The 57,671-nt window shown below is 35.7% G+C and carries 62 protein-coding genes, 1 pseudogene and 1 riboswitch (2 of these 64 running past the window's edge); of the genes and pseudogenes, 54 read left to right on the forward strand and 9 right to left on the reverse strand.

Annotation, left to right across the window (positions count from 1 at the left end; translation table 11 throughout):
* From F981_RS07270 to F981_RS07440, 36 genes are all read left to right on the forward strand, one after another.
* Nucleotides 1–408: the 3' portion of a DUF2280 domain-containing protein gene (locus F981_RS07270; RefSeq protein ID WP_004720063.1), read on the forward strand. It extends 114 nt beyond the left edge of the window; only the last 408 of its 522 coding nucleotides appear in the window; its start codon lies beyond the left edge, outside the window; its stop codon occupies nt 406–408.
* Nucleotides 368–1,663, forward strand: coding sequence for a terminase large subunit domain-containing protein (locus F981_RS07275; protein WP_004720064.1), 1,296 nt, complete (start codon nt 368–370; stop codon nt 1,661–1,663). Before F981_RS07270 ends, F981_RS07275 begins: the two co-directional genes overlap by 41 nt.
* Nucleotides 1,660–3,129, forward strand: a complete 1,470-nt coding sequence (locus tag F981_RS07280) for a DUF4055 domain-containing protein (RefSeq protein WP_004720065.1) — start codon at nt 1,660–1,662, stop codon at nt 3,127–3,129. The genes F981_RS07275 and F981_RS07280 overlap by 4 nt, the downstream gene beginning before the upstream one ends.
* Nucleotides 3,095–4,204: a structural protein gene (locus tag F981_RS07285; protein WP_004720066.1), complete on the forward strand. Its 1,110-nt coding sequence runs from the start codon at nt 3,095–3,097 to the stop codon at nt 4,202–4,204. The genes F981_RS07280 and F981_RS07285 overlap by 35 nt, the downstream gene beginning before the upstream one ends.
* Before the next feature lie 94 nt (nt 4,205–4,298).
* A complete protein-coding gene (locus F981_RS07290; RefSeq protein ID WP_004720068.1) occupies nt 4,299–4,487 on the forward strand; it encodes a hypothetical protein in 189 nt (62 codons plus the stop codon).
* A 105-nt stretch (nt 4,488–4,592) separates the two neighbouring features.
* Nucleotides 4,593–5,378 carry a DUF6651 domain-containing protein gene (locus F981_RS07295; RefSeq protein WP_004720070.1) on the forward strand — a complete coding sequence of 262 codons (786 nt, stop codon included), beginning with the start codon at nt 4,593–4,595 and terminating at the stop codon, nt 5,376–5,378.
* Between the two features lie 57 nt (nt 5,379–5,435).
* On the forward strand, nt 5,436–6,572 hold the full coding sequence (locus F981_RS07300; protein ID WP_004720072.1) for a major capsid protein: 1,137 nt from the start codon (nt 5,436–5,438) through the stop codon (nt 6,570–6,572).
* 44 nt (nt 6,573–6,616) lie between these two features.
* Nucleotides 6,617–7,156 (forward strand): HeH/LEM domain-containing protein, encoded by a 540-nt coding sequence (locus tag F981_RS07305; RefSeq protein WP_004720074.1) that lies wholly within the window; start codon nt 6,617–6,619, stop codon nt 7,154–7,156.
* A gap of 4 nt (nt 7,157–7,160) precedes the next feature.
* A complete protein-coding gene (locus F981_RS07310) occupies nt 7,161–7,535 on the forward strand; it encodes a hypothetical protein (RefSeq protein ID WP_004720078.1) in 375 nt (124 codons plus the stop codon).
* Entirely contained in the window at nt 7,532–7,903 is a 372-nt protein-coding gene (locus F981_RS07315) for a hypothetical protein (RefSeq protein WP_004720079.1), read from the forward strand. Before F981_RS07310 ends, F981_RS07315 begins: the two co-directional genes overlap by 4 nt.
* A 47-nt stretch (nt 7,904–7,950) precedes the next feature.
* Nucleotides 7,951–8,334: a hypothetical protein gene (locus F981_RS07320; protein ID WP_004720080.1), complete on the forward strand. Its 384-nt coding sequence runs from the start codon at nt 7,951–7,953 to the stop codon at nt 8,332–8,334.
* 41 nt (nt 8,335–8,375) lie between these two features.
* Nucleotides 8,376–8,756: a hypothetical protein gene (locus tag F981_RS07325; RefSeq protein WP_004720081.1), complete on the forward strand. Its 381-nt coding sequence runs from the start codon at nt 8,376–8,378 to the stop codon at nt 8,754–8,756.
* A complete protein-coding gene (locus F981_RS07330; RefSeq protein ID WP_004720082.1) occupies nt 8,753–9,163 on the forward strand; it encodes a hypothetical protein in 411 nt (136 codons plus the stop codon). Before F981_RS07325 ends, F981_RS07330 begins: the two co-directional genes overlap by 4 nt.
* Nucleotide 9,164: 1 nt before the next feature.
* Nucleotides 9,165–9,377: a hypothetical protein gene (locus tag F981_RS23705; RefSeq protein WP_004720083.1), complete on the forward strand. Its 213-nt coding sequence runs from the start codon at nt 9,165–9,167 to the stop codon at nt 9,375–9,377.
* Nucleotides 9,378–9,482: 105 nt separating this feature from the next.
* Entirely contained in the window at nt 9,483–10,397 is a 915-nt protein-coding gene (locus F981_RS07335) for a phage tail tube protein (RefSeq protein ID WP_004720084.1), read from the forward strand.
* Between the two features lie 2 nt (nt 10,398–10,399).
* Entirely contained in the window at nt 10,400–10,885 is a 486-nt protein-coding gene (locus tag F981_RS07340; RefSeq protein WP_004720085.1) for a hypothetical protein, read from the forward strand.
* Between the two features lie 785 nt (nt 10,886–11,670).
* Complete coding sequence (locus F981_RS07350; RefSeq protein WP_004720089.1) at nt 11,671–12,474, forward strand: DUF4882 family protein; 804 nt, start codon at nt 11,671–11,673, stop codon at nt 12,472–12,474.
* Nucleotides 12,475–12,568: 94 nt separating this feature from the next.
* Complete coding sequence (locus tag F981_RS07355) at nt 12,569–16,687, forward strand: tape measure protein (RefSeq protein ID WP_004720090.1); 4,119 nt, start codon at nt 12,569–12,571, stop codon at nt 16,685–16,687.
* A 70-nt stretch (nt 16,688–16,757) separates the two neighbouring features.
* On the forward strand, nt 16,758–17,234 hold the full coding sequence (locus F981_RS07360; RefSeq protein ID WP_004720094.1) for a hypothetical protein: 477 nt from the start codon (nt 16,758–16,760) through the stop codon (nt 17,232–17,234).
* Nucleotides 17,235–17,347: 113 nt separating this feature from the next.
* A complete protein-coding gene (locus F981_RS07365; RefSeq protein ID WP_004720096.1) occupies nt 17,348–18,013 on the forward strand; it encodes a YajG family lipoprotein in 666 nt (221 codons plus the stop codon).
* 130 nt (nt 18,014–18,143) lie between these two features.
* Nucleotides 18,144–18,788, forward strand: a complete 645-nt coding sequence (locus F981_RS07370) for a TonB family protein (RefSeq protein ID WP_004720098.1) — start codon at nt 18,144–18,146, stop codon at nt 18,786–18,788.
* Between the two features lie 71 nt (nt 18,789–18,859).
* Nucleotides 18,860–19,204, forward strand: coding sequence for a phage tail protein (locus tag F981_RS07375; protein WP_004720106.1), 345 nt, complete (start codon nt 18,860–18,862; stop codon nt 19,202–19,204).
* A 50-nt stretch (nt 19,205–19,254) separates the two neighbouring features.
* A complete protein-coding gene (locus tag F981_RS07380; protein WP_004720107.1) occupies nt 19,255–20,424 on the forward strand; it encodes a phage tail fiber protein in 1,170 nt (389 codons plus the stop codon).
* Nucleotides 20,408–21,208: a phage minor tail protein L gene (locus tag F981_RS07385; protein WP_004720109.1), complete on the forward strand. Its 801-nt coding sequence runs from the start codon at nt 20,408–20,410 to the stop codon at nt 21,206–21,208. The genes F981_RS07380 and F981_RS07385 overlap by 17 nt, the downstream gene beginning before the upstream one ends.
* Before the next feature lie 3 nt (nt 21,209–21,211).
* Nucleotides 21,212–21,967, forward strand: coding sequence for a C40 family peptidase (locus F981_RS07390; RefSeq protein ID WP_004720111.1), 756 nt, complete (start codon nt 21,212–21,214; stop codon nt 21,965–21,967).
* Nucleotides 21,951–22,601 (forward strand): tail assembly protein, encoded by a 651-nt coding sequence (locus F981_RS07395; protein WP_004720113.1) that lies wholly within the window; start codon nt 21,951–21,953, stop codon nt 22,599–22,601. The genes F981_RS07390 and F981_RS07395 overlap by 17 nt, the downstream gene beginning before the upstream one ends.
* A gap of 53 nt (nt 22,602–22,654) precedes the next feature.
* On the forward strand, nt 22,655–27,127 hold the full coding sequence (gene gpJ, locus F981_RS07400) for a TipJ family phage tail tip protein (protein ID WP_004720114.1): 4,473 nt from the start codon (nt 22,655–22,657) through the stop codon (nt 27,125–27,127).
* Complete coding sequence (locus F981_RS07405; RefSeq protein WP_004720115.1) at nt 27,127–27,318, forward strand: hypothetical protein; 192 nt, start codon at nt 27,127–27,129, stop codon at nt 27,316–27,318. Before gpJ ends, F981_RS07405 begins: the two co-directional genes overlap by 1 nt.
* A gap of 46 nt (nt 27,319–27,364) precedes the next feature.
* Nucleotides 27,365–27,658 carry a phage holin family protein gene (locus F981_RS07410; RefSeq protein WP_004720116.1) on the forward strand — a complete coding sequence of 98 codons (294 nt, stop codon included), beginning with the start codon at nt 27,365–27,367 and terminating at the stop codon, nt 27,656–27,658.
* On the forward strand, nt 27,642–28,433 hold the full coding sequence (locus F981_RS07415; protein ID WP_004720117.1) for an NlpC/P60 family protein: 792 nt from the start codon (nt 27,642–27,644) through the stop codon (nt 28,431–28,433). Before F981_RS07410 ends, F981_RS07415 begins: the two co-directional genes overlap by 17 nt.
* Before the next feature lie 224 nt (nt 28,434–28,657).
* Nucleotides 28,658–28,822 carry a hypothetical protein gene (locus tag F981_RS23710; protein WP_155767769.1) on the forward strand — a complete coding sequence of 55 codons (165 nt, stop codon included), beginning with the start codon at nt 28,658–28,660 and terminating at the stop codon, nt 28,820–28,822.
* Complete coding sequence (locus tag F981_RS07420) at nt 28,819–29,271, forward strand: lecithin retinol acyltransferase family protein (protein ID WP_004720118.1); 453 nt, start codon at nt 28,819–28,821, stop codon at nt 29,269–29,271. The genes F981_RS23710 and F981_RS07420 overlap by 4 nt, the downstream gene beginning before the upstream one ends.
* A gap of 268 nt (nt 29,272–29,539) precedes the next feature.
* Entirely contained in the window at nt 29,540–29,785 is a 246-nt protein-coding gene (locus F981_RS07425; RefSeq protein ID WP_035372280.1) for a hypothetical protein, read from the forward strand.
* A 107-nt stretch (nt 29,786–29,892) separates the two neighbouring features.
* On the forward strand, nt 29,893–30,276 hold the full coding sequence (locus F981_RS07430; RefSeq protein WP_004720121.1) for a DUF7668 domain-containing protein: 384 nt from the start codon (nt 29,893–29,895) through the stop codon (nt 30,274–30,276).
* A 61-nt stretch (nt 30,277–30,337) separates the two neighbouring features.
* Nucleotides 30,338–30,745 (forward strand): hypothetical protein, encoded by a 408-nt coding sequence (locus F981_RS07435; RefSeq protein ID WP_004720123.1) that lies wholly within the window; start codon nt 30,338–30,340, stop codon nt 30,743–30,745.
* A gap of 382 nt (nt 30,746–31,127) precedes the next feature.
* A complete protein-coding gene (locus F981_RS07440; protein ID WP_004720125.1) occupies nt 31,128–31,610 on the forward strand; it encodes a hemerythrin domain-containing protein in 483 nt (160 codons plus the stop codon).
* A 121-nt stretch (nt 31,611–31,731) separates the two neighbouring features.
* Here the strand turns inward: F981_RS07440 and F981_RS07445 are convergent, their stop codons facing one another.
* Nucleotides 31,732–31,971, reverse strand: a complete 240-nt coding sequence (locus F981_RS07445; RefSeq protein WP_004720127.1) for a DUF2171 domain-containing protein — start codon at nt 31,969–31,971, stop codon at nt 31,732–31,734.
* Between the two features lie 599 nt (nt 31,972–32,570).
* Here F981_RS07445 and F981_RS07450 point away from each other — a divergent pair.
* Nucleotides 32,571–33,101, forward strand: a complete 531-nt coding sequence (locus F981_RS07450; protein WP_004720129.1) for a hypothetical protein — start codon at nt 32,571–32,573, stop codon at nt 33,099–33,101.
* A gap of 69 nt (nt 33,102–33,170) precedes the next feature.
* Here the strand turns inward: F981_RS07450 and F981_RS07455 are convergent, their stop codons facing one another.
* The 3 genes from F981_RS07455 to F981_RS07465 all read right to left on the reverse strand — a co-directional run bounded on the left by F981_RS07455 (nt 33,171) and on the right by F981_RS07465 (nt 35,817).
* Nucleotides 33,171–34,466: a Y-family DNA polymerase gene (locus tag F981_RS07455; RefSeq protein WP_004720131.1), complete on the reverse strand. Its 1,296-nt coding sequence runs from the start codon at nt 34,464–34,466 to the stop codon at nt 33,171–33,173.
* Entirely contained in the window at nt 34,463–35,080 is a 618-nt protein-coding gene (locus F981_RS07460; protein ID WP_004720133.1) for a LexA family protein, read from the reverse strand. Before F981_RS07460 ends, F981_RS07455 begins: the two co-directional genes overlap by 4 nt.
* Nucleotides 35,081–35,172: 92 nt before the next feature.
* Entirely contained in the window at nt 35,173–35,817 is a 645-nt protein-coding gene (locus tag F981_RS07465; protein ID WP_004720135.1) for an SOS response-associated peptidase, read from the reverse strand.
* Between the two features lie 552 nt (nt 35,818–36,369).
* Between F981_RS07465 and F981_RS07470 the strand changes: the two genes are divergently transcribed.
* The 5 genes from F981_RS07470 (at nt 36,370) to F981_RS07495 (ending at nt 38,476) form a co-directional block, all read left to right on the forward strand.
* Nucleotides 36,370–36,555: a hypothetical protein gene (locus F981_RS07470; protein ID WP_004720137.1), complete on the forward strand. Its 186-nt coding sequence runs from the start codon at nt 36,370–36,372 to the stop codon at nt 36,553–36,555.
* A gap of 67 nt (nt 36,556–36,622) precedes the next feature.
* Nucleotides 36,623–36,850, forward strand: coding sequence for a hypothetical protein (locus tag F981_RS07475; protein WP_004720139.1), 228 nt, complete (start codon nt 36,623–36,625; stop codon nt 36,848–36,850).
* Nucleotides 36,851–37,652: 802 nt separating this feature from the next.
* Nucleotides 37,653–37,868: a cold-shock protein gene (locus F981_RS07485; protein ID WP_004720143.1), complete on the forward strand. Its 216-nt coding sequence runs from the start codon at nt 37,653–37,655 to the stop codon at nt 37,866–37,868.
* A gap of 101 nt (nt 37,869–37,969) precedes the next feature.
* Nucleotides 37,970–38,197 carry a hypothetical protein gene (locus F981_RS07490; protein ID WP_004720147.1) on the forward strand — a complete coding sequence of 76 codons (228 nt, stop codon included), beginning with the start codon at nt 37,970–37,972 and terminating at the stop codon, nt 38,195–38,197.
* A gap of 72 nt (nt 38,198–38,269) precedes the next feature.
* The gene (locus F981_RS07495) at nt 38,270–38,476 is read left to right on the forward strand and encodes a hypothetical protein (RefSeq protein WP_004720149.1); all 207 of its coding nucleotides are present in this window, start codon (nt 38,270–38,272) and stop codon (nt 38,474–38,476) included.
* A gap of 205 nt (nt 38,477–38,681) precedes the next feature.
* Here F981_RS07495 and F981_RS07500 read toward each other — a convergent pair whose 3' ends face one another.
* From F981_RS07500 to F981_RS07510, 3 genes are all read right to left on the reverse strand, one after another.
* Complete coding sequence (locus tag F981_RS07500; protein WP_004720151.1) at nt 38,682–38,960, reverse strand: hypothetical protein; 279 nt, start codon at nt 38,958–38,960, stop codon at nt 38,682–38,684.
* A 76-nt stretch (nt 38,961–39,036) separates the two neighbouring features.
* Nucleotides 39,037–39,942: a LysR family transcriptional regulator gene (locus F981_RS07505; RefSeq protein ID WP_004720153.1), complete on the reverse strand. Its 906-nt coding sequence runs from the start codon at nt 39,940–39,942 to the stop codon at nt 39,037–39,039.
* Nucleotides 39,943–40,045: 103 nt separating this feature from the next.
* Nucleotides 40,046–41,278: a tyrosine-type recombinase/integrase gene (locus tag F981_RS07510; RefSeq protein WP_035372282.1), complete on the reverse strand. Its 1,233-nt coding sequence runs from the start codon at nt 41,276–41,278 to the stop codon at nt 40,046–40,048.
* Between the two features lie 167 nt (nt 41,279–41,445).
* Here F981_RS07510 and F981_RS07515 point away from each other — a divergent pair.
* Nucleotides 41,446–41,772: pseudogene (locus F981_RS07515) on the forward strand (aminoacyl-tRNA deacylase); the annotation flags it as partial.
* A 294-nt stretch (nt 41,773–42,066) separates the two neighbouring features.
* Here F981_RS07515 and F981_RS07520 read toward each other — a convergent pair.
* Nucleotides 42,067–42,477, reverse strand: a complete 411-nt coding sequence (locus F981_RS07520; protein WP_004720159.1) for a winged helix-turn-helix transcriptional regulator — start codon at nt 42,475–42,477, stop codon at nt 42,067–42,069.
* A gap of 99 nt (nt 42,478–42,576) precedes the next feature.
* On the opposite strand from F981_RS07520, the gene F981_RS07525 reads away from it, so the two are divergent.
* The 4 genes from F981_RS07525 to aqpZ all read left to right on the forward strand — a co-directional run bounded on the left by F981_RS07525 (nt 42,577) and on the right by aqpZ (nt 46,525).
* Entirely contained in the window at nt 42,577–43,413 is an 837-nt protein-coding gene (locus F981_RS07525; protein WP_004720161.1) for an enoyl-CoA hydratase/isomerase family protein, read from the forward strand.
* 243 nt (nt 43,414–43,656) lie between these two features.
* A complete protein-coding gene (locus tag F981_RS07530; RefSeq protein ID WP_000422634.1) occupies nt 43,657–44,436 on the forward strand; it encodes an APH(3')-VI family aminoglycoside O-phosphotransferase in 780 nt (259 codons plus the stop codon).
* A gap of 741 nt (nt 44,437–45,177) precedes the next feature.
* Complete coding sequence (locus tag F981_RS07535; RefSeq protein ID WP_035372293.1) at nt 45,178–45,489, forward strand: YcgJ family protein; 312 nt, start codon at nt 45,178–45,180, stop codon at nt 45,487–45,489.
* A gap of 343 nt (nt 45,490–45,832) precedes the next feature.
* Nucleotides 45,833–46,525: an aquaporin Z gene (gene aqpZ, locus F981_RS07540; protein WP_035372296.1), complete on the forward strand. Its 693-nt coding sequence runs from the start codon at nt 45,833–45,835 to the stop codon at nt 46,523–46,525.
* A gap of 76 nt (nt 46,526–46,601) precedes the next feature.
* Here the strand turns inward: aqpZ and F981_RS07545 are convergent, their stop codons facing one another.
* Nucleotides 46,602–47,921: an NAD(P)/FAD-dependent oxidoreductase gene (locus F981_RS07545; protein ID WP_004720166.1), complete on the reverse strand. Its 1,320-nt coding sequence runs from the start codon at nt 47,919–47,921 to the stop codon at nt 46,602–46,604.
* Nucleotides 47,922–48,562: 641 nt separating this feature from the next.
* Nucleotides 48,563–48,708: riboswitch (yybP-ykoY riboswitch) on the forward strand.
* A 67-nt stretch (nt 48,709–48,775) separates the two neighbouring features.
* On the opposite strand from F981_RS07545, the gene F981_RS07550 reads away from it, so the two are divergent.
* The 7 genes from F981_RS07550 to F981_RS07580 form a co-directional block, all read left to right on the forward strand.
* Entirely contained in the window at nt 48,776–49,354 is a 579-nt protein-coding gene (locus F981_RS07550; RefSeq protein ID WP_004720168.1) for a TMEM165/GDT1 family protein, read from the forward strand.
* A gap of 5 nt (nt 49,355–49,359) precedes the next feature.
* A complete protein-coding gene (locus F981_RS07555; protein WP_035372299.1) occupies nt 49,360–50,973 on the forward strand; it encodes a phosphoethanolamine transferase in 1,614 nt (537 codons plus the stop codon).
* Nucleotides 50,974–51,507: 534 nt separating this feature from the next.
* Nucleotides 51,508–53,292 carry an IucA/IucC family protein gene (locus F981_RS07560; RefSeq protein ID WP_004720171.1) on the forward strand — a complete coding sequence of 595 codons (1,785 nt, stop codon included), beginning with the start codon at nt 51,508–51,510 and terminating at the stop codon, nt 53,290–53,292.
* The gene (locus tag F981_RS07565; RefSeq protein WP_004720173.1) at nt 53,285–54,757 is read left to right on the forward strand and encodes a lysine N(6)-hydroxylase/L-ornithine N(5)-oxygenase family protein; all 1,473 of its coding nucleotides are present in this window, start codon (nt 53,285–53,287) and stop codon (nt 54,755–54,757) included. Before F981_RS07560 ends, F981_RS07565 begins: the two co-directional genes overlap by 8 nt.
* Nucleotides 54,754–56,562, forward strand: a complete 1,809-nt coding sequence (locus tag F981_RS07570) for an IucA/IucC family protein (protein WP_004720175.1) — start codon at nt 54,754–54,756, stop codon at nt 56,560–56,562. The genes F981_RS07565 and F981_RS07570 overlap by 4 nt, the downstream gene beginning before the upstream one ends.
* A gap of 101 nt (nt 56,563–56,663) precedes the next feature.
* The gene (locus tag F981_RS07575; RefSeq protein WP_004720180.1) at nt 56,664–57,296 is read left to right on the forward strand and encodes a GNAT family N-acetyltransferase; all 633 of its coding nucleotides are present in this window, start codon (nt 56,664–56,666) and stop codon (nt 57,294–57,296) included.
* 14 nt (nt 57,297–57,310) lie between these two features.
* A protein-coding gene (locus F981_RS07580) for a hypothetical protein (protein WP_004720184.1) crosses the window boundary here: on the forward strand, nt 57,311–57,671 show its 5' portion. The gene runs 23 nt beyond the window's last position; the window shows 361 of its 384 coding nt (coding positions 1–361); it begins with the start codon at nt 57,311–57,313; its stop codon lies off the right edge, out of view.

Here is a 57,671-nt window from a genome sequence, read left to right on the forward strand (position 1 = left end):
CGGCAGCAAGTTGCCTCATATGATCCAACAAAAGCAACATGTAGAGGAATGAGTAAAAAGCTTAAGACACTTTTTGAACATACCCGCGAACATTTCAAGAAAAATATATATGACATTCCATTAGCCAATAAAGCGGTACGCCTTAATGAACTCCAAAAGATGTATGTCGATTGGAAGAATAATAAAGTAAAAAAACAAAGCATCATTAAACAGGTTAAGGATGAAATGTATGGTTATGAAATTCAATTATTAGATGAGCAGCTTAAACAGCTTGAAATAGACAGAATTAAAAACGGAGATGGTGAAGGCGCTGATGATCCTACACCAGTAAAAGTAACTATTCAGGTTGTTGATGCGAGTAAAGAAAATGCCGAACATAAATCCGACTCTGAATGTACCTCAGGCTAATTTTCTACAGCTCAAAAATAAGTTTCGTGCATTTGTCGCAGGATTTGGATCTGGTAAAACTTGGGTGGGATGTTCAAGTCTTTGTGATAAGTCTTGGGAATTTCCGAAAGTACCTTTGGGCTACTTTGCACCAACCTATCCTCAGATACGAGATATTTTCTTTCCTACCATAGATGAAGTTGCTTTTGACTGGGGCCTTAAGACCAAGATTTATGAGTCAAATAAGGAAGTTGATATTTACTATGGTCGCCAATACAGAAGTACAGTTATTTGCCGTTCAATGGAAAAGCCTCAAACAATTGTTGGTTTTAAAATTGGTCATGGCCTAATTGATGAACTTGATGTCATGCCTACGCTTAAAGCACAACAAGCATGGCGAAAAATCATTGCTCGTATGCGTTATAAGCAAGCGGGTTTAATCAATGGTATTGATGTGGCCACCACACCTGAGGGATTTAAATTTACACATGAACAGTTTGTAAAAGAGGCTAACTCAACACCTCAGAAACGAGCACTTTACGGAATGATTCAGGCTTCAACCTATGATAATGAAGCAAATTTACCTGATGATTATATTTCTTCGTTATTCGAGTCCTATCCACCTCAGCTCATTTCTGCATATTTAAAAGGGCAGTTCGTAAACTTAACTAGTGGCGCTGTATATCCTGATTTTGATCGAAAATTAAATCATACCAATGAAGAGATTAGACCTAATGAGTCTTTACTCATTGGTATGGACTTTAACGTTTTGAAAATGGCTGCAGTTATTTATGTCATACGTGATGGTAAGCCCCTAGCATTGGATGAGATGGTTGGGGTAAGAGATACACCAACAATGGCAACTTTACTTATTGAGCGCTTTCCATTTCATGAAATGACAGTAATTCCTGATGCAGCAGGGCAATCTACATCATCTAAAAATAGCAGTGAGTCAGATCACCAAATATTACGAGATAAGGGTTTTAGGATTGAAGTGGATGGAATAAACCCTGCAATTAAAGATCGGATTAACGCAGTAAATGCTCTGATTCTTAATGCAGAGGGTGAGCGAACACTTAAAGTAAATACCAACAAATGCCCACGTTTTACAGAAACGCTAGAACAGCAAATTTATGATGATTTTGGAATGCCGGATAAAAAATCAGGTTTAGATCATGTAGGAGATGCTGGTGGTTATCCATTGGCAAAGCGATTCCCGATTATAAAACCTGTAACCAGCCTTAAAGACATTTCTATTTTTGGACGAAGAAAATGACAGGAATAACATCACTGCACACAGAATATAGTGCAAATATTAATGCTTGGACAAAAGTGGATGATGTTTGTAAAGGGCAGACTGCAGTTAAAGCTAAAGGAAAACGTTATTTACCTGTTCCACAAACTTTTGAAGAAGATGACAGATACACAGAGTATTTGGATCGAGCTGTATTTTATGGTGTAACTGGCCGAACTCTGAAAAGCAACATTGGTTTAGCTTTTAATAAGCTTCCTGATTTCAAACGACCTGAAGAATTAGAGTATTTAGATCGTAATGCTGATGGATCTGGGCGTTCGATTTTCCAAACATCACAATACATGTTGAGTTTAATCCTCAAGCATTATCGTTGTGGTGTGTATGTTGATTATCCAGAAGTAGCTCCCAGTCGTAACCGGGAGGAAGATAAACAAAAGAATGCATTTCCAATGATTCATGTCCTAAAAGCAGCCTCAGTTGAAGATTGGGACCATATTATTTTGGGCAATCAGAAAAAGCTTTCTTTCGTAAAGATTCTTGAAACTGTCTCTACACGTACTGCCGACGGTTTTGGCCGTGACGTTAAGAAACAATATAGATTTTTAAGACTGGATGAAGGTGAGAATGGCCATACATATACAGTTCAAATTTATAAGCAGAATGATAAAGGCGAGTGGGTGGAAGATAAAAAATATACCCCTACAGATTATCATGGAAAAGCCTGGTCATATATTCCATTCACATTTTGTGGAGCTGTAGATAATACAGATGAAATTGATAACGCACCTTTGCTTGAACTCGCAGATTTAAACCTTGCTCATTACCGTAACAGCGCTGATGTTGAAGAATCAGGTTTTGTTGTTGGTCAACCCATTATTTCAATGCCTGATGTGACTCATGAGCAATACGAAATTGCAAAGAATGAAGGTTTAACTGTGGGTTCGCGCCGTGGCTTCCCAACCAAAATTGAAATTGTACAAGCAGAAAGTAATAACTTGGCCAAACAATTGATGACAGACAAATGGGGACAAATGAAAGAAATGGGTGCTCGCCTAATTGAAGTGGGATCTGCTAATAAAACTGCAACTCAAGCCGATAATGAGGATTCTATTCAGCATTCTGTCGTCTCTTTGGCAGTATCAAACATTAGTGAAGCACTTCAAATGGCTTTGCGTTGGTGCGCGAAATTTGCATTACCTAACCATGACATAAAACCAGATGAATTAACTTATGTGATTTCTCAAGATTTCAATAAGCAGAAATACAGCGTAGAACGTTCAAAACTGATTTTAGAGATGGTGCAAGGTGAGTTAATACCACCAGAAGTTCTTTATCAATATGAGCAAACTGGAACGTTCTCAGATGCTAAATGGGAAGATATCGAGAAAAAGATAGATGAATATCGGATGAGCAAGCCATTAGGTGGTTATCAGCCATACCAAGGTGTAGATGATGAAAGATCAAATGATCCAACAAGCAGTACTTGATGCCTTAAATCAACACAACTCATATCTTCAACGACTTTCTTCAGCATCAGTTAATGAAATTTTAAAAACGTTTGATGGTTTATCTATCGAGATGTTAAATAAGCTTCAAAATTTGCTAATCGAGCTAAACGAAGCTGAAAAGACGATTTTGGTCAGTGGTAAATACAAGACCTCTTCATTGAAAGATATTTTAGGAATTTTGATGAATTGGCAGCAATCAATTTCTGTCGTGCTTCCTGAGATATTTACAGCTTCAGCAATTGCTTTAGCAGTTCATGAGGCTGGATTTATTTATGCTTTAGCTGAAAAGAAGCAACCTAAATTAGAAGGTGACAAGCTTTTTAATAAGTTTAGGAAAGTTCCTTATGCTGAAGGTCAGCTGATCGATCTGATTTTTCCAAATATTGCTGAGGATGTCCGTAAAAAGGTTGAATATGTTATTCGTGATGGTATTTACCAGGGACAAACGAGTCAGAAAATTGTTCAACGGATCAAGGGGACTAAAAAGCTAAATTACTCAGATGGTTTATTAAATCAGACCCGTAATGCGATAGATGCCGAAGTTAGAACTGCAAGATCACATGTCAGTAATATTTCATATCTGGATACTTGGAAAGCATTAGGCTTCAACTACACAAAAGATGTGGCAACATTGGATGGGCGTACAAGTTTAGGCTGTGCTGCCAAAGATGGGCGCATACAACAAATTGGGGAAGTTCATCAGAAACCACCATATCACCGCCGTTGCCGAACTATTCAAGTAGGTTGTGATAAAGATGGTGATTTAGCTGGTATACGTCCTTTCGTTTCAGATAAGAGAGCTGTCAAAAATATTCCTAAAGATCAACGTGAAAGCAAGATAGGTCAGGTGGATGCGAATTTAACGTATAAAGAATGGTTTGCGCGTCAGGATGAATCTTTTCAAAAAGAATGGTTAGGTCCATCGAAATACAAACTCTATTCAGAAGGTGGGTTTTCAATTGATAAATTTGTTGATCCATTAAGTGGAAAGGCATTCACGCTTAAGGAATTGAGAAAAAATGATATCAAAACTCTTAATGATTTAAGTTTGTAATTACAATTTGTAAAACTATTTAAAACGAAGTAAAGATTATTTAAGGTATAACTTAACTATGTAAAAAGTCTTTTAATTTTAAGGGGGGTGGAAAATGCAAGAAAAATATTTTTATCTTAAAACGTTTGACCTGAAAATTGAGGATGGGCTTGAGCATAATGTTATTAATGTTGGTCTTTTTACTTCAAGACAAAATGCAATAGAACATCTAAAAAGCTTAGGCAAAAATTTAGAATCTGAAGGTTATGAATTTGCAATTATTGAGTTATCAGTAATTTCTTAATTTTTTTAAAATCAATACGACCGCCGAAAGGCGGTTTTTTATTGCCTGAAATTCGGATGAATAAGGCGTAACGAGCGGATGCTCAATTTTAAAAGGTGGAAACCTATGAAAATCAAAACTGTAGTTGTTGAAGGTAAAACATACGCTGAAGTGAACGAGCAAGGTTTGCCTGTTTATGTTCATGATGATGGTAAAGAAGTAGGTTTTGATGCTGCCCATGCGGTACAAAAAATCAGTTCTTTAAATGCGGAAGCTAAAACCCATCGTGAAGCAAAAGAAGCAGCAGAAACTAGTTTGAAAGCATTTGAAGGTCTTGATGTTGAAAAAGCCAAACAAGCTTTGACTACTGTCCAGAATCTTGATGCTAAAAAATTGATTGATGCTGGTGAAGCAGAGCGTGTTCGTAATGAAGCGATTGCATCAGTAACACAGTCATTCGAGCAAAAATATAATCCACAAATTGAGCAATTAACCAAAGATCGTGACACATATCAACAGCAATTACATAGTGAATTAATTGGTGGTGGATTCGCTCGATCTAAATATATTGCAGATAAATCAGCTGTTCCTGCGGATGTATTTCAAGCGATGTTTGGCAAAAACTTCAAAGTTGAAGATGGAAAGCCAACTGCTTATGACAACAACGGTCAAAAGATTTATTCACGTACCAATCATGGTGATGCAGCTGGTTTTGATGAAGCCTTAGAGATTCTTGTTAGTGGATATCAACACAAAGATTCTTTACTTAAAGGCTCTCAAGCAGGTGGTGGTGGCTTTAATGGTCAAAGTGGGCAGGGTGGTGGTAAATCAATGTCACGTCAAGGTTTTGAGCAATTAAGCCCTACTGATAAAGCATCATTTATGAAAAGTGGCGGTGAAATTGAATCTTGATTTGTAAATATCTTACAGCCTGCATTAGCAGGTTTTCTTATTTTTGGAGTCCAATAAATGGCTAATAATTTAAATGGTTTACTACCTACGCTTTACAGTGCTATGGATATCGTATCTCGTGAATTAACAGGGTTTATTCCAGCTGTTACGCGTGATAGTACAATTGAGCGTGCCGCCGTGGGGGATGACGTAAAAATTCCTGTAACTACAGTTGCCGGCGCACAAGATACTGTGCCTGGTGTAACTGCGCCTAATGCTGGTGATGGCACAGTTGATAATGTGGTTGCGAAGATTACTAAATCTCGTAATGTGCCGATTCGTTGGAATGGTGAGGAAACTCGCTCACTTCAAAATGCTGGAACGTATCAAACAATTATGGCTGATCGCTTTGCACAAGCGATGCGGACATTGATTAATGAAGTTGAATATGATTGCTGGCTTGAAGCATATAAAGGTGCTGGTGGTGCATATGGTGTGGCTGGCTCTACTCCATTTGCTGTAGCAGCTGATATGACCGACTTTTCAGGCATTTTAGGTGTATTAGAGCGCAATGGCGCACCACGTAATGACCTACAGTTAGTTTTAGGACATTCGGCAATTGGTAACTTCCGTGGTAAGCAATCACAGCTCTTTAAAGTAAATGAAGCTGGAAGTGCTGATTTACTGCGAAATGGTATGACTGACCGTGTAATGAATTTTGCTATTCGCCACTCTCATTCAATTGGTATTCACACTAAAGGATCTGGTGCTGACTACTTGGTAAATGGTGCACCTGCAATTGGTGATAAAACATTAACTGTTGATGGTGGTACTGGTACTGTTTTAGCTGGTGACATTCTGACTTTTGCTGGTGACACCAATAAATATGTTTCGGGTGGGCTGCTTGGTGCCAACCTTTCATTAAATGGAGGGCTAATTATTGAACCTGCAGATAATTCGGTTATTACTCTTGGCTCATCTTACACGCCGAATGTAGCATTCTCTCGCTCTGCAATCGCATTAGCAACACGTGCACCTGCACTACCCGAAGGTGGTGATAGCGCAGATGACCGCACTACCATTGTTGATCCTTTAACTGGATTGGCTTTTGAAGTATCGGTGTATCGTCAGTACAAACAGGTTGTGTATGAAGTTGCTTTAGCATGGGGTGTAAAGGCTGTTACTAAGCGTCATATCGGTTTGCTAATTGGGTAATGGTTTGGGCGTCTTGCGCCCATTTCTTTTTTAAGGAATAAAAAATGTTAGCAAAAACTGTAAAAATTAAAGATGGTGAAGATTTTCGCATCATCAACGAATCGGATTTTCAGCTTGGCCAGCATGAATTGTGTGAGGGTGAAGAACTTTCTATCAACCCCTTAACTGTAGATGTTGAGGTTGGAATTACATCAGAACTCCAAGCTGTGATTGATGACGCAAAGGCAGAATGTGAAAAGGTTGTTGTTGAGAATAAAGATCTAAAACAACAATTGGAATCATTAAAGACTGAGCTTTTGCACGGTCAGCCTACTGATTTGACTGGTTTGGTACCTACTGAGCAATTCGATGCTGTAGCACTTGATCTAACCCATACAAAAGAGCAACTAGCCACCGTGCAGGGTGAATTTATTGCCTTTAAAAATGATGTTGGTGCAATGAAAGAACGTATCTCTGAACTTCAGTTAGTTGATTATTCAAAACTTAAAGTAGATGAACTTAAAGATGTTCTCAAACTGAAAGGAATTGCATTCTCATCTGATGCAAAAAAAGATGATTTGCTGGCCCTATTGCCAAAGGAATAACACCGTGAGCTTTATTACTATTTCAGAAGCTGAATCTATCCTTGGTGCTGACTTTGTCGATGATAGTGATAAGGCTCGTCTAGTTTTGCTGGCCAATACATGGATGAAGAATGAAATAGGTTTTGTTCCTAATCCAATAGATCCTTTATTGCAAGATGCAGCATGTGAAATTGTGAAAGGCATTAAAGCCGGTGTGATTTATTCAGGAGTATCACGGCAAACTACAAGCGAGCGTGTTAAGGCCGATACAGTTGAAGTTGAAGAGTCATTTGTAGAAGGAAGTCGTGAAATTTCTGAATTTGAACAGATTGCTAAAGCATTTATAAATTCGCTGGATCTAAAACCTAAGGGATTCACATTCAAGGTGTATCGTGGATGAGAGATAAGATTCAATCTAAAGTGGCTAAGGCCTTTAATACTAAGCTTGCAGATGCCATCACAAATTTCACATGTTCCAAAGAAATCCAGTCAGGTGAATTCGACTTTGAAACACAAACTTATCCTATCGTGACTGTTGAACAATACTCTGGACGTGGTGTATTTGGCTCATATAAGCGCGATTTGGTAAAGCCTATTGATTATCAAGTTGAGGATACAAAAGCTACTGTGCTTCAAAATGAAGTGAATGGAATACCTCAGATTGAAGATGTTTGGGTAACTTCTAAAGGTAGATTTGAAGTTTTAAATGTTGGTGAGGATCCGAGTGGAAGTATTTGGGTTTTACAGTTGAGGAAAGTTGCAAATTAAATTGGTTGTGATATTTAATATTATCAAATTACTTAAATATCTTAACAATGAAATTAATTTTTTTCTCTGCTTTACTATCACTTTCTATAAATGTGTATGCACTCGAAGATCCAAGTCGTTACAGACAATGTTTTGATTCGGCAGGAAAAAATAAAATCAGATCTTGTCTTGTTGTATATGGTACAAATAAAGATAGTAAGTACACTGAATTAAGCTTTAGAGATAAAACTTACCATATTAAACAGCCTATAGCGTGTAAAAGTGAAGATTGTGAATATGAGATGGGCGAAGATTTGAACTATCTTACAGAAGCAGAAAAATACTTTTTAGATAGAAGATTGAAAGTGATAAATAGTAATTCAAATACTAAAATTTGGTCATGCTATAAACAAGTTAGTGGTGAAATTAATGTTTGCTTCAAGGTTAAATAATATTTAACCCACTTCGGTGGGTTTTTTAATGGGTGGAACTTATGAGTTGGAACGGGCTAAGACCATCACAATTCACACTCCAAGTTTTGCGTGATGGCTCAGAATTACAAAGAAAAATCACAGCAGCAATGCTTCAAGGTGTGATCATTAGAAGTCCAGTTGATACAGGGGCTTTCAGAGGCAACAATCGAGTTTCAATTGGTAGTGTCGATTACACCAAAGACTTTCAGAAAATAGATAAATCAGGTACCACTACCATTGCAGATGGAATGGCCAAAATACTGAGTGTTCAATTAGGGATGAGAGTCTTCATTAGTAATAATTTGCCTTATTCAATTGCTCTTGAAAATGGGCATTCTGGGCAGGCACCTTTAGGTATTTATTCAATCACATTCCAGTCAGTTACGAGTAGATATAAATGATGACTTTATCAGAGGCTGAATTGGCGATATACAAGCGTATAGGTCAATTTACTGGTGTGGAAAAAACAAATCTTCGTATTGAAAATCAGAAAACTCCAGATGGTAAACCATTTGATCCACCATCAAATAAACTTTGGTGCAAAGTTTATATTCAGTATGGAGATAGTTTGATTGCAGGTATTGGAAATGGACCCTGTATTCGAGATATAGGCACTATTTCAATCCAATGCTTTGCACCAAAGAATTCAGGCACGATTGAAATGACAAATCTATGTGTTAAATGGAGAGACTACTTACAATCCTTTGGTGTTTCATTTCTTGAAGTCTATAAAGTCCATGCACCACAAGATATGGATGATGATAATTTTTACGCTAAGATAGTTAGAGCAGAATTTAGGGTGAATTGAGATGGATACAGATTACTTGCGCTTTAAAAATGAGCGCCAAGAGTTAATAAATAATATAAAACTAGCTTCCGGATCACCACTTGATTTAGAAAGTAAGTCAATCTCAGAATTAATGCGCATCTATTTTGCAACAATTGATAGTCAGTGTTCAAAATGTGGAGGGCATATCACAAAGTTATCATTCACATCTATTTACCCAAATAATAAATCTTGAGTACTTGAAAAATAAATTAATATCAGATTGAAACATAGCCACTAAGTAAATTATCACCTACCTCCTTAAGGGAGGTTTTTTTATGCCTAAATTAAGGAGAACTTAATGAGTTCTGGAGCTAAACAATTAACCCGAGTTGGTTTTGAAGCATCACCTGGTGTGATTGCAACAACTTGGAATACATTTGCATTTACCACTAATGGTTTAGATGCATCAGCACAAACCACCGAATCGCAAACGATCAAAGATTCACGAATTGCAGCCGGTACTTTAGTAACTGGTGTTGAAGTGCAAGGTGATATTGAATCCGAATGGGCTTATGGCATTCAAGATAAAGTCTTAGAGCTAGTTGCCTTCAATGCTTGGAATAGTAACGTTTTGACCTTTGGCGGTACAACTCGAAAAACGCTTTCGATTATTCGTGGCTTTAGTGATATCGATAACTTCCAAGTTTTCACTGGTTGCCACATTAACCAGTGGACTTTATCGATTCCTGATATTGGTATCGTAACCTCTAAATTCGCAATTATGGGAATGAAGCGCACAGCTTATGAGGTAGCTCCGACTGGTACCGTAACACCGGCAGTGGATGCAGTACCTTTAACTAGTCTATCTACCGGCGACATTCTCATTGATGGTGAAAAGAAACCAGGAATGTGCATCACTCAGATTGAATTAACCATTGATAATACAATGCAGATTCAGAAGTGCTTAGACTATGAAAATAACATTGCCGCAATCTTAGAAACTATTATGAAAGGCAGTGGTAACTTTACAATTGCATGGTCCAAAAACACTGCAGAGCTTTATGAAAAACAATTCTTAAATGAGCCGATCGGCCTTGAATATTCATTGAAAGATACTGCAGGTAATAAATACACACTCAAACTACCTAAGGTTCAAGTATCTGCGCCTTTGCCAAGTGGTGGAGCTGGTGATGTATTAACCACCCAATTCTCGTTCACAGTCGCGGATGTTGCACCGACTCTTACACGTATTCCTGTAGTTGCGGGGCCTTAATCATGTTAATTGAAATCGAAGAACAGAAGTCCATTGAATACGTTCAAGAATGGTTTGATTTTAAAGATGGCGTGAAATTACTCATTGCAAGTATTGATAAGCCATCATTTCAGCGTTCGCTTGAACTCAATGGGATTCAGGCCGAGCAAGAGCTTGCAGGCATTAAGGCCGTTACAGATGAGGGTGCAGTTAAAGCCAAATTAGGTTTTAACCGAGCTGTTTCACATTTGTTGCTTGGTTGGATTGGTTTAATTAGTAAAGATAAAAAGCCGATCGAATACAGCGCGCAAAATGCAGAGCTGATTTGTACAAGCTCAAAGCAATCACTTGAAATTATTGTTTTCATCATGGACAAGGCCAAAGTGATCCATGACTCTAAGATTGAAGAGATTGCTGATGAAGTGGGAAAGTCCTCAAGCACTACGAACAAAGAAACATCAAATGGTGCGAAGAAAAAACAACAGAAGTCTACCAAAAGCTCGGCATAAAACCACCTGAGCGATTAGAACCAAGTTTCACGGCAGATCACATCATCAAAGCCTTTAATTTAATTTCAAAGGCTCGACGTTTTGTTACCTTTCCTCAGGGCGGTGGGTTCTATGACTCACTCACTCTTGCGGACATTAAAAGCTATTTTGATGTGTACGGTTGTGACTTAGATCGAGGGCTTTTTGTTGAATGTATTTTTGCGCTGGATGGGAAGTTTTTGAGTGAAATAAATAAGGGATAAGAGCTATTAAATCAAAACTTCTAACAAATTTTATTTAGAGATGCACGTATAAGAGAGAACAATATTCGTATGGTTTTCTTGATTCCAAAACAAAACCCCGAGAGTTGGCGCTTTCGGGGTTTTTTACATCCGCTTAACCGCAAAGAAAAGAGGAGATATATCTATATGGAAGATTTTATCAAACTAATTAACTGGTGTCTAATGGAGATAAATAAGATGAAATCATGGCGTTTTATAGCAATCCTAATAACAGTGATTGTATGTGTATACATCTGGAAGAATTAAATGTGCATGAATGTTCAAATCACTGGTGAAATGAGTCAAGAAGCTGCGGATAAAGTAAAAACCATCAATTCTATTGCAAATTTGATACTTAAATTAGGAATAGCTAGTTCAGCTCTAATAGTCTCATTTGCATATTTTTACTCTCAAGTTCTGAAATAAACCGATCTACAAATGATCGATAAGTAACTTTATCGGATTTCTTTCCCCTCGAATATTTTTTGTTCTATATTTTAGCTTCACAATTATAAGGAATTTAACGTGAAAAAATTAACAATGGCTATACTAACGGGATTGATGAGCACAAGTGGATGGAGTGTTTGCACATATAGTTTAGATGCAACAAACTCACAAATTTCAAGTTTTGGAGCAGTTCCTTTTTCTAATAAATCAGCACAATCTGTCTCTGAGAATGTGACAAGTGCTAATAAAATGTATATGGCTGCTTCGACTGGAGGAATTAGTGGTTTTCTTGAAAATGGAGGAACTGGCGATAAAAATTTACCGAGTACTGGAGTTGTAGCGTTTGAAGTTGAAGTACCTAAGTTTTTACTAAATAAGCCAACTAATGGAGAGGTAGAAACTGATATCTTATTATTTAGCAAAGATACAGTAAACCAAGGTGTATTCTCAGGAATGATCTATCTACATAGTGGATATAATAATGTTTCTGCTTATCCCGAAAATGCTAGGGTGGGTGGGATGTTATCTGGTGGGGCATACACAATGAACAATGGTCAAATGACTATTAGTAACACAAGTGTAACCATTCCAAATACTGCAGTATCACTACCCCTAAACTCAAATTATAGAATTGGTGTCTACCTCAACCAAAGCTCTAAACAGATTGGACTTATTGTTAATGGAGTTAATAAAGGGTATTTGTTTAATTATGAGAAAAGCTTATTAAATTTAGGAATTATATTAGGGCTGACTACGTCAAGACTCACTACATCCGATAATGTCTTAAATCAAGAAATTAAATTGTCATTGATTACTGATAAGAATCAACTTCAGTTCTCTTACCCATCAGGCACCAAAGACATCTGTGGCAACACCATCTAAAAGCTGAAATTTATTTAACCTCCTTCGGGAGGTTTTTTTATACCTGTAGCCCGCCTTTCCTGCGGGCTTTTTTTCATCCGTAGGAAAGTAAAAAATGGCCGAACAACGTAGCACACTCATTATTGAAATTAGCTCAGAACAAGCAGCACGTAATGCACGTGCATTAGATCGAGAGCTACAAAGTATCGAACGCACTGGTAATTACGCAACCACTTCAATGAACTCTATGTCAGTGGCAGCACGTCAATTGGCAGGATATTTGGCAGGAGTTGTGACTGTTGGTACTGCGATTGCTAAGATGGATGATTGGACTAATCTTAACAACCGTTTGCGCCTAGTAACTACTAATCAGAAAGCCTTAAATGTGGCAATGCAAGATACATTTGATATTGCTCAACGATCTGGTGCAGTTTGGGGTGGTACTGCAACCATCTATCAAAAGATCCAATACAACAGCGAAAAATTGGGTTTAAGCCAAGAGAAAGTTGCCAAGATCACAGAGTCTATTTCCAAATCAATTAGTAACTCAGGTTCAAGTGCTCAAGCAGCTAGTGCAGCTTTATACCAATTAGGCCAGTCATTCGATAAATCATCATTAAACGGTGATGAGTTCGTTTCGATGAGTGAAAACGCTGGCTACTTAATGGAAGTGTTTGCAAAAGGCTTAGGTGTAACTCGTGCTGAATTGAAAGAAATGTCTTCTCAAGGATTATTGACTACTGACAAGATGGTTCAAGCAATTGAAAAAATGTCAGGTTCAATTGAAGGAGATTTTGGAAAAACTAATTTCACTATCGGACAATCTTTCACTCAGTTGTCTAATGCTGTGACTAAGTTTGTTGGAGAATCAGGGCAAGTTACAGGTGCTGCGTCTACTATTTCTGGTTCACTTAGCTTGCTTGCAGAAAACTTAAATACAGTAACGAACATTGCCATGATCGGTGGTGCTTATTGGCTTGGAACTTATATTCCAGCACTTTATACAAGCACAATGGCGGGTTATGGAAAAATTAAGCAACTTACTGAACAGACAGCTATTCAGTATGCAGCTATCCAAGCAGAGCGGATAGCAGCTGCTCAAGAACTCACATCAGCAGAGGCTCGTGTTGTTTCAACACAGGCAACTTTGGCGGCAATTGCAGCTGAAAAAGCCTTAGAGGTTCAAAGATTAAAGGAGCAAATCAATAGTATTGGTCGGACTGCATCAATAACACGAATGGCTCAACTTAGAAGAGTTGAAACACAAGTAACTGCAGAATTAACACTTGCTCAAAACGCTTTGGCTACATCTCAAAGCCGTGTTAATGCCGCTCAAAACATGTCAATGGGGGTTGGTCGTGGATTGTTAGGAATTCTTGGTGGACCAGTAGGATTAGGTTTAACTGTTGCAGCTGTTGCTGGTTCATATCTAATGCTTAAAGATAGTACCAAAGATACAACTACCACACTTGATTTACAAAAGAGCACTGTAAGTGAGTTGGTTGAAGAATATTCAAAGTTAGATGAGCTTCAAAAACGTACAACATTGCGAGAGCTCGAAAAGCAAGTTAAAAGCTTGGCCACTAGTTATACAGTTGCTTATTCAGATTTGAGTGCAATGATTGGATGGCTTGAAGAGTCTGGCTCAGTGTCTGAATCTACAGCAAGAGAAATCAATAAGCTGTTTAAAGAATATAATAAGGGCAAAATAAGTTCGTCTGAATTTGCAACAGCAGTGAACAATCTATCGGGAGTGCAGAAAAAGCATAAAGTTGAAATCGATGAGTTGACTACAGCCCATGCAAAAGCTAATGCAGAATATAAAAAGGTTAAAACTGCTCAACAAGCATTAACCAATCAAACTTCATCTGCAATAAAGGCAAATAAGGATGAAACAGACTCCATCCTTCTTAAGAAGAAAGCTCTTGAAGAGTCAAAAAAGGCCTATGACAGTTATAAGTCAGGAGCTTTTGATGATATTAAAGAAATGGCAGCAAGGGCTAAATTGCAAAGTATGGGGCAGTCAGATGCCTTAATTGAGCAAAACTTGAAGGTTTTAAAAGCATTAAATTTTGATCCACTTAAAACTAAGACTCCTTACGCACAGGAAATGTTTAAGGTTGCTGATATTTCGGCAAAAATGAAGGAAAAAGAGGATTCAATTACCCAAGCGAAAAAAGATCAAACTAAGGAGCTTGAGAAGCAACTTAAAGTCTTACAGGTTAACGAAAAAGTTAAGGCTAATGCTGCTAAATATAACTTCGGAGGATTGGAAACCCAATATGGGCTTTTGCCAGGTTTACTGTCAGGTATCAATATGCAAGAGTCACGTGGTAAAGCCGATGCAGTTGGCCCAATGACGAAGTATGGTACAGCAAAAGGTGGATTTCAATTTCTTGATGATACAGCTAAGCGTTTCAAATTGACCGGAGGCGATGTATTTGATTTAGGTAAATCCGCAGAAGCGGCCGCTAAATATCTGCAAATTCTCTACAAAAAATTTGGATCTTGGGATAAGACTATTTCTGCTTACCACGCTGGCGAAGGCAATGTAGATAAAGGCACAAATATTGGACCAGTAAATCGTCAATATGTTCAAAATGTAAAAGGCTATATTGCAGGAACAAATGGTTTTGAAGGCTCAACTAAAGACTTTGATACTTCTATCAATGATTTAGTTAAGTTTTTGCAAGTTAAGCAAGATATTGAACTGCAATATTCAAGTGGTGAGGTTCAACGCAGAACAGAACATGAGAAGAAATTAGCAGATATTCAATCTCATTTTTCAGGTGATACTTACACAAAACTTGAGCGTCAAGAGAATGAACGATTTGCAAATGAAAATCGACTTGTTGAACTTCAATTTGACTTAAATGTGCGGGGTTGGAACTGGACAAATGAGCAACGAATTCAAAATGAAATCGACACTCAAAAAGTAACTATTTCTTTAAACAAAGAATATTCTGATATTCAAAAACAGATTGCTAAAGAGGAGGTTGATGAAAAATTTGCGTATGAACTTGAAAAGTCAAAACTTGCTAAAAATCAGCGCTTACTTCAAGCAACTGAATTTTACATGTCAGAGCTTCAACTAGCTAAGACTAGATATGACATAGAAAAAAAGCTTATTGCTCAGAGCAATGAAGACCCAGAAGAAAAAGCTTTTAAATCGCAGATGCTTGAACTTCAAAATCAAGTTGATATGAACCGGCGTTTAGAAGATGCCTCTATGGGATGGGATTCTGTTCAATCCCAAATGAATGGATCTACTAGTCGATACCAACTCAACCAATATAAATTCAGCAGAATGGGTGCATCACAAAATCTATTTGATACTCAGATAGCAGATGTTGAAAACCAAGAGCAAGAACCTGGAGCGGATTTACAAAAATTAGCTGAGGTTCGTGAACAAATTTGGGCTGCGCATAATAAACGTATGATTGATATTGAAAATCAGTATCAAACGGATTCATTGAATTTACAATTAACTCAAGCTCAGCAATTGACCGGTTCATTTGCAAATATGTTTAAAGGTATTCTTGGTGAAAGCTCAGGTGCATATAAAACAATGTTTGCAATGCAGCAGGGGTTTGCGCTTACTCAAGCGGGTATGAATTTATGGTCATCTGTTTCTGATGCTTATGCTAAAGAGCCAGGTACTGTATGGCAGAAAGTTGCCGCAGGTGCTAAGGCGGCTTTGGATCAAGGAACATTCTTAGCAATGATCCAAGCAATTACCCCTCAAGGTTTTGCAACTGGTGGCCCTATTACAGGCAAAGGCACTGGAACAAGTGATGATATTCCAATCATGGCATCCAATGGTGAGTTTATGATGCGCCAGTATGCTGCCTCTAAAATTGGGCTAGTTGCTTTAAATTACATGAATCAGACGGGTGAGATACCATTTCAGCGTGAATATATTGGCATGAAATCTCAGTACTTAGGTTCTACTCAACCAGATTTAAATGTTCAAAAATTTAAAGATGGAGGGCTAGTGGGAGTTTCTCGAATGAGTGGTGACGATGTTGATAGAAGGCAGTTTCAATCTATTCAGCATAATTCCCCACGTAGCAGTGAACCCAATATTACCATCCAAGTAAGTATTACTGATTCTGGTGTTAATACTTCAGGTGGTAATACCCAGGATCAGCGACAGTTTGCTCAAGTTGTTGGTAATGCTGTACGAACTGTGATTATTCAAGAGAAGCGTCAAGGCGGTTTGTTGTCAAAATAAGAATAGCCACTCCGGTGGTTTTTCCTTTGATTTATTGATATTTTATAAGCACTTCAAGGAGTGCTTTAGAATGAAAAGTTTATTGCTGATTGGCACTTTAGGATTATTGCCAGCTTTAGGTAATGCAGAGTTTGTAACAAACTCTAAAGGTGAAAAAGTAGAACAAAAAGACAATCAAACTTCGGCTATTGTAAGGCTCACAGATGATGATTATGTTTTAGATGGAAAATATTATGATGTAACACTTAAAGATGGTAATAAAAAAGACGTTATTGTGAATGTATCAACATTTGTAGACCAAAAAGATGGGAAAAAATTAACTAGAAATCAAGCTTTGTTTGGGATCAAAATGACAGAGATTCCAATTCTAGATGGTCTTAAAAATCGACACTCTTATGTTCCAATAAAAGTTTATATTTATCAGGTTGGTAATTCAGTAAACATTACTATCGAGTATTTTGCAAAAATTTATGGTGCAAAAAAAATAGGTTCAAATTCTAAAGACTTTACTCTGGATCAAAATGGTGAAATTCATATTGTTCAGTGAAGGATTTAAAGAAAAACGTCCTAAGTGGGATTTCTTCAATTTATTGTAGTTAATCTTCACTTTATCTTTACTCTTTGTTACATTAATTACACTTTATAACAATGGCCGTTTAAATGAATAAATTGATTTTAGCTGCAGTAATTGGATTTGCTGCAGTTTTAAGTGGGTGTGCAACATCTAGAGGACTTATTGAAATCCCAGCACCTCAACAAACAAAGCAAGCACAACAAGCATCAGATACAAAGAAAATAGTTATTGTGATTGCTGAAGATAATAGAACGTTCCAAGATAAGCCTCATTCACCCGATATTCCGTCATTAAAAGGCGGATTAGCTAAAGCTACTGCGGATGATAAAGCTAAAGCTGTAGCCCGAAAAAGAGATGGTTTTGGCAAAGCTCTTGGTGACATTCTATTAAAAAATGAGACAGTTTCAGCTTTACTTGAAAAACGAGTAACAAATGCTTTAGAGCAAGCTGGCTATGAAGTTCTCGAAAACAATGAAGAGAACAAAAGTAAAGCAGATTTGGTTCTAAACATAAAAATTAATAAATTTTGGTCTTGGTTCCAACCTGGATTTGTTTCAATCAAAATACATTCTGAAATTGACACAAATATTGTAGATGTTAAAGATCCAACTTTTAAGCCAATACATATTTATAGTAAGGTGACCAAAACAGCACAAGTTGCTAATGGTGCTAAATGGATTGAAAACATTAATCAAGCGCTTACAGACTATGAATCAAAATTGATTTTAGCACTTCCAAAGTCCAATCCTTAGTATGATATTGAAAGCAAAGCACCCTAAGGTGCTTTTCCAACAACGCCATGCTATAAACCAAACCTCCATCGGGAGGTTTCTTTTTGGCCTTAAAATTAGTATCTTGGACTAAATATACTAGAGATATATCATGAAAAGCTTAATTTTAATTTTCGGTTTATTGGTTTCAATTTTTTGTATCGAATCAAATGCTCAGGTTCAAGAAGTGCAGAGAAGTAAAGAAACTGGAATGTTAATGAAATGGATAATACCGCCAAAAATTAGAATTGATAATGAAATATTAGAAGGTTACGACAGAAATTTATTAATCTATTTAGAGACCGATGAGAATGGTAGGGTTCAAAAAGCTGAAGTAAGCAAAAGTAGCGGAGTGGATGAATTAGACAGTTTAGTATTAAGGGCTGTGAAAAGATCAAAACTCAAAGTTTGGAATGAATGGGATATAAAAACAAATCACCCATCGCGCTTAAAACTACCTTTTGAATTTTCAGTTTCCAGGGTTCCTAAATATGCTGTATATCCTGAATTTACTTATACTAATGCTGATTTAAAAGGAAGTGATAGAACGATAAGATTGAGTGTAGAGGCTAATGAAAAAGGTAAATTAACCAAAGTCAATGTTTTTCGAGGGACTGGAATAACTGTTCTAGATAAATATGTTTTAAGTGAGTTTATCAAGCAGGCAAGTTTTAAACCTTTGATTATAAATGGCAAGCCTCAACTTATCAAAACAACTGCAGATTTTAGCTTTATTTTAAGATCATCAAGTGATTAATATTCAAATACTTATTTAGCATTAAACTTAAAACCCACTCACCTGAGTGGGTTTTTTATTGGACGCAATTTATGAGCAATGAAAAATTTACATATCCATGTGATCTAGATGGAAACTCAGGCAAACAAAACTTCAATATTTTGACTTCAAAATTTGGTGATGGCTACGAACAAAATATCTCAGTAGGCATCAACAATAAAAAGGGGGAATGGCCTTACAAATTTACATCTACCAAGGAAGAGATTCTTCAAATCAATGCTTTTTTTGATCGACATAAAGGGGCTGATTCATTTCTATGGAATTCGCCATTGGATGGTGAAGTACGCGTCAAAACAGATACAAGCTATTCACCTAGTCAAGTAGGTGGAATGATCTGGACTATCTCCACCACCTTCACCCAAGTTTTTTACCCTTAAATTCAACAAATATAAGCCGCCGAAAGGCGGTTTTTTATTGCGAGAAAAATATGACTTATCAATACATTAATTTAGGAACCGCGCCAAGTGGTGCAGGTGGTGATACCTTTCGCTCAACTGGCACAAAAGTAAATGAAAACTTCACCAATAGTACCCATGCTGCAAGTCGATATGTCGGAGTGAATGCAGGCAATGTAATGGAGGTAGGGGCTTTTGGGGTTGGTGCAAAAGTAACAGGCTTTGAAAATAGCAACAAAAAGGATTTTACAGGACGTTTTTTTGCAATTGGAGAGGTAGATCCAAGTGATACGTCTAATGTCCAATCTTACAGAATGGGAATTAATATTCCATGGGTTGATAATTCAGCTTTATCACAAATCTTATTTGGCCTTAACCAAACAAACCAAGTTGGTTTTAGAACATGGGATGCGAATAATGGATGGGCACCAGAAGGGCATCGTTTATTTTATCATACTGGAAATGTGATTAAAGATAGCAATGGTTTTTTAAAAGGAGCATCCCCAGTTATTCAATTATTTGCCAATAAAATTGAATCAAATGAGGAGGCTTCTGAACAAAATCCAATATTTGAAAAAGTGGGTTTTGGCCATTACTTAATAAAAAATACTGAAGGGTTTGCAAAAGAAGGTTGGTGGATTGAAGTACCAACTGATAGCAATGGCAATCGTATTTGCGCAGTTGAATATCAAACATTAGAAAATGGTGATCTTGAAATTAAGACATTCAAGAAAAAGCTTAATGATGAGGGTGATATTGTTGCAAATTTGGATGCACCAGTTGATATTCCAAACAATGCCAATGGAGATCCTCGATGGATTGATGTGCGACTTCACTCAGTCGCTAAGCCAATTGTTAGAAAAGTACCTCGCACTGAAAAACAGCCTCGAATGGTCCAACAAGTAAAATATGCGCCACAACTCACATACATCGCTAAATATGAAGATCTATTTGATGATGTTGGAAATCTAGTCATTGTGGATGGGCAAAAATATCAAAAGTCAGTTACCCATATTCAAACAGATAAAAATGGTACGCCAATCTTGAGCAATCAACCCGTTATCAATGATAAAGGCGAGCCTGTTTTTGAATGGGTGCAAGCGATAGATAGTGAAGATCAGCCGATCTTTGATAATGTGCCTGTACTCGATGAGGATGGGAAACAAATCTATGACGAGGTGACTTATGAGCCTCAACAGTGATTATCAAAAACTCTATGTTGATGGGTTAATTACATTATTTGAATTAGATGCCAGTGCTTTAGGTGCTGGCATTTTACGTTTCCATGGTCATATCGCTTTTCAAGATTGGGAAAAAATTTACTCATCGATTGGATCAGATGGACTCATTGGGTCTGATACTGGTTTGATAGGTAAGGTATTTGATGTTGGTACAGATAAAGTTTGGCAGCGCAATATTATTTGGCAAGGCAAAACCTTTTCAGCTATGGCAATTCAAGCTGATGGCATGGAAATGAACTCCACAGGTCGAGCATCAAGCCCAACATTATCAATGGCTAACAATATAGATGGATTACAAAATGCGGTATCGGCTTATTGTTTACAGTTCAATGATTTTGCAGGTGCAAGACTTACCGTAATTTCCACATTGGCTAAATATCTTGATGCTGAAAATTTCAGTCAGGGTAATCCAACAGCATCGAATGAAGCTGAAAATCAGCTTTGGTTTATCGAACAAAAAACCTCAGAAAACATGGAGCAAGTGACTTTTGAACTGTCGAATCCAATCGACTTTGAAGGTCAGCGTATCCCAATACGGCAAGTCAGTAGCCAATGCCATTGGTGCATGATGGGTGATTATCGTGGTGAAGAATGTGGTTATACAGGTGCAGCAATGTTCACTGAAAAAAACGAACCTACAGACAATCCAGCCCTGGATAAATGTGGTGGGCGTTTAAGTTCCTGCAAGGTCCGAAAAAATGAAGGCAGTTTTGGCGGTCAACCAGCCGCCAATCTTATTGGGTGATTTATGAAATTATCAACAAAGCTCAAAAAAGCAATTCATTTACATGCTGCCGAAATGTTCCCGGGTGAATGTTGTGGTGTGATTGTGAATAAGGAATATATTCGATGTCAGAATATCTCTAATTTTCAGGACCAGTTTGAAATTGATCCTGTAGATCTTGCACACGCTGAAGATATGGGGGAAATCCAAGCCTATGTGCATTCACATCCGAATGCTTCAGCAAAAGCATCTGAGCTGGATTTAATCCAAATTGAATTGCATAAAAAGCCTTGGGTCATATGTGCTTATCCCGATATTGAATTTCAAGTCTATGAGCCATGTGGTTATCAAGCACCTTTAGTTGGGCGTAATTATCAGCATGGTTGGCAAGATTGTTATTCACTGGTTCGTGATTTCTATCAACGTGAATACGACATTAGATTGCCTGATTTTGAGCGCCTAGATCGTTGGTGGGAATCTGCTGAAAATGCTTCATTGTATTTGGATAACTTCAGTAAAGCAGGTTTTAGTGAAGTGAAAGATTTGCAATATGGTGATGTCATGTTATGTCGGGTAGGTCGCACTGAACATGTCAATCATGCAGTGATTTGGCTTGGCGATAATGGTGCATTGAAATCAGAACAAACTGAGCCTTGTGTGGGATCTTCGCTGATTTTGCATCACCCATACAATCGAAAGTCTGTACGTGAAGTGTTTGGTCAACAATGGCAAGAACGTGTTGCTATCACTGTGAGGCATCGAGATGTTAAAAACAATTAAATTATACGGTGTGCTTGGTCAAAAGTTTGGTTATCAATTTGAGCTCGATGTTGCGAGTCCACGTGAAGCGATTCGGGCTTTATCCGCTCAGATTGATGGATTTGAAAATTACTTGCTGAGTGCACATGAACGTGGTTTGGCTTTTGCTATTTTTACTGATTCAAAATCCAAACAGCGTGGCAAGAAAAAAGTAGCATGTTTTGATGCTTTAAAGGGCAGAACTATTACAGGCAACAATATTGGTGTGTCTGAAATAGATATGCTTACAGATACAAGTGAAATCAAGATTGTGCCACGGGTTCTGGGTGCAGGTGGTGATAACGGAGTATTGCAGCTGGTTCTTGGTGTTGTATTGATTGTTGCTGGCTTCTGGACAGGTGGGGCAACATCAAACATGGGGGTTGCTTTGATCGGTGCTGGTGCAGGCATGGTGATGGGTGGTATCGCACAAATGCTCGTACCTAAAGTTGATCCGAATACTAATCAAAACCAAGACGGTAATCGTGCCAATTTTGGCTTTGGTGGAGCGGTAACCACCATTGCCCAGGGTAATCCTGTTCCTGTATTGCGTGGTAAACGAGAAATTGGTGGATTCATCGTGTCGGCAGGGCAATATCCTGAAGATATGATGTAGATAAGGTTGAGTCCTGGCGCATAAAGCGCCTTTTTTTTATGCTTGAGGAATTTATGAATACACCAATTAAGGGCGCAAAAGCTGGGGCACAACAGCCACGTCAGCCAGTGATTGATCTTGACTCAGCACAATCTAAAACTTTTATAAAAATTCTTTATGGTTTGTCTGAGGGTCCAATTAAAGGTTTGGCCAACGGGTACAAATCAATTTTTTTAGATGATACCCCTTTGCAAGATTTTAATGGCAACTGGAATTTTGAAAATGTCAGTGTAGATACTCGCGAGGGTACAAATGATCAAACCTATATTGAGGGATTTCCAGACATTTCATCTGAAACAGCCATTGGAGTTGAGTTAAAGTCTGAAACGCCATGGGTCAAAGCATTTAATAATACAGAACTTGATGCGGTTCGTTTGCGCTTACGTTGGGGGCCATTACGCCAACAGAATGAGAGTAATGGTGATTTGAATGGATATACCATCCGTTATGCAGTTGATGTACAGACTGATGGTGGTACGTGGTCTGAAGTCTTAAATACTCAAATTTCTGATAAAACCTCTGCGAACTATGAACGTTCTCATCGCATTGAATTGCCAAAGGCAGATTCAGGTTGGCAAGTGCGTATTCGACGTTTAACACCAAACACAAGCTCAGAATTTATTAGCGATAAAATGTATGTGCAGGCAGTCACTGAAGTGATTGATGCAAAACTACGCTATCCAAATACAGCATTGCTTGGGCTTCGTTATGATGCACAAACATTTTCAAATGTCGCAAAAATGGCAGTTGAATGCGAAGGTGTAGAAATACTATTACCAAGCAACTATAACTCTCATACACGAGTATATACAGGGCTATGGGATGGTAGCTTTAAACGAGCATATAGCAATAATCCAGCATGGCATTTTTATGATGCTTGTATCACAAAGCGCTATGCGTTAGGTAATCGCATCAATTCATCCATGATTGATAAATGGTCAATTTATCGTTTAGGCCAGTATTGTGATCAACTTGTACCGGATGGCAAGGGCGGTCAAGAACCACGGTTTACTTTAAATGTTTATGAGCAATCTCAGGATGATGCCTGGCCTGTATTGTCCAAAATGGCGGGGGCTTTCAGAGCCTATATTTACTGGGATGGTCAAGCGATTGTCTGTGATGCCGATATTCCACAAGACACGCTATACACTTTCACCAGTGCCAATGTGATAGATGGTCGATTTGAATATTCAGGCACACGTGCACGTGATCGACATACCATTGCGAAAGTGGCTTATGACAATCCAGAAAATCGTTATAAAACTGAATATGAAATTGTGCGTGATGAGGCAGCCATTGCAAAGTATGGCATTCGCATCTTAGATATTTCTGCCTATGGTTGTACTTCAGTGGGGCAAGCGCAGCGCGCAGGAAATTGGGCATTAAAAACTGAACAATTTGAAACTCGAACTGTGACTTTTAAAGTCGGTCTAGATGGGTTTATTCCTCGCCCAGGCAAAGTGATTGAAATTGCTGATCCAATCTTTGCAGGTCGTGCCAATGGTGGACGTATTTCTTCAGTGAGTACTGATTTAAAAAGCATTACTGTGGATCGTGATGATGTTGTATGTCGCGCTGGTGATCGCTTGGTGGTGAATGGAGAGGATGGCAAAGCACAGGCGCGCATAGTTCAATCAAAAAGTGGCAGAGTAATTACCGTTGTGTCTGCATTCGATTCTGTAGCAGCGCAGAACGTGTGGATTGTGGATGCTCAAGACTTGGCAACAATGAAGTTTAGAGTGGTATCAATCAGCCGTGATGATACACATCAATTCACAATAACTGGCTTGCAATATAATCCTGCAAAATTTGATGCGATTGACCAAGGCACATTTATTGATGATCGTCCGATCTCAATCATTAATCCAAATCTACAATCACCTGTTGAATCAGTTTCGGTTTCTTCAGATGAAATGGTGCAACAAGGATTGACGGTTGCCACGATGTTAATCTCTTGGCCACAAGCAACCAGTGCTGTGAAGTACTTGGTAGAGTGGCGCAAAGATGATGGCTCTTGGATCAAGATGCCAATTACAGGCAATAATTCTGTTGAAGTTCAAGGGATTTATTCAGGAAATTACCAAGCCAAAGTCACCCCGATTAATGCGTTTGATGTGGCTTCTTTACCTACTTATTCAATTTTAACTGAGTTAAAAGGTAAACAAGGAACTCCACCAGCATTGGCTTTTATTAATGTAACGGGAATATTATTTGGTATCAAACTTGAATGGGGTTTTCCTGCAATTGGTGCACTGGATACGGCTTATACAGAGATTCAGGTTTCACCCGATGGTGTAAGTAATATTGCTCAATTGGGATTATTTGCTTATCCGACTAGTACGCATACATTGCAAGGATTACAGCCTAATCTAAAACAATATTATCGTGCGCGTTTGATTGATCGAATTGGAAATATTGGCCCTTGGTCAAGCTGGACCAATGCAACCACTTCAGCGGATGCATCTGATATTTTGAAAATCTTGGAAGGCAAGATTACTGAAACGCAACTTCATCAGGATCTGCAAACCAAGATTGATCATATTGAAGCAGTAGATGCAGAAATAGGACCAATTAAACAGGATATTCAGAATACAAAGGATCAGATTAATCAGGAAATTATTGATCGTCAGTACGCGATTCAACAAGCCAAAGATGGTTTATCTCAGCAAATTATTGATGGAGATAAGGCTGTACTTCAGGTTGTTGATACGGTTAAGAAATCAAGTGAGGATGGAATAGCCGCTGCACAATCAGAAATTAAAGTTGTTGCTGATAATCTGAAATTGACTGCTGAAAAAACTGATGGTGTTTACGCTCAGTTGAGCCCACCTTTAATTGGGTCCACTTCTGATCTGATCGGTAATGATCAAGGCTTCGCGGGAACCTGGTCGCTTCAATCCGCAATAATTGAAGGTGATCTAGTTTTAAGTAAGCGCATTGATACAACTGTTGCTCAAGTTAATGATGTTAAAGCTTTTGCACAGCAAGAAGTTCAAGCGCGTATAGAGGGAGATAAGGCCACTGTACAAAAGATTGATACTTATATTGTTGAGAATGATCAAGCTTTAGCAACTGTGCATAATTCGGCAGAAATTGCAGTTGATCAATCAAATTCAAATGCGGTGTTAATTGATGCTTTAAATTTAGAGATTAAAGACAAAGCAAGTACAGGTGCTTTAAATCAGGTTAAGTCCGATTTGACCGCAGTTGATAATCGCGTCATTGCAAATACAACCATGCTGAATGGCGTGTATGCGCAAATTAATCCGCCATTGATCGGTTCTGAGTTTGATTTGATTGGTAATTCTGGTGGGTATGCTGGCGTATGGTCTGAACAATCAGCACGAATCGAAGCAGATATGGCGCAAGCCATTCGGACGGATACAGTCCAAACAGAATTGAATGGTAATAAAGCTGCCGTTCAAGAAGTTACACAATCTGTTAATGGTCTTTACGCGCAGAAATTTATCAAGCTTGATGTGAATGGGAAAATTGCAGGGTGGGGTGGCGCAAATAATGGTGTTGAATCTCAATTTATTTTAAATTTTGATTCATTCGCTATTGGTAGTGGAAATAGCACAGGTTATTACCCTTTTATATTTCGAACTACACCATTTACTGATCCTGTTACAGGAACTGTTTTCCCTGTCTCAGCTTATCTAAAAGCTGCAATGATGGATTACCAATCAGTGAATACATCTCATATTGTTGATTTATCTGTTAAGACGGCCAAGATTGATTCTTTGGCTGTGACAACTGCAAAAATTGACAATTTAGCTGTAACAGAGGGGAAAATAGCAAACCTTGCGGTAGATACGCTAAAGATCAAAGACAATGCTGTGACTGTTCCTGTTTCGGCATTTGCTGAAGCGAATCTGACCATTGGTACAAGTTATACCACTGTGCAAACTTTGGCTGTACCAGCAGATATGGGCCATACGATCTTAACTTTTGGATCTGTATTTAGCTTTGTGGGTTATACATCGAGTCAGCGTTTACTGTGTCGAGTACTCAAAAATGGATCTGTCATCTTTGAAGATTTAGAAGTGCATTTTATTGATTATGCTTCTGTTGGTACAACGACTCAAAACAGTGGGCAACATAATCACAGTATAACCGTCAATGTTAGTGGCTCAATGACCGATTCAGGAAGCCATTCGCATTCATTCAATAGTAATACCCAAAACTCAACAGCTGGAACAATTTCGGGTTCTTCACATAACCATAGTTACAATGGATCGACCAACACAACGGGTTCACATAGCCATAATTTAAGTTTGTCGGGAAGTGCATCAATGGGTTTAGACGGGATTCATAATCACAATGTTGAGATTAGAGGCAGTGCTCGAAGTGCAGGAACCTTAAATATTTCAAGACATGATTCCACATTGATTGCGGGAACGTTTGAGCTTCAATTGCGCTCAGATTCTGGCGGCAATGTGAATGTATCACAGCGTTATATTCACGCAATGACGATGAGGAAATAATGGCATATTTTGCAGTGTATTGTATTGAAACAGGTGTCATTCTAAATGTTGTTGAATGCCCTGAATTCTTAAAGCAAAGAATACATCTTGATCCAGGTCAAGATGTATTACAAATAGAGGACCAGATAGAGCAACAGCGTTATCTGGTCAAAAATCAGCAGCTGGTTGAAAACCAATATTATTTGAATTGAAAGCACCTATTGAGGTGCTTTTTTATGCCTAAATTCAGGGGGTGGCATGGAATTATGGAAATGGTTTCAAGAGCTGATTACTACTTTTGGAACTGCAATCACTTCATTTTTTATGGGGTTTGTCATGGCTTATTTACGAACGAAAAAGAAGGCTGGCAAAGGAGATTTAGCAGAGTCAATCATGTGTGGTCTTTTTGCTGTTGGTGTTTGGACGTTTTTAGAGTGGATGCATATTCCGCAAATTGTAGCTGTCGGGCTGGCATCTGGTATCGGTTATATGGGTACTCATTTTGTGAGTAATCTAATTGAAAAGAAGGTAGATAATGAAATTAATAGATAACTGGAAACAGTCATATAAACTCAAATCAGTACAGATCGGCGCTTTAAGCGCCATTTTTTTTGCTTTGAGTTTATTCTCTGAGCACTTTTTGACTTTATGGAATGTTATTCCACAGGAAGTTAAAAACTCAATCCCCGAACAATGGAAAGAATACGTTGGTGCATTTGTCGGTGTTGCTATGATATTGGCACGTTTGAAAAAACAGCCTGAGTTGCATGAACCACAGTTGAATTTAACAGGTGTCAATACACTGATCTCGGCAACAGTATCCACTACAAATGATTTAGCTTGGATGATTGAAGCCAAGAAGCATTTAGGCTTAAAAGAAAACACAAGCAAAACAGCTCATAACCCAACAATCCTAAAATGGCTAAAATCGCTTGGTGCTTGGTGGCAAGAAGATGAAACACCTTGGTGTGGTACTTTTGTGGCTTGGTGTCTGAAGACTGCAGGTATTGCATATCCAAAGCACTGGTACCGCGCATTAGATTATGTGAACTATGGATCTAAATTAGCAAAACCCGCTTATGGTTGCGTAGCGATTAAAACTCGTAGCGGTGGCGGTCATGTTTGCTTTGTAGCAGGTCGAGATATCAAAACTGGTAAACTGGTTTGTATAGGCGGCAACCAGTCAAATATGGTTTGTTATGCACTATATAATGAGTCAGATTTTCAGGAATTCCGCTGGTATGGCAAGACAAGTAGACCAGCTGAGTCGCGGTATAAGTTGCCAGTTTTAAGTGGGGTAACTTCTACCAAAGTGACGGAAGCCTAGTAGCATTATTTGCAAAATATAACTTTGGCCATGTTTGGTAGTAAGTGTGGCTAAAGTTCTTAAATTTTGTAATCCATTGTTTTTAATTGCATTCGTGTTTTTCATAAGGTGGCAAAATATTACAAAAAGAATGCCCTCATATGGGAATTTTAAGTTGTAATTGAGATGCTTTAAATTAATTTTTCATTTAATATAAATATATTACTATCACTTTGACAATTACAATGAACAAGATTTTAGACTTTCTTTGGGATAATAAAGATATTTTAATACCTACCACCATACCAGAACATGGGTATAAAAAACTTAAAAAAATTCAGAGACAACAACGAGTAAAAAAAGGGCTTAATGCAGATAAACCTAAAAAAAAACTACAGGTATTAAAATGATTGATGGGCTAATTAATTCAGCCATTAAAGATATTGTTAAGCCTAAAGTCGGTTCTGTTGTACATTGTGGTTTGTTAATGAATCAAATAGAGCATTCTGGTATTTATGTTGGATACAATAAAATTGTTCATCTCGATGGTTCTGGAAGAATTGAAATAGTATCCCCAAAAGTTTTTTTAGATAGATTGGATGGTATGAACTTAGCCACTAATATTTATGTTTCTTGTCGAAATGGTAAAGCTGTTGCATCAAAGAGAGCTGCAGAAAGAGCTAGATCTAAAATTAATCAGACAATTAACTACTCTGTAATTTCAAATAATTGCCATATGTTTACTTCAGGATGCCTAACTGGTGATTTTAAAAATAACGATAATTGGTTTTCACACTTAGAAGAAACTGTTGAAAAAGAACTTAAAATGAATGAGTGGCGAGTTTGGGATTTATCTTAAGTAAGAATAATATGATACAAATTGTAAGGTACTGTAGATAATTTTTCATATCAATTACTGAATGCTGCTTTGACCTAAACTCCTTAAATTGGAATCAGGGCAGGGTAACGAAATCACATTATGGATCATTGATACAGTTGCAAAATACAATGAATGTAGTGTTTTGAATGATGCGAAGAATAAGGCTCTTAGTTGAGGGCTTTATTTTGAGAAATTAATACAAGGATAGTGGTATATTATTGATAAAATTTAAGGTGAAATAAACTACATGAACAAAAAACAAAAGATAATGTTAATAATAAGAATTACTCAATTCTTTGTAAAATTATTTGCAGTTCTTTTTTTTGGCCTTGGTGTGCTTTTGGTTTTTACAATTTTATTTTCGCCTATTGGTTTTTTTATTATTCCTATTGGAATTGCGATATTCGAGCTTATTCCAAAATATTTAAATAAGGTGCTAAATAGAAAGTTGCGGTTGTTGGATTTTGACACCAACCAAGGTAATCAGTATTAACTCAATATTACAAAAATTGAAAATAATACTTTGACCATGTTTGGTACCAAGCATGGTAAATTTCTTGAGTTTTATAGTTTTTTAATAAATTTTAATAGGGTGTTTAAATGGAAAACGTATTGGAAAATAACTATTTCTTAGATGGATCAGAAAAAATCCCAAAGGATTGGCGTAAAAAAATCGTTGATATTGTTGAGATTTTCAAGAATAGAAATTTAGAAAAGCTTAATGAAATCGAAGATATGGAATACATTGAATTGGACCATGCGCAAGATATGTTAAGTAATCTGGATTCTTGTGATGTTTCTTTAGTAAGCTTACCAAATGAAACATGGGAAAGCTCAAGTTGCATTTATTTTGGGGATGGTTGGCAGGTTTTTATTGATTTATACACTAAAGAAGAGGGTAGAAGTGATTTTATTTTAACATTTGTTGTGATGAAAAATGGGCCAAATCTTATTTTTACTTTAGATAATATTTATGTTCCATAATTAAATTGAAGAAATATTTAATGTTATATTATTTAAATATTTCATGGGTAAACTTTGACTGATGAAACGAGTAATTTTTATACTTTTATTTGCAATTAATCCAAGTGTTTATGCAAATAATATTAGTATCGATACTGAGAGTTTTATAAATTCAATAAAATATGCAGAAAGAAATCCTGATTTTATTGAGAGAGGTGAAACAGGGGATGGAAGTCAGTTTGTAACTTTTCGTGAGAGAAAGCTTGACCATGATAATGTTAAAGTTGTAATCGAGAAAGCATTTAATGCCGATAGTAACTCTCTAGTACGTTTGTCGATTATACAGCATAATCTATCCTGCATCCCAAACACAACACAAAGGACTTTTTATTTTTTTGATTTATCCGGTAAATTAATCACCATGAAAGAGCAAAATGAAACAGTATTACCTATGGAATTCAAAGAAATTGCATGTTCTGAAAAAAAGTAATGTACTCTATTGTGTTTAAAACTAGTAAGTATAGGCTCTAAATGTAATGACAATTTCGCCAAAACAACAATAAAACTTTCGTATCATGTATATAAAAATGAGTTTTGTCATAAAAAAACCCACTCTAGAGTGGGCAATGCCGGACATCATTTCTAGTTATTGACCATTCTCTCCAATGGTCAAATTTAGTATATCTTGTTTTATTTTGGATAAAAACGCAGCGAAATGGTTGGGTTAAATGCTAAGAATCTTTAAATTTCATAGATTGTGTAATATAAAGGGTAATTACAATTAAAATAATATTGAAACAAGAATTCAATAATAAATACTAGTCTATCCTATAAGATTGAATACTAAATAAATTTTTCGATAGGATGAAAGTATGAGCCATAGTAAGCAACTCAGCATATTTGATGTCTTAAAATTTAGTCATGAAAAGCAAAGAGAATTATCTGATAAGTTAATTGAAACTACTGGCAATTCAGAAGAAAGAAAGCATTATTTCTCATTGTTGAAAAATGAATTATTTGCACATGCTGTGGCTGAAGACAGGTATTTTTACATACCTCTTATGATGACAGATGCAGGTTTGAATATTACAAGGCATGCTCTGTCTGAGCATCACGAAATAGATGAGTTACTTGAGCAACTTACAGAAAAAGAACTCAATAATCCGAGTTGGTTACGTATAGCAAATCAGCTACGTAAGCTTGTACATCATCATTTAGATGAAGAAGAGCATAAATTTTTCCAACAATCTGGCAAAATTTTAAAAGATGATGAAAAACTAAGCTTAGCTAAAAAGTATCAACATGAATATGATAAATATATTGATAAAGACAAAACGAGTTTAGTTCATCAATGATTTAAACTTTTTTAAATTTAGTTATATAGATAAGACAGATTTGAAAATTGATCATTTGATGACAGGAATGCCAATCAAATTGATTGGCATTCTTGAAATAGCAAATTACTTTAGGTAAAAGCTATAATGTTTGCCACTCATTTCTTGCTTCTTCTGAATTTTTATTCAAAATTACGTTTCCATCTTTAATTTCACTCACCCAACTTAATGGAATCAGATGATGTTCATTATGTTCATCATCACTTCGAGTCAATTTAATTGAATCTTGTCCCTCAAGATGATCGACCTTACCGATCTGTGTACCACATGAAGCAATTACTGAAGCATGTTCTTTAATATCGTTTACATTAACGTTACTCATAATGTTTGCTCATCTATTGTTCAAGTTGAAATATCAGTCTAAGACATTTAAAAATTAGTGATGTAAGTATTTTTAAGCTTTAAGTTTTGTTGAGTTATTAATGTAATATTTATAGATTTATTTAATTTATAAATGTATTTTTTGAATCAATACATAAAATTAATAATAATGTGACTCTGTTCTCAATTGATTAATATTTTCATGTTTGATTCATTTATTTTTTGTGAATTAATTATAATTTTAAAAATTTATTGAGATTCTGTTTGTTTTTTGATTTATTCTTTGTTTTAATGTTTATTTTAAATTTATTTATATAAGTTGATGTTTTTTAGTAAATTATTCTTTAATTGTTAATCTTGATTTTTTAATGTTTTCTATTGTAATTTAATGTTTTTTATTTAGAAAATTTCTAAAACGGAAATACTCAATAGGGCTGGGGTTTTGAGCTGATTTTATTTTAATTTAGTTAATTTTATTTTGTACAAACCCTTCTTGAAACTATAACAAATAGTAATATTAAATAAAAATATTTAATCTAGGATGATTATCGTTGATTGATTAATTGAATTAATAACTTTTATCAAAATAGAGGATTAAATATGTCAAATTCTAATATAGATAACGAAGTAGTTAAGAATCTCAGTAAAGAACAACGTGACCAATTGAATGCCGATCCAATTTCCGGCGAGCCAGGAGCACACCCAATTGGGACAGGTGTTGGAGCCGCAGGCGGTGCAGTAAGTGGTGCAGCTATTGGAGCTGTTGGCGGACCTGTAGGTGCTGCAGTCGGTGGAGTAGTAGGTGCAGTTGTTGGAGGATTAGCTGGAAAAAGCATTTCTGAAGCTGTAAATCCAACTGATGAAGATGTTTATTGGCGTGAAACTTACAACACTCGCCCTTATTATAAAGACACGATTAACTTATATGATAATGTAGATTACGATCGTGATTATCGTGATGCTTATCAGCTAGGGTACACTTCTAGAAGCAATTACCCTTATGAAACAAAGTTTGAAGAAGTTGAAGCAGATCTTAAGCTGCAATGGGAAAAAACCAAAAGAGAGTCTCGTTTAAAATGGGAAGAAGCAAAGCATGCAGTAAAAGATGCTTGGGATCGAGTAACTCGTTAACAGATTCTCAAAAAAAAAGCCCTTCAATGTGAGGGCTTTTTTGTTGCTGTATAAATTATATCTTTAAATTTATTTAACTTTAATTAATCCATTTCTAGTGAAATAATTTTTGGAAAGCATATCTCGACTCATTGACCACTTACGATCTTTGAAATAGCAGGGACCTACAGAAATCTTAGCTTTGCCAAATTTATTTTGAATATCTTCATAGGCCTGCATCAAATTTTCATTCTGTATTCGTTGTTCATAATCTGAAAGCAAGTCGGGGATATGATTTGATTTTTGAATTAGCTCTGAATAAAACACACCGCATTTCTTATATTTGATGTCTGGTTTATAAATTCTTTCCAATAGTAAGTAAGCAACTTCAACTAAATCTAAAACGCAATCAGTTGGCTCAGCGAACTTATAAGTCTGTGCTTTGCTATAGTATGGAACAGATGCATCAAAAGGATTAGATTGAACAAAAGCAGTAATAACACCACATAGAAGTTTTTCTTTTCTCAAACGCCCAACTGCATCTTGTACATACTTCGACATTGCTTCTTTTAAATCTTGTAGCTCTGTAATTTTCACACCAAAAGAACGACTGGCCACAATTTGTTGTTTAGGCTTTGGCTGATCATCGATTGGCATACATGAGATGCCTTGAAGCTCAAGTACAGTTCTTTGCATGCAGACAGTGAACATTTTCCCCATTATGGGTGGATTCGCATTAGATAAATCCAGTACAGTTTTAATCCCCATTTCATTAAGTTTCTTGTTCTGCTTTCTGCCCACGCCCCAAACTTCGCCCACCTCAACCAGTGACCAAAAATAGTCACGGTGCCTTGGGTTCATAGTTGCCAGATCACACACTCCATTAAAGCGTTTACCTTTCTTAGCCATATGGTTGCCGATTTTAGCCTCGGTTTTACTGCGGCCAATTCCAATTGAGACTGGTAAGCCAATCCATTCCTGAATGCGAGAGCGCATTCCCTGGCAATACTCCACAAGATCATAGTTATTCTTAAAGCTTGTGAGATCGAGAAAACATTCATCAATTGAATAGATTTCTTGTTCGTGTGGTGCGACGTACCCGGCTAAGATTGAGTGAAATCGACGCGACATTTCAGCATATATTGCGTAATTGCTTGAAAGTACTTGAACATGATTTTTTTGAACGACATCTTTAATCTGGAATAATGGAACACCCATTTTAATTCCCATTGCTTTTGCTTCATTACTTCGAGCAACTGCACACCCATCGTTATTTGATAAAACTATGACAGGAACATTGTTTAGCTTGGGGTTAAAGAAACGTTCACACGATACATAGCAATTATTGATATCAATAAGAGCAAATATCTTTTCTTCATGTTTCATTTGAAGTTCTTAATAACTTTTGTGACAACACCCCAGATTACAAGCTCTTGCTCATTTCGTGGGAGTATAGGTTGGTATTCTATATTTTCAGGCTTAAGCCAAACTGCTGGAAGATTTCTAAGATCATTTTCATTATGAAAAATATCGAACAATTCATCATGAGACATTCGCTGTGTAATCATCATTCTTTTCACAGTGAAATCATTGTCAATGAATGCGATAACAATATCTTGATGCTGTGAGCGGATACTTCTATCAACGATTAAGTAGTCGTTAACTTCAATCCCTACATCTTTCATTGATAAAGACTCAACTTGGACAATGAAAGTTGCTTCTTTATTTGAGATCAGAAGATCATTCATATCGACAGTTTTGTCTATATAGTCCTCTGCAGGAGATGGAAAACCTGCAGCAATTTTATTGAGAACAAGTGGAATAGAATACTTTGTGATTGATTGGAATGACGATATTCTTGATATATCAGATAGACATCGCGATTTAGAAGGATGTGCTCTGATATTGATAACTTTAGAGTCTTTCAAGTGGGCTAGACTTGCATCATTTAGCTTTAACAACTTAGCTTTTGATGAGCTGTCATCTAATTTAATATCCATAAAAACACCACTTGATTACGTTACATATTCAAGAGTTTAGTTTGTATGTTTTAAAATTTCAAATTTAAAAGCTGTGGATAATCATACTTGATCTAAAATAGATCACTTTGTTTTGTCTCATCCGATGAATGGTCTCGCGGGAAAGTGACAAATTCATCACGCATTTCAAAGAAATATTCATGGGCGTTTTCACGGTCCACATTTAACCAGTCGTTCCTATATTCTTGTGGTATGACTATGATCGATCTTTTTTCATCATTTGGTGCGTGAAATTGCTTCATGAAAGGATGGTTGTCAGAATTGATTGTAAGCATTGAAAATGATCTTATTCTTTTTCCATCGATTACTGCATCATCATAGATTGCAGCAACGGTGAATGGTTGGCCATCCTCACGTTTAATTCCGTACCAATGGCTTTTACCGTCGATGTACTTGGGTTCATAGAATTCTTGCACTGGCACAAGGCAAAACTTACTATAAATCCATGCATGTCGAAAGCTAGGCTTTTCAGCTACAGTTTCAGTTCTTGCATTGTAGGTATGTGTCCCAAACTTTGTATCTTTAGCCCATTTGGGAATTAATCCAAATTTTCCAAAATCTAGATCAAACTCTTTCATAATTATTGGAGCAGGGTATAACGGATAAACGTGTGACTTTAAATCATGATCCGATGCATTAAATTCTATTCCTAATTGAACAAATGCTGTTTTTTTTGGAATTTTATAGTTTGAGCACATGGATAAAATCCTTAATGAATGGATATAACTAAATTACCGAAAGCTTGAACAGTCAACAGTACTAAATATTTAACTAATCATAATTATATGCAGTAAATTCAATACTACATACTTGCCTATTTTTTAAATAGGCTAAATTTTCGGCCTGTATTTAATGGGAGTAAATTTTAAACTTAAGCTATTCAATAGCACTTTTCGATGAACTTGAAAATAACGTTTATGTGAATAATCTTTTATTCTTATGAAATAATAGTTTAATAAATTTTTCATTTTAAAATTAATAGTTTAGAGTTTATTGATGTTTTTGTGTAAGGGGTTTTTTATTTGGCTAAAGATTTAAATATTACAAGGTTGTTGGTATATTTTTCTTTTAGCTACTTATCTTATATTAATATAAGTGATTATTAAAATATTAATTTCATATAAAACAATATTGTTGGGGGTTTTAAAAAATTAAATATATGCCGATACATATAAGTTGTATCTATTATTTAAATAAGGGTACATGCTGATCTTGTCATTAATGTTAATGACAAAAAAAGGATAATTATTATGTCTAATTCTACAAATCAACCAGGTTCAGATCAAAATAACCAAACATCTAAGCAACCTGATAGCGATAAAGGTAATCAATCTCAAAAACAGCAACAAGGTAATCAAGATCAGCAAAATGCTGGTGTTAAACCTAAACAAGATAATAATGCAAAAGAGCATCAGCAAGCTCCCAACTCAAAATGATATTTTTAAAAGCATGATCTTGTAATCAAAGGGGTTTATACCCCTTTGATTCATAAGGAGTTATAAAATGAGCATGAAAAAAGTTACAGTACATAAAATGTTTGAAGAGTTTCATCAATATCCTATCGTCCAATACATAGGGGAATATGATGAGCGATCTAACTTGATTAATGTATATAATTCATTCAATCAAAAGTTGAGCCGAATCTTTGGTACTTATCAATGGGCTCAAATTGGAACAGATGACATTTTCTTCATTGAAGAAGATCCAATGTATAGAAGTTTTTTGGACTGAAGCTAAATTTTTTAAAGGAGATAATTATGAGAATTAGTGTATTCCCAAGATTAAGAAATCAATCGTTCAATGACTTTTTGTTGGCTGACATTAAACAAAATAAGAATGATTATTTACACCGAATTAGATATGAAAAGTTTGATTATCAATTTATGAATACTGATGAAATTAGAAAAGAGTATTGTAGAAATTATATAACCTTAAAGAATTAAGGATTACATATTTCAAAAATTTTTTTTAAGACTTGAATTGATAACACATGTAAGATTTTTATAATTATAAAACAGTTTATTACCGTTAATAAAGTATCAGAAAAATCATTATGAATTACATTGGTTGTCAGAATTGATATAAATAAGACCAAAACTAAAACATAGAAATTTCTATTAATATATTGATTTGTCATAAAGAACTCATTTTGTAATTGTTATATTATAACATTTTTCTGCGTAAATTTATATCTAGGAATGTTATTAAATGAAATGAATTATTTCTCGAAATCAAAAAATAGATGTAAGATCAAGTTTATTAATGAGTTTTTAGATTAATTTTTCTTGTAAATTAGAATTTATAATTGATTTTTATAAATAAAATAAATATATATATAAGAAAACTTGATTAATTTAATTTTAGGTATACAATGAACATAACTAGAAAAAATCATGTTTGGTAAATCTTCTCTAAGTACCGCAGTATTAGTCATAATCCTTCGTTTTTTTCAGATTTAAGCTCCATTCTTTATTATTTCGATGTTACACATAGTCTATAAACTGACTAAAATTTTTAAAAAATAGGATTTATTATGTCTAATTCAAATATCATTAAAGGGACTGTTAAGTGGTTTAACGAAGCTAAAGGTTTCGGTTTTATTCAACCAGAATCAGGTCCAGATGTCTTTGCTCATTTTAGTGAAATCGCTAGCTCAGGTTTCAAAACGCTTGCTGAAGGGCAACCTGTTGAATTCAGTATTGCACAAGGTCAAAAAGGCCCAAATGCTATAAATATTGTTGCTGTATAAGTAATTATAGATAGTAATAAATAAGAGCACTAAATAGTGCTTTTTATTTTCTCTTAAAATTAATTTTAAGATTGTCGATAAGTTTAAAATTAGGATGTAAATTGTTAAAAATAAGTGATTTAATTGCAAAATCTAAAAATGGTACAGAAATTATTGTGTCTTTAATTCCTCTAAATAAAATACAAAGTACACGTGAAGGTTTCAAAACAGTTGAAGTTGGTAAAAGGGTTCTGCTTTCTACTGGAATTGAAGTTGATTTAAATTTAGATGGACGTACCTTCTATACATCTATAAATCAACTATTCAAATTAAATGATAGAGTTATTTAAATAAAACTCAATTAGCTATTGGATACTTAGATAGATCCATTATTTCTACCATAATTTTATTAGGATATCGTAATGCTTAAACAAAATATCAGTGTTAAAGACCAGTTTGGAATAAAATATCTCATCCAAGCAACAGTAGATAACTATTTCGCCAATACCCAATGTTTTTCAAATTTAAAATACATTACAGTTGAAGGTGAAGACATACGACCTAGCTTCGAAATGTTTTTCCAAAGTACATTAAGTGGTAAAATTTATAAGATTGACAAAATCTCTTAGTTCTCTTTAGCCATATCCCTGATAAATCCTGTTAATGTATTACAGACTTGCGCTTAATAAATATTCTAAATTTAGGCAAGTAACTAACAGGATTTATTTAAAGATTTTGTATTTTTCGCAAGAATCAAATGAGTTTATTTTTTTGAAAAATGCGAAAATGATATAGCTAAAAATTTTAATACAATATTCTAAAAAATTATAAGAATCATTCAACTTTTGTGTAAGGCTCTTCCGCTGGATAATCACGATGTGAAGGAGCTGAATAACATACCTCTGCATCTGGGTATTCTTCACATGAAACTGCTTCAATACATCTATCTTTGTCTTCACACTGCAGTGGGGATGCTGAACTGATAGTATTCTCTATACCATCTTCTGGTTCACTAACTATAGTTCCTACAACTATTTTAGTTTGAAAAGACTTTTGACTACAAGCAGTCAGAAATAAAAAAGAAAGTGTACTTAAAATCAAAAATTTACCCATCATTCAACCTTTTTTTTTAAATATTTATATATTATTATAATATATAAAGTACTAAGATTTAGCTCAATAAAAATATTTAGTCTATCATCTTGGAAATTTGTGTATCACTATGTAGATAGTTAATTTGAGTTTCTTTCATTTCATTTTTTAACCAATCTAAAAAAATGATCTTTCTTGGATCTTCTGTAATATTTGTATGAGACAGCAAATAATAAGAGGAATTATCTTTAATTATTGGAGTTAATTTTTGAAGTGCTCCTCTTTCTAACTCTTTTTCAATCATATATATAGAAATAATAGTAGCTCCTAATCCTGCTAAACATCCTTCTAGACACAAATAAAAATGTTCCAATTCAATTTGGGGCGATTGATGTAGGAACTCTTTAAATTCAGTAATTCTAATTAAATTTTTCGAAAAATTTGGACGTGATAAAGAAACTAATAATTCATTTGTATGTACTTGATGAGAAGCTTGAACCATCACCATGTACTCATCGGAAATCTTTTCACTAAAAATGTGTTCTCCCCAATTGAAATCATTTCTCCGGATAGCTAAATCAATATTGTTTTTTTCAAAATCAACTGTACCTCCACCAGTAAGTAAGACAACATTAAAGTCATGTCCAAGATCTTTAAACTTAGATAATCGGGGAATTAACCATTTCATAGAAATTGTGGGTTCACAAGAAAGAACTAATTGTTTTTTATCAAATTTATCATTTTTTAATTCTGTTAGACATTCATCCAATTGGATGAAAATTCTTTGGCAGCATTTAAAGAGTAATTCTCCTTCTTGAGTTATAACTAAAGATTTATTGCGTCGCACGAACAATTGAATATTTAAAGATTCTTCAATATTATAAATTTGTTTACTTACAGCACTTTGAGTAACAAATAATTTTTTTGAAGCTTTAGTAATACTATTATATTTGGCAACAAAATAAAAAAATTTTAGCGAATTCAAAGATATTCTTTCAATCATTTCAAAAACTCATATAGAACTAATACTTTAAATCTCAAAACAACTCTAACCGTCATTAGCATTCATACTTTGATTAGGAATATTACAACACTTATCATAAAATTTAAGGGTTATTAATGTCTTTCCAACTATCTACAATATCAGCCCATTGTTGCATCATATTACTACGCTGCTCCATATACTTTGCATGATTATATGATGCCCTTGTTTTGTTTTGATCTGCATGAGCTAACTGTTTTTCAATCCAATTTTCATCAAAATCTTTTTCATTCAAAATTGTTGATGCTGTAGCCCTAAAGTCGTGTGCAGTTACTGTCTTTAGTCCCATATTTTTTAATGCAACATTAAGAGTGGAGTTCCCAATAGTATTAGAGTTATTGCCATATACACTAGGGAACACGAACTCTTTATTACCAGACTCAATATACTGAGATTTTAATAAACTAAATAACTGATTTGACATAGGAACTAAGTGTATTCTATTTTTCTTTGTTGTACGTTCTTGATTGTTACTTCTAGTTGAGATAGGGAAATTAATAATTTTTGACTCAAAGTCAACATATCGCCACTTCATACGTCTAATTTCGATTGAACGAAGCATCGTATAAGACATAGTTAAAAGGGCATTTCTGACAGTTAAGGAACCTTTAAAGTTATCTAATCCTCTTCTGAAAAGTGCTTGCTCTTCTCTTGTTAGAGGACGTGCATGTTCAATTTCGGGGCGCATAAGTACACCACGTACTGCATAAGTTGGATCTATTTCAGCTCTCAATGTTGCAATAGAATATCTCATCACAGCTCCTATAATCTTTTGATTATTCATTGCTGTAACTTCTCCTGTGCCATGCTTCCCATTGCTTCTAATACGATTAACTGTCGATTTAATAATATATAAAACATCTGCCGAGTTTATATCTTTTACATTTTTTTCACCTATTACTGGTAAAATATCAATCTCTAATGATTTCCTAAATTTATTAATATAGCCATCGGAACGACTAGACAACATTTCAGATATGTATTCATTCGCAATATGCTTAAAAGTATTTAGATTATTTATTTGAGCTTCAAATTTTTCTTGTCTACGAATCTGTATGGGATTTATGCCATCATCGAGGAGTAATCTTGCTTGATCTTTAGCTTTGCGTGCATCAGCTAGACCGATAAGAGGGTATTCTCCTAGGCTTAACATAGAAGCCTTGCCATTATACCTATATCTATAACGCCATAATTTTGTTCCAGTTGATCGAACTTCAATGCAAAGCCCATTGTTATCGGCTATTCTATACGTCTTATCACGTGGTTTAAGACTTTTTATCTTGGTATCTGTAAGCATAGTGAGTAACTTATAATAATTGTGAGGACAATAAAAGTTACTCACAATTTTACTCACATAACTAGATTTTGTATAGTTTGGTTATGTTTCTATATATTTTATAAATTATTAATATTTATAACTTATATTTTGGTTCTGATTTCCTTAGATTTGTAACGATTTCAATAATAATGCTTTCAGATGATAAAAACTATTTTGTTGCCATCCTTCCAGTGAACCATCAATTAAATTTAAAGAAAGTGGCGAGTACTTTTGCTTGTAAAAAACTACATATGGCTGATCCTAAAGATGCAGAGCGTTTAACTGGATATTTAGTCGGTGGAATTAGTCCTGTAGGTCAAAAAAAGCGTTTAAAAACGGTGATTGATGCTAGCGCAACAGCATTAGCAATGATGTATGTCAGTGGTGGTAAACGTGGTTTAGACATCGGAGTGAAACCTCAAGACTTAGCCAAGGTGTTAGGTGCAAATTTTGTTGATATTGTTGATGAATAATCTATCCTTTTATTGATGAATTTTAATTAAAAAAATAATGTGACTCACTATGTCACGCACAAAAATATTTACTACACTGAGACAATAGGACTGAAAATTAAAGACAAAGATTACAGTCATTAATTCAAGATATGAACCACCTTTGCGGTGGTTTTTATTGTATAGATGAAAGTGGAACAAAATTAAGTAAGCAAAACAGGTGGTAGTTTTAAAACCTAAATAATTTTTTCTATATTCATTAGATTTTAGACGAACAAGCCAAGTTCTCATCTTTTTAGCTAGCGATTACACACGTTATTTCAGCGTTATACCCGATTCCTGAGTGGCATCTGTGCGAATAACATCATTAGATTGGTCATAGCGAGATTGGCACACCTGAATGGTGTCCATATTCTCGACGGTCCAGTCGTAGAGCGCGTTAAAAGGCAATTTGAGTGATTGTCCAAGTGGCGTCAAGGCATATTCCACGCCTAGCGTTTTCCCATCTATAACGGTGCGTGTCAGCATACCATTGCGTTCTAACTTGCGAAGTGTCTGTGTCAATACACGTTGGGTAATACCATCAAGACGCCGTTTGATGGCGTTGAAGCGGCGTGGTTCATGTAACACCATCAAAACCAGCATTGACCATTTATCTGCGATTTGATCGAGAATGGCACGGCTTGGGCAGTCGGCACGGTAGATTGGATCGTGATCAGGGTTCATAGGTATGCTCCAAGATACTTAGGATGCTTAAGGTGCGTAATTGACACTAAGTATACATAAGATACCATGATTGCACACAGCTAAAATCAAGGGTATATGATGACCATTCCAACTTATTCCACACTTCACATTGAGCATGATCAAGGCGTGGCGACTGTCAGCATTAACAATCCACCAGTTAATGTATTGGATGTTGCATTGATGAGTGATATTCGAGCTTTTCTCACTCAGGTACGTGATGACCCACAAACACGTGTAATCGTGTTCCAAAGCGCCGATCCTGAGTTTTTCATCGCTCATGTAGACATGACCTTAATTGATGAGCCAAACGCTTTTGACCAGTTCGCAAAAGATGTACCTAATGGATTGAATCCATTTCAGGCTTTGGGAGAGATGATTCAGGCACAGCCGCAAGTGACAATTGTTAAGCTCGAAGGCTTGGCGCGTGGTGGCGGTGCTGAATTTGTGGCAGCAGTGGACATGGCATTTGCTGCTATTGGGCGCGCTGGTCTCGCCCAATGTGAGGCATTGATGGGGATTATTCCTGGCGGTGGTGGTACTCAATATCTTTCACAGCGTATGACACGGGGGCGTGCATTAGAGGTAATTCTTGGTGCTGACCTTATTGACGCTTTGCTAGCCGAACGATATGGTTGGGTAAATCGTGCGCTTCCGGCAAATGAGTTAGACGCTTTTGTTCATCGCATCGCCACAAATATTGCAGCTTTACCTGAAGGGATCATCGCCGCTGCAAAGAAAGCAATCCCACCAGCGGATTTAAGTGAAGACTTCCTTCGAGAGCACAAGGCATGGGCTGGTCTGTTTGCGCGTCCGGCTGCTGAAAAACTCATTCGTGGCGGCTTGCAGGCAGGTGCTCAAACAAAAGTAGGCGAACAGGATTTGGAGCAACTACTCCGCGATTTGTCTGCATCCTGAGGTCTTGCTGCTGTCTAATATTCTGCTCTAGCTTATTCTTGAGATTTGAGACAGAGAAATACAGCAGCCCACTTTTTAAGTCTAGCGCAGTTTATATAATTGAACGATGATGAAAAAATTTTGAAGCATTGACCCTCTATAGGGAATAAGCCATATTTTTGCTACAGTGAACCTAATTAAGATCATCTATTTACTAGGCCTCGCATTTGCGGGGTTTTTAATGCTGAATAAAAGGAAAACTTGATGGAATTGCCCAATATTATTCAACAATTTATTGGAAACAGCGTTTTAGAGCCAAATAAAATTGGTCAGTCGCCATCGGATGTTTATTCTTTTAATCGAAATAATGAAACTTTTTTTCTTAAGCGCTCTAGCACTTTATATACAGAGACCACATACAGTGTCTCTCGTGAAGCGAAAATGTTGAGTTGGCTCTCTGAAAAATTAAAGGTGCCTGAACTCATCATGACTTTTCAGGATGAGCAGTTTGAATTCATGATCACTAAAGCGATCAATGCAAAACCAATTTCAGCGCTTTTTTTAACAGACCAAGAATTGCTTGCTATCTATAAGGAGGCACTCAATCTGTTAAATGCAGTTGCTATTATTGATTGTCCATTTATTTCAAACATTGATTATCGGTTAAAAGAGTCAAAATTTTTTATTGATAACCACCTCCTTGACGAGATAGATCAAGATGATTTTGAGGCTGAATTATGGGGAGACCATAAAACTTACATAAGTCTATGGAATGAGTTAAATGAGACTCGTGTTGAAGAAAGATTGGTTTTTTCTCATGGCGATATCACGGATAGTAATATTTTTATAGATAAATTCAATGAAATTTATTTTTTAGATCTTGGCCGTGCTGGGTTAGCAGATGAATTTGTAGATATATCCTTTGTTGAACGTTGCCTAAGAGAGGATGCATCGAAGGAAACTGCGAAAATATTTTTAAAGCATTTAAAAAATGATAGACCTGACAAAAGGAATTATTTTTTAAAACTTGATGAATTGAATTGATTCCAAGCAATATCTAAAAATACTTAACTGTCTTTTTAAGTTGCTAAGTTTTAAATAAATAAGTGAAAAAAGTTAGTGGAGCTACTGATTTAAAGCTTTATATAGCCAATGAATCTAAATTTTGGTTTTTAAAATGAACTTATTTAAAATAGCTAAAGCTGTTTATTAGCTTAACTTGTGATTTAAGTTTTTTTGAATATAAAATTGTTAATTTATTAGCTTTACAAGTTTATTTAAATTTCATCGTGCAACATTTTAACAAATTTTATTATCGATGGTATTTTTTTGTCTGCTTTTCTTTTCCTAGTCTTTTATCTATCCGTCAACCATATAGTATTTTATTAAATTCTTATGGGAAATGACGAATGTTAAATTATCTTAAGAGCTTTAATAATATCAATACTTATTTGATTTTATCGATAATTCTGCTGTTAATCATAATATCTCTAGATTATTTCTAAACTGAATGAATGTTTATAATGAGTGATTCATATTGCTATTGAAATCGCCTTCTCACTTTGAAAGAAGGCGAGGATGAGGGGCTTTTATGTTGATTTATCATTTTAAAAATGTCTTATAAAAGAAGCCTAACGTGTTTTCTTATATAGGTTTAAACATAATTGTTGTATATCTTAAATCTAATTGATCTTATAATTTTCCTTTATTTTTTTGTATTGTTTTGCAGGTTTAAAAGTGAAAATTTCTAAAGGATTATTGAATATCATCAGCTACGCTTGTTTAATCATCAGTTTTCCAACGATTGCTAAAACCAGCACAAGTTTAGTTTCACCTCAAAAAGGTGTGATTTGTGATCAATATATTTGTGTAAATAAGAAAGGTGTATCAAAATCACTTACGGCTCAATATTTAGGAACCCAAAAAGCGAATAAAGTTTTCTCACAAGGTGATTTTGATCGTTCTGCATTTACTTTCTCAAATGGAGTATTCTGCGATACAAATATAAAACGATGCCATGTAGATCGATATTTTGACAATGGACATCGAAGTAAAGTTGATCAAAAGATAACAGATCAGCTTTTTAATCATAAGTAGTTCTTTGCCATAAATCGGCTAAAGAGTTCACCCGCAGATGGGCTTTTTGATTTATCTTCAAATTTTTAGAATGCTGTGTTCTATTAAATAAGATTGTATAAATCCATATACATGTTAATAATTAGGAATAGATTTATTAAATCATTCCTTCTTCCCCCTCTGAATTGGAATTTTAATTTGTCTAACAAGCCCTTCAATCGAAGGGTTTGTTCTATAAAAATTATAAATTTAGTCATTTCATCAATTACTTATGTTTTTTGTAAAATAATTCATATTTTTGTTTGAAAATGTGACTTGTTTTGCTAAATTCCGCTTGGATTTATTGAACAGAAAAGTAATGAATATGAATAAATATTTTGCAGAATTTATTGGAACATTTTGGCTGGTCTTTGGAGGGTGTGGTAGTGCAGTACTTGCTGCTGCTTTTCCAGAATTGGGTATTGGTTTTGTTGGTGTTGCACTCGCGTTTGGTCTCACTGTACTGACTGGTGCTTACGCATTAGGTCATATTTCAGGTGGACATTTCAATCCTGCAGTAAGTATAGGTTTATGGGTTGGTGGTCGTTTTAATGCAAAAGACATAGCACCATACATTATCGCTCAAGTCGTAGGTGGTATTTTCGCGGCATTTATATTGTATTTGATTGTACAAGGTCAAGCAGGATTCACTGGTACGGGCGGATTTGCAACAAATGGTTTTGGTGATTTATCGCCTGGAAAATATTCTTTGGTTTCTGCATTATTAATTGAGATTGTCTTAACTGCTATTTTCTTAATTGTAATTCTCGGTTCTACAGATAAACGTGCACCAGCAGGTTTTGCGCCTATTGCTATTGGTTTGGCATTAACTTTGATCCATTTAATCAGTATTCCTGTCACCAATACTTCGGTCAATCCTGCACGTAGTACAGCAGTGGCTTTCTTTGCTGAAACAGCTGCACTGAGTCAATTATGGCTTTTCTGGGTTGCACCAATTGTTGGTGCTGTGATTGGCGCTTTAATTTATAAGTGTTTTGAGCAAAAAAATAGCCTATAACATTATCAATGCGCCTAACACTAGACAACATTATAAAAACCTCCCTAGGGAGGTTTTTTCATGGCTGAGATTAGGCTTAAATAAGTGGTACTTCAGCTAATATTTTTTGAGCTGTTGCATCGCCATTTAAGTATGCGCCATGAACAGTACCCGCATATTTCAAGCTACAATGTTCGCCAGCGAAGAAGATTTGTTCTCGAATTGGTTTGTGCAATACCTTAACAATATCTTCAGAGTGCTTTAGTGAGGGAAAACTAAAAGAACCATAACTATAAGGGTCGGAGCCCCAACGTGTAACGATGAGTTTTTTAGGTGTATGGAGAATATTGTTGAATTGTTTTTGCAAGCTACTAAAAATAAAGTTTGATATTTCATGATCCGCTGAATTATCGATAAACTCAGATTGCTTTCCTCCAAACAGCATTAAATAAATTGGTTTTTTATAAATTCCAGATAAGTCAAGGATATTAAAACAGCCAAGCTCATTCCAATAGAAATCACTTATCTTGTCTATCGGCATTTTTGATCTAAAAGAGAGTGGTTGTTCTAATTCGAAAAATACTTTATTGAAGGATCCAAATCCAATATCTTGAATAGATTGCGCATAGTGATGAGGTAATGCTGGATAAAATGCTATATGGTTTTTCTTTAAGATTCCGAGTGGGACAGTAACCACTACGCGGGAAGCTATGTAAAAATTATCATTGGAATCAATGATTTTTACATAATCATTTTCACAGATGATTTTTTTTACATCTATATTGAATTGAATGTCGATTTTTTTTGAAAGCACGTCTATAACTTGAGCATAACCATTGGGAAAAATAACTTCATCACCTTCAAAATAACCTTCGTAATTTTTATAATTCGATGAAAGTAGCTCAAGATTGGTCGCAAATGGATCATTTGCTATTCGGTTGAAAAAGTTAAATAATAATTTTTTAAGATAATCTTTTGAAAATGTATTACCTGAATAATGTAAAGAAGAAATTATTTCTTCAGTCGCGTTGAGGGCCGATAGCATTTGTGTTTGAGAAAGTTGCTTTTCTATTTCTTCTACATAAGATTCAAACTCATGGACTTCTTTGTCAGAAAATAACAAGCCATTTTCATGAAAATATTGCGATTTATCATAGTTAAATACTGTTGTTTCGATATGATTCTCTTGGGTGATTTTCCAGATAGGGTTACTTTCAACACCATGAATCCATGATGCACCTAAATCAAAAACATCAGCATCAGATTGCAATGAATCTATGCGCCCACCTATGCGAGACCTCGCTTCGAGTATGGTAACTTTTTTACCATTTTCTTGTAATTTTTTAGCGCATGCGATTCCTGCTATTCCAGCGCCAATAATAATAATCGGTAAATTAATATCGCTATGTTCCAACATAAAAATCTATAGCTCAGTTTTGTATCTAAAATTAAGATAATACACCTTATACTTCTTAGATAAAATTATTTGATTTTTATTTTAAAAAATCAATAAATTATATTTTATCACATTGATTACAGGTTCTTTAGAATGGCTGAGATTGTTGAATAATAATCTTTTAATATGAGATTTTTTATTTTCGATGAAAGCGCAAAATATGATGAAATTAAAAGCATGCTTATGCGACCAATGAGTGCGATTAAAGGCTCCTATTATTAAAAATAAATATCATCTAATAGACTTCTTTCATAAGTCCTTTTTAAAGCCATAGATCATCTAAAATCCCCCTCATCCTAGCCTTCTCACAAAGGGAGAAGGGACTTTCAATACCAATCTGATTCACTCAATATGGTCATTTTTTGATTTATAGAGGAACTTTAATTTATTGAATTCAAATGTTTTTTATGAGTATGGATTGTTTTTAATATTATTTCCCCTAGCTAAATATATTTATAATTTTGCAATTTTGTTACTGATCAATATTTAAAATATATTTACAGGAATATGAGTTGAGTAGACGGCGTAATCAAACAGGAATGAGTTCTTTTAATTTATCTAAAAAGTATGATTGAAAACTACTCTTGATTCTACTAGAATAAAAAAACTTCATTGGGGAGTAGCCGCTTTTTACCTTGGGTAAAAAGGTGATGGTCAACATAATTGCTTAAACAAGCATGGTCATCATAGCAAAGAACCAAAAGATCCTCTGATCATAGATTTCTTTTTGTTGGCAAGACCTTTGATTTATTACTCTGCTATGGCTAGCAAGAGTTATAAATCAATGGTAATTATTGCTAGCCAGAGAAATTATTATGCTATCCGCTTTCCTAATATCTCTTGCTGTAGTTGCTTTATCCGAAATGGGAGATAAGACCCAATTACTGGCACTACTGCTTTCTGCACGATTCCGAAAACCTATTCCTATTCTTATCGCTATCTTTCTTGCAACACTGGTAAATCATGGTGTTTCAGCCGTACTCGGGCAGTGGATTACGACTGTTCTTAGCCCAACTGTATTATTGTGGATTGTTTCTCTTGGATTTATTGGGATGGCCGTATGGATGTTAATCCCAGACAAGCTAGATGATGAATCTGAAAGTATCGATAAGTGGCAAAAATATGGTGTCTTTGGCGCAACCTTTGTGCTTTTCTTTTTGGCAGAAATTGGTGATAAGACTCAAATAGCGACTGTGGCATTAGCTGCTCGTTTTGACAGTGTCGGTTGGGTTACTGTAGGTACGACGTTGGGAATAATGTTAGTGAATGCTCCAGCCGTATTTATTGGTAATAAGCTTGCAGAAAAGCTTCCAATTTCACTCATTCATAAAATCGGCGCACTTGTCTTTTTAATTATTGGTGTTGCTGCACTTATTAAACATTACCTTTTCTAATGACAATGAAGCGATTTCATCGAATACCAGTAAGCTGGCAACGTATGTTTTTTATACCGTATCTACTTGCACTACCACTGATCACTTTACTGTTATTAGGTTTAGCTGGGAGTTGGTCGGATAGTGTCCGTTTGGCATTTTTATCACTACCAGGGTGTTGGTTGTGTTTTCAAGCCACAAAAAAGCCAAATTTATTTTGGAAATTATTTTCAATTGTTTGGTGGTTTATTTTTATATTTCATACCAGTTTACTCTCAGTAAGTTGGCTGTTGTTCAATAGTGATGCTGAAGCATATTCAATTATTGAATCTATTGCGAATACAACATTGAATGAAAGTTTAGAGTTTTTTCAACTACATTTTGGTTTTTTTATTCTATTTGTTGGCTTGATTTTAAGCGCTTTGATTTTATATTTTTATATTTTATTTAAATATTTTAATACGCGTGAGTTCCGTGATCAGAAAGTACATCGATTAGGGCGTTATGCTATAGGTTTGTTATTTCTACTGTGTACTGTCAGCTATGCAATTAAGCCTTCAATTGCTTTACATCCATTGCCATTTTGGTATGGATATTATGGCAAAATTCAGGACTTCAAACAACGTATTCTAAAACATGATCAGATACATAAAGAATGGACATTGAATGCAGAAAAACGCTTGGATTTTAGCGGTAAATTTAATAAAAGCCAGACACATACCATAGTTTTGACGGATAGCATTACCAGTTTTAATTTTGGATTATGCGGTTATCCAAGAAATACAACACCCGAGTTAAGTAAACGTAGTGACCAGTTCAAAGTATTCTGTCGTGGATATTCACCAGCATCTTCTACTATTCAATCTTTACGTTATTTATTTAATGACGGTACGCGCAATGTAATGGATGATCACGCACCTGAGAATATTATGGCATATGCTAAGGCAGCAGGGTTTAAAGTTTATTGGATTAGTAACCAAGATGATGTTTATATCTCTTCACTTTTTGCATCATATGCAGATGAAGCTGTTTTTATCAATAAAAAGTCAGGTCGTAGTAGCACGTCATTAGATGAAAATATTCTGCCTGCTTATAAAATTGCATTGGATGATCCAGATCCTCGTAAATTGATTATTCTGCATCTCATTGGTTCACACCCAAATTATAAGTTACGATACCCAGAACAATTTTCTAAGTTTAATGATTCTAGCAATGATGAGGTTGAAAAAAAACTTGAACGAAATGAGGTTAATCATTTAATTCAGTTAAAACGCAATGAATATGATAACAGCATACTTTACCAAGACTGGATTGTTGCAAAGTTATTCGATCTTTTGATTTCCACTCAATCTGATTTTAGATCTTTTACTTTTTTATCTGATCATGGTAATGAAGTAGGGCATGCTAAAAACTATGCTGGACATAGTGCAAATACAGAGGCTGGATATCGTATTCCAGTTATTATTTGGTATGATCATATGCCGTCTAAAGGGATAAGAAGTGAACAACCTATTAATGCCAGTGACCTAGACCGTTATGTATTACACCTCATGGGTGCTCATGATCGGTTGGATCGTAAAGAAAAACTATGTTGGTTAGATCAAACTTGTAATTTTATTCCTCATTTACTTTGGCGTTAACTAAAACAAACAAGCGTTATTACAATTAGCTTTTGGTAAATTGTACAGCCCCGATTGATTGGATCAGATTTGCTTCGAAAAGATGTAGATGAAATATTTTTTAAAGAAGCGACACAATTCACAGATATCGTTAAATCTACTTTTTATTTTTCAATAAAAATATCACAATAAATCAATACATAAGCTATAGATTAAAATCTGCTAGTGAAGTTGTAGATTAATTAAACTTGCTAAATAATCCCCTAAAATAAAAATTCCGATGAAATTTCTCAATTCTAAATGAGAATATTATCATTTATTACAATTGAAAATTTTAAAGAGATAAATCATAAGAAAAAGACCAATTCATCATAAATATTTAAAAAATCATAGAGTTAAACCTGTATAGACAAGCAGGGTGTAACATTGCTTTCTCAAATGAGAATGATTATCATTATTTTGTGTTAAGCAGAGCTTCACGATCCAAGAAAACATAAATTAAATTTCTAGATCTTTTTAGTGCAGTAAAAAGTCTTGTACAGAGGATATGGTCAGATGAAAGAGCTTGCCAGCCGATTGGCGATGCAGCACCTAATCAATGCATACTCACAAGAAACAGGAAGTAGAATTTTACTGGAGAAATATCAGCAAAACTCTACGCAACTTGCGTTTAGCCAAGGCTTGACCTTGTTAATAATTCCATTGGAATCCATTCAATCCCAATTATATGCACCGCTTTCATATAGAAGTCTTGTAGGGCGGCATCGAATAGAAAAACTGCCACAGATTTTTAATAAAGGGCAAGTGCAAAGGTTTAGTCCAATTGCAATGGTGTGCTTACTTCTAGAAGAGCTGGTAAGAAACGCTGTTGAATCCTTAGATTCAGCATCATTGGTTGAAAAATGGATACAAAGCCGAGATGCTTTAGCTGAGTTTTTAAAGCAGCGTGAATATGATTTTGACCAATTGATTCAAGCCAAACAAGATTTTATCCAGACAGAACAAGCATTGATTCTTGGGCATAGTATGCATCCAGCGCCAAAGAGTCGCACCGGTTTCGTTCATGAAGATTGGTTAAGGTTCTCACCAGAACATAAAGGTCAAACGCAACTGTATTATTGGTTACTTGCACCAGAATATCTGGCAGAAAGCGCAACATTAGATCAGCCAATGACTAGCCAACTCATAAAGCATATGCAATGGTATTTGAGCGAAACAGAATTAGATTTAATTCATACACATTCAAGCTATAAATTATTGACATTGCATCCATGGCAAGCACGTTATTTGCAGAGCAAAGATTGGTATAAAGAATTAAAAGCCAAGAAAAAATTAATTGATTTTGGTGAAAAGGCTTGGCATTTTTCCGCCACAACATCCGTCAGAACATTGGTCAGCTATTCAGCGCCATGGATGGTGAAACTTTCACTATCCGTGATGATTACCAACTCTATCCGAGTCAATTTGGCCAAAGAATGTCATCGTGGAGAAATCACGCGTCAACTTTGGCAGGGGCCAATAGGTCAGTCGATTTTAAAATCTTGTCCTACATTGAAGGCAATTCATGACCCCGCATGGACTGCGTTAATCATCGACGGAACAATTGTTAACGAAACGATCTGCATTTTTAGAGATCAGCCATTTGATAGACATCAGCAAGTGTCATGTATTGCCTCCTTATGCCAAGATCATCCAGCAAAAAATTTAAATCGCTTTGATCATTTATTTGAACAAATTGCACAGGCAGAACCGCAGCTAAGTATTGAAAAAATTGCATTAAATTGGTTTGTGCGATTTTTAGAGATCAGCTTAGTTCCCTTGATGTATTTGTATCATCACTATGGGATGGCATTTGAGTCACATCAGCAGAATGTATTGGTTGAGTTGGAAAATGCGTATCCTAAAAATTTATGGCTCAGGGACAATCAGGGTTTTTATTACATCGAAGAATATGCCACTGAAATATTAAAAGAATTCCCTGAGCTTGATGGGAAAGCGCAGGCGGTTGGTCAAAAATCTTTGGTTGATGAACGGTTTAGTTATTATTTTTTTGCTAATACTTTATTTGGCATTATTAACGCAATCGGTGCAACAGGGAGTGTTTCAGAACAGCAACTCATTGATCTATTGCAAGATAAATTGATGGAATTATATCAACACTATTCTGACAGTAGTTTATTACAAGGCTTATTGTATCAACCAACCTTGCCATATAAAGGGAATTTACTCACGCGTTTATATGAGCTGGATGAACTGATTGCTCCAGTAGAACAGCAATCAATTTATATTCAGTTGCCAAATCCTTTATGTCTAAAACAGAAGGATGCAATTTATGCTTGATTTTATTGCTGTGGGTTTAGGACCGTTTAACTTAAGTTTAGCAAGTTTGTTACAACAAAAATCAAAGCTAAAATATCTGTTTTTTGAAAAACAAGCCCAGTTTGATTGGCATGCAGGAATGCAGCTTCCAAATAGTATGTTGCAAGTGCCTTTTATGGCTGATTTGGTCTCTATGGTAGATCCGACCAGCCCATTTAGTTTTCTCAATTATTTAAAAGCTCAACAGCGACTCTATAAGTTCTATTTTTTAGAACAGCCACATATCCCTCGTAAGGAATATAATCATTATTGTCAATGGGTTGCAGATCAAATTGAAAATATTCAATATTTGTTAGTAGTCACAGAAATTGTGCCTAAATACTATGGCTTTGAAGTTTTAGTTATACAGGGAGGAATTCATCAACGCTATAGTTGTCGAAACATTGTATTGGGTGCAGGAAATGTGCCTTATATCCCACAATGCATGCAGACATTGATTCAAAGCTATCCTGAGCGATGTAAACATTCAGCACATTATCTAGAACATCAGCCAAAAAAATTACAAGGCAATGTTGTGGTACTGGGATCAGGGCAGTCTGCGGCAGAAATCTTTTTAGATTTATTCGATCGTCAGTATCAATTTGATCAGGTGTCTCAACCGAAATTCAATCTCAATTGGCTGACCCGAGCCAATGGGTTTTTCCCTATGGAATATACACCATTAGCTTTAGAACATTTTAGTCCAGACTATAGTCAACATTTTCATTGCTTTGATGACCTTAATAAAGATTTGCAGTTGAGTAAACAGTCACTTTTATATAAAGGAATCAGTGCGCAAACTATTCGTGAAATATATAAGAAACTTTACCATCGACATCTTGCTGGAAATGATTTGGCGACGCATTTACACAGTCAGTCCAACCTAATTGATGCTGTTTTAACGGAACAGGGGAAAATTAGACTGATTTTCCAAGATCGGGTGACATTAAATCAGTTCAGTCTAGATAGCGATTATGTGATCTGTGCTACAGGCTATCGCTGTCCTGAATTTAAATTTCTAAAGCAACTGAAGCCCTGGATTAAAACCAATCCACAAGGACATTGGAATATTTCAGCAAATTATGCTGTCGAATATGCTGGCATTGGTGAAATTTTTGTTCAGAACATGGATATGCATAGTCATGGTGTTGGTACGCCTGATTTGGGTTTAGGTGCTTATCGTGCTGCAACAATTGCAAATCAACTCATAGGTTATGCGTTATATGACTTAGCAATAGCCCCACAATGTTTCCAACATTTTGATCCTTTGCAAAATCCGCAAGTCCAAGTGATCCAGAAAAACATCGCAACACAACATCATGTGCATGCTCAGCATGTTGAAGATTTGGTTAAAAATGTGAATTTTCAAGCCCAAAGCCTCAATACACAACATTCTCAGCATCAACAAAACCATCAACAATATTCGAATACTGAGAACAGCTTATGAGTTTTGCACAGTTACAAATTAATCAGAACCAATGGCGAAGTGCAGGCCAACGCTTGATTGAAATGGCAATCGCTGAGTTTTTATATGAAGAAATTATTCAGGCTGAAAGCTTGGATAATGATGTATTTCAATTGAGATTGGATGACCGAATTTATCAGTTTAATGCACAACAATACTTATTGGGGCATTGGCATATTCAAGAAGGTTCAGTACGTGATTTAACTGTCGATACCAGAAGACCCGCTTGGAATTTACATCAATTTATTGCCGCTTTTTCAAATCAGGTTGGGGTTAAACCCTTTACCAAAGCCTATTTGATTAAAGAGATGAACAATACGTGGTTGGCCGAAGCCCATGTACTGGATGAAAATCGTTTAACAAGTGTAGCAGTACTGAATGCACCACATTATCAAATCGAAGCAATGTTGCGCGGTCATCCTTGGTTAATTATGAGTAAGGGGCGAATCGGTTTTGGTTATGATGATTATTTGAACTCAGCGCCTGAGATTTTACCTAGAGTCAAAGTGTTATGGTTGGCTGTGCATCGAGATTTGGCAGAGTTTCGTTCTACCACTGAATGGTATGCAGGGCAATTATATTGCCATGAGTTTGACGAGCAGGAATTGCTAGAATTTCGCGAAAAAATGCAAAACCTTGCTTTAAATTCAGAGGATTATTATTTAGTTCCTGTACATGCTTGGCAATGGCACCAATGGATTGTGCCAACTTATGCCAATGAAATTGTAGATCAAAAAATTGTCGAACTTAAAATTGGACAGGATAATTATGTACCAATGCAGTCAATTCGCACTTTATGTAACACATCAGATGCACAACGTCATTACATTAAACTACCAGTGAGTATTTTAAATACCGCTGTTTATCGAGGATTGCCTGCTCAAAGGAATTTAGCTGCGCCCGCTGTTACAGCGTGGTTAAAAAATATTTTAAAACAAGATATGGATTTACAAAAAACGGGTGTGGTGTTTTTAGGCGAGATTGCAACTTTGACCATTCAGCAACCTTGTTATGATCACATTGAAGGTGCACCTTATCAATTCAAAGAGTTATTTGGCTGTTTATGGCGTGAAAGTGTAGATCCATTTGTTGAATATCATCAGCAGGTTTTATCGCAAGCTGCTTTATTACATCGTGATATTCAGGGGCTATCCATTTTAACTGTGCTTATTCAAGCTTCAGGCCTAGCACCTCTAGAATGGCTAAAGCAATTCATCACCGTCAGTATTCAGCCGCTATTGATTTGCCTTTATAAATATGGACTTGCATTTTCACCACATGGTGAAAATACAATGTTAATTCATGAAAATGGGGTGCCTAAGGCCATGGTGCTCAAAGACTTTATCGATGATATGAATCTTGTCGATGAAGATTTTCCTGAGCTGGCGGATCTTCCTGATGAAGCCAAAATTTTATTGAGGCATTCAGCACAAGACCTCAGTCATTTTATTTTTACTGGCTTATTTATGGTGCATTACCGCTATATCTGTAATCTATTTCTACAGGATTTTCCACAATATCATGAGATTGAATTTTGGCAAACCGTATCGAATGTGATTGCTGAGTTTCATCAGCAACATCCAGAGTTTTCAGCAAGAATTGAAAAGTTTGCGATATTTAGAAATCAATACAATAAGGTTTGCTTAAATCGTGTTCGTCTATTTACCACCAGTTATAACAATGAAGCAGAACGCCCCGTACCTGTGGTTCTAGATTTGATTGCAAACCCTGTAAGCCCAGAGACTTTAAAAAATTGGACAGCACAATTTTCACCTGCTCCAGCGTGATAAACCGTGCCCGAGCAGAGTGTGTATTTATCTGCGTAGCACCTAGATTTAACACGAGTCAAAAGCTCAATAATCTAACAAATACAATAAAGGTGAAAGTGATGAAAACCTTATCACAGCAATTACCAGATTTTTATGAATATTATGAGAACGGCAATCAGTTTTATTTACGTCAAGTGAAATACCCAGATGATATGGCTTTATTACATAAATGGATGCATGAACCGCATGTGATTCCACAATGGCAACTGAATAAATCTGAACTCGAACTTAAGGTCTATTTTGAAAAACAGTTGGCTGATGATCATCATCGTTTATTCATTGTGGGTATGGATGGAAACGATGTGGGGTATACAGAAATCTATGAAGGTAAGCGAGATCGGTTAAGTCGTTATTATTCTGCGCATGAACTGGATTTAGGCTGGCATTTCCTGTTCGGTGAAAAATCGGTACTTGGAAAAGGCTATCTTCGAGCAGTCGCACGTTTAGTCATTTTTTATATTTTTGAACATGCAGCTTCTTTGAAAATCGTAGGCGAACCTGATTCAACAGTTAAACCATATGCCGCAGTTGTTGATGAAATGTGCTATGAAGCTCAGGGTACGCTTACAATGCCTGAGAAAAATGCGGTGTTATATTATTGTTTTAGAGATACTTTTTACCAAAAATTTGGTGAATATTTAATCCAATCTCAGCAATATTTAGCACAAAAAAACCAATACAAAACTCAGTAAGTTGAATTTGTCCTATGAGTTATCAATCTATACATATTCAGATCAAAGAGATGATCTTTTCCAAAGATGTCTCAATCGTTGAGTTTCAGTTCTGGTTGGCTGAAGTTGAAACATTTCTATGTCAGCAACAAAATTTTGTTTTGGTGGTGAGAAGTGTAGCAGGTACGACATTTCCACAAGAATACCGTCAGATTCAATCAAGATGGTATAAAAAAAATAAAGCTAATTTTTTTAAGTACTGTGTAGGTTTAGTACGGATCGCGTTAGATCAAGCCGATCATGAACGACTCAATACATCTGCGCTACATGTTGCATGGCAAGTTCCTTATTATGTGACATTAGATCGCGCTGATGCATTGCAATGGGCTGTGCAGA

This window comes from Acinetobacter guillouiae CIP 63.46 (assembly GCF_000368145.1).
Classification (GTDB): Bacteria; Pseudomonadota; Gammaproteobacteria; order Pseudomonadales; family Moraxellaceae; genus Acinetobacter; species Acinetobacter guillouiae.

Excerpts from the sequence above, each read along its gene's own strand:
- F981_RS07275 (WP_004720064.1), top strand. The coding sequence starts at position 368 with ATGCCGAACATAAATCCGACTCTGAATGTACCTCAGGCTAATTTTCTA.
- F981_RS07280 (WP_004720065.1), top strand. The coding sequence starts at position 1,660 with ATGACAGGAATAACATCACTGCACACAGAATATAGTGCAAATATTAAT.
- F981_RS07285 (WP_004720066.1), top strand. The coding sequence starts at position 3,095 with ATGAAAGATCAAATGATCCAACAAGCAGTACTTGATGCCTTAAATCAA.
- F981_RS07290 (WP_004720068.1), top strand. The coding sequence starts at position 4,299 with ATGCAAGAAAAATATTTTTATCTTAAAACGTTTGACCTGAAAATTGAG.
- F981_RS07295 (WP_004720070.1), top strand. The coding sequence starts at position 4,593 with ATGAAAATCAAAACTGTAGTTGTTGAAGGTAAAACATACGCTGAAGTG.
- F981_RS07300 (WP_004720072.1), top strand. The coding sequence starts at position 5,436 with ATGGCTAATAATTTAAATGGTTTACTACCTACGCTTTACAGTGCTATG.
- F981_RS07305 (WP_004720074.1), top strand. The coding sequence starts at position 6,617 with ATGTTAGCAAAAACTGTAAAAATTAAAGATGGTGAAGATTTTCGCATC.
- F981_RS07315 (WP_004720079.1), top strand. The coding sequence starts at position 7,532 with ATGAGAGATAAGATTCAATCTAAAGTGGCTAAGGCCTTTAATACTAAG.
- F981_RS07320 (WP_004720080.1), top strand. The coding sequence starts at position 7,951 with ATGAAATTAATTTTTTTCTCTGCTTTACTATCACTTTCTATAAATGTG.
- F981_RS07325 (WP_004720081.1), top strand. The coding sequence starts at position 8,376 with ATGAGTTGGAACGGGCTAAGACCATCACAATTCACACTCCAAGTTTTG.
- F981_RS07330 (WP_004720082.1), top strand. The coding sequence starts at position 8,753 with ATGATGACTTTATCAGAGGCTGAATTGGCGATATACAAGCGTATAGGT.
- F981_RS23705 (WP_004720083.1), top strand. The coding sequence starts at position 9,165 with ATGGATACAGATTACTTGCGCTTTAAAAATGAGCGCCAAGAGTTAATA.
- F981_RS07335 (WP_004720084.1), top strand. The coding sequence starts at position 9,483 with ATGAGTTCTGGAGCTAAACAATTAACCCGAGTTGGTTTTGAAGCATCA.
- F981_RS07340 (WP_004720085.1), top strand. The coding sequence starts at position 10,400 with ATGTTAATTGAAATCGAAGAACAGAAGTCCATTGAATACGTTCAAGAA.
- F981_RS07355 (WP_004720090.1), top strand. The coding sequence starts at position 12,569 with ATGGCCGAACAACGTAGCACACTCATTATTGAAATTAGCTCAGAACAA.
- F981_RS07360 (WP_004720094.1), top strand. The coding sequence starts at position 16,758 with ATGAAAAGTTTATTGCTGATTGGCACTTTAGGATTATTGCCAGCTTTA.
- F981_RS07365 (WP_004720096.1), top strand. The coding sequence starts at position 17,348 with ATGAATAAATTGATTTTAGCTGCAGTAATTGGATTTGCTGCAGTTTTA.
- F981_RS07370 (WP_004720098.1), top strand. The coding sequence starts at position 18,144 with ATGAAAAGCTTAATTTTAATTTTCGGTTTATTGGTTTCAATTTTTTGT.
- F981_RS07375 (WP_004720106.1), top strand. The coding sequence starts at position 18,860 with ATGAGCAATGAAAAATTTACATATCCATGTGATCTAGATGGAAACTCA.
- F981_RS07380 (WP_004720107.1), top strand. The coding sequence starts at position 19,255 with ATGACTTATCAATACATTAATTTAGGAACCGCGCCAAGTGGTGCAGGT.
- F981_RS07385 (WP_004720109.1), top strand. The coding sequence starts at position 20,408 with ATGAGCCTCAACAGTGATTATCAAAAACTCTATGTTGATGGGTTAATT.
- F981_RS07390 (WP_004720111.1), top strand. The coding sequence starts at position 21,212 with ATGAAATTATCAACAAAGCTCAAAAAAGCAATTCATTTACATGCTGCC.
- F981_RS07395 (WP_004720113.1), top strand. The coding sequence starts at position 21,951 with ATGTTAAAAACAATTAAATTATACGGTGTGCTTGGTCAAAAGTTTGGT.
- gpJ (WP_004720114.1), top strand. The coding sequence starts at position 22,655 with ATGAATACACCAATTAAGGGCGCAAAAGCTGGGGCACAACAGCCACGT.
- F981_RS07405 (WP_004720115.1), top strand. The coding sequence starts at position 27,127 with ATGGCATATTTTGCAGTGTATTGTATTGAAACAGGTGTCATTCTAAAT.
- F981_RS07410 (WP_004720116.1), top strand. The coding sequence starts at position 27,365 with ATGGAATTATGGAAATGGTTTCAAGAGCTGATTACTACTTTTGGAACT.
- F981_RS07415 (WP_004720117.1), top strand. The coding sequence starts at position 27,642 with ATGAAATTAATAGATAACTGGAAACAGTCATATAAACTCAAATCAGTA.
- F981_RS23710 (WP_155767769.1), top strand. The coding sequence starts at position 28,658 with ATGAACAAGATTTTAGACTTTCTTTGGGATAATAAAGATATTTTAATA.
- F981_RS07420 (WP_004720118.1), top strand. The coding sequence starts at position 28,819 with ATGATTGATGGGCTAATTAATTCAGCCATTAAAGATATTGTTAAGCCT.
- F981_RS07425 (WP_035372280.1), top strand. The coding sequence starts at position 29,540 with ATGAACAAAAAACAAAAGATAATGTTAATAATAAGAATTACTCAATTC.
- F981_RS07430 (WP_004720121.1), top strand. The coding sequence starts at position 29,893 with ATGGAAAACGTATTGGAAAATAACTATTTCTTAGATGGATCAGAAAAA.
- F981_RS07435 (WP_004720123.1), top strand. The coding sequence starts at position 30,338 with ATGAAACGAGTAATTTTTATACTTTTATTTGCAATTAATCCAAGTGTT.
- F981_RS07440 (WP_004720125.1), top strand. The coding sequence starts at position 31,128 with ATGAGCCATAGTAAGCAACTCAGCATATTTGATGTCTTAAAATTTAGT.
- F981_RS07445 (WP_004720127.1), bottom strand. The coding sequence starts at position 31,971 with ATGAGTAACGTTAATGTAAACGATATTAAAGAACATGCTTCAGTAATT.
- F981_RS07450 (WP_004720129.1), top strand. The coding sequence starts at position 32,571 with ATGTCAAATTCTAATATAGATAACGAAGTAGTTAAGAATCTCAGTAAA.
- F981_RS07455 (WP_004720131.1), bottom strand. The coding sequence starts at position 34,466 with ATGAAACATGAAGAAAAGATATTTGCTCTTATTGATATCAATAATTGC.
- F981_RS07460 (WP_004720133.1), bottom strand. The coding sequence starts at position 35,080 with ATGGATATTAAATTAGATGACAGCTCATCAAAAGCTAAGTTGTTAAAG.
- F981_RS07465 (WP_004720135.1), bottom strand. The coding sequence starts at position 35,817 with ATGTGCTCAAACTATAAAATTCCAAAAAAAACAGCATTTGTTCAATTA.
- F981_RS07470 (WP_004720137.1), top strand. The coding sequence starts at position 36,370 with ATGTCTAATTCTACAAATCAACCAGGTTCAGATCAAAATAACCAAACA.
- F981_RS07475 (WP_004720139.1), top strand. The coding sequence starts at position 36,623 with ATGAGCATGAAAAAAGTTACAGTACATAAAATGTTTGAAGAGTTTCAT.
- F981_RS07485 (WP_004720143.1), top strand. The coding sequence starts at position 37,653 with ATGTCTAATTCAAATATCATTAAAGGGACTGTTAAGTGGTTTAACGAA.
- F981_RS07495 (WP_004720149.1), top strand. The coding sequence starts at position 38,270 with ATGCTTAAACAAAATATCAGTGTTAAAGACCAGTTTGGAATAAAATAT.
- F981_RS07500 (WP_004720151.1), bottom strand. The coding sequence starts at position 38,960 with ATGGGTAAATTTTTGATTTTAAGTACACTTTCTTTTTTATTTCTGACT.
- F981_RS07505 (WP_004720153.1), bottom strand. The coding sequence starts at position 39,942 with ATGATTGAAAGAATATCTTTGAATTCGCTAAAATTTTTTTATTTTGTT.
- F981_RS07510 (WP_035372282.1), bottom strand. The coding sequence starts at position 41,278 with ATGCTTACAGATACCAAGATAAAAAGTCTTAAACCACGTGATAAGACG.
- F981_RS07520 (WP_004720159.1), bottom strand. The coding sequence starts at position 42,477 with ATGAACCCTGATCACGATCCAATCTACCGTGCCGACTGCCCAAGCCGT.
- F981_RS07525 (WP_004720161.1), top strand. The coding sequence starts at position 42,577 with ATGACCATTCCAACTTATTCCACACTTCACATTGAGCATGATCAAGGC.
- F981_RS07530 (WP_000422634.1), top strand. The coding sequence starts at position 43,657 with ATGGAATTGCCCAATATTATTCAACAATTTATTGGAAACAGCGTTTTA.
- aqpZ (WP_035372296.1), top strand. The coding sequence starts at position 45,833 with ATGAATAAATATTTTGCAGAATTTATTGGAACATTTTGGCTGGTCTTT.
- F981_RS07545 (WP_004720166.1), bottom strand. The coding sequence starts at position 47,921 with ATGTTGGAACATAGCGATATTAATTTACCGATTATTATTATTGGCGCT.
- F981_RS07550 (WP_004720168.1), top strand. The coding sequence starts at position 48,776 with ATGCTATCCGCTTTCCTAATATCTCTTGCTGTAGTTGCTTTATCCGAA.
- F981_RS07555 (WP_035372299.1), top strand. The coding sequence starts at position 49,360 with ATGAAGCGATTTCATCGAATACCAGTAAGCTGGCAACGTATGTTTTTT.
- F981_RS07560 (WP_004720171.1), top strand. The coding sequence starts at position 51,508 with ATGAAAGAGCTTGCCAGCCGATTGGCGATGCAGCACCTAATCAATGCA.
- F981_RS07565 (WP_004720173.1), top strand. The coding sequence starts at position 53,285 with ATGCTTGATTTTATTGCTGTGGGTTTAGGACCGTTTAACTTAAGTTTA.
- F981_RS07570 (WP_004720175.1), top strand. The coding sequence starts at position 54,754 with ATGAGTTTTGCACAGTTACAAATTAATCAGAACCAATGGCGAAGTGCA.
- F981_RS07575 (WP_004720180.1), top strand. The coding sequence starts at position 56,664 with ATGAAAACCTTATCACAGCAATTACCAGATTTTTATGAATATTATGAG.